This is a genomic window from Paenibacillus ginsengarvi (genome assembly GCF_003626695.1).
In the GTDB taxonomy this organism is placed as follows: Bacteria; Bacillota; Bacilli; order Paenibacillales; family NBRC-103111; genus Paenibacillus_AB; species Paenibacillus_AB ginsengarvi.
In genome coordinates, this window is sequence record NZ_RBAH01000009.1 from 1 (window position 1) to 57,671 (window position 57,671).

The 57,671-nt window shown below is 54.2% G+C and carries 56 protein-coding genes and 1 riboswitch (1 of these 57 running past the window's edge); of the genes, 47 read left to right on the forward strand and 9 right to left on the reverse strand.

The window, feature by feature from the left end; all coding sequences use genetic code 11:
- From D7M11_RS37095 to D7M11_RS13810, 4 genes are all read left to right on the forward strand, one after another.
- Window positions 1-232, forward strand: a 232-nt coding sequence (locus D7M11_RS37095; protein ID WP_205127055.1) for a hypothetical protein, incomplete at its 5' end; no start/stop codon positions are given.
- A complete protein-coding gene (locus D7M11_RS13800; RefSeq protein WP_120747820.1) occupies window positions 210-2,597 on the forward strand; it encodes a glycoside hydrolase family 2 TIM barrel-domain containing protein in 2,388 nt (795 codons plus the stop codon). The genes D7M11_RS37095 and D7M11_RS13800, both read left to right, overlap by 23 nt.
- A 35-nt stretch (window positions 2,598-2,632) precedes the next feature.
- Window positions 2,633-4,921 carry a glycosyl hydrolase family 95 catalytic domain-containing protein gene (locus D7M11_RS13805; protein WP_120747821.1) on the forward strand — a complete coding sequence of 763 codons (2,289 nt, stop codon included), beginning with the start codon at window positions 2,633-2,635 and terminating at the stop codon, window positions 4,919-4,921.
- A gap of 20 nt (window positions 4,922-4,941) precedes the next feature.
- Window positions 4,942-6,060, forward strand: coding sequence for an alginate lyase family protein (locus D7M11_RS13810; protein ID WP_120747822.1), 1,119 nt, complete (start codon window positions 4,942-4,944; stop codon window positions 6,058-6,060).
- Window positions 6,061-6,072: 12 nt separating this feature from the next.
- Here the strand turns inward: D7M11_RS13810 and D7M11_RS13815 are convergent, their stop codons facing one another.
- Window positions 6,073-6,987, reverse strand: a complete 915-nt coding sequence (locus tag D7M11_RS13815; RefSeq protein WP_240041105.1) for an AraC family transcriptional regulator — start codon at window positions 6,985-6,987, stop codon at window positions 6,073-6,075.
- 65 nt (window positions 6,988-7,052) lie between these two features.
- Between D7M11_RS13815 and D7M11_RS13820 the strand changes: the two genes are divergently transcribed.
- From D7M11_RS13820 to D7M11_RS13880, 13 genes are all read left to right on the forward strand, one after another.
- The gene (locus D7M11_RS13820) at window positions 7,053-7,973 is read left to right on the forward strand and encodes a helix-turn-helix domain-containing protein (protein WP_147433431.1); all 921 of its coding nucleotides are present in this window, start codon (window positions 7,053-7,055) and stop codon (window positions 7,971-7,973) included.
- 15 nt (window positions 7,974-7,988) lie between these two features.
- Window positions 7,989-10,280, forward strand: coding sequence for a glycoside hydrolase family 95 protein (locus tag D7M11_RS13825; protein WP_240041106.1), 2,292 nt, complete (start codon window positions 7,989-7,991; stop codon window positions 10,278-10,280).
- A 236-nt stretch (window positions 10,281-10,516) separates the two neighbouring features.
- Window positions 10,517-11,812, forward strand: coding sequence for an ABC transporter substrate-binding protein (locus D7M11_RS13830; RefSeq protein ID WP_158606592.1), 1,296 nt, complete (start codon window positions 10,517-10,519; stop codon window positions 11,810-11,812).
- A 196-nt stretch (window positions 11,813-12,008) separates the two neighbouring features.
- The gene (locus D7M11_RS13835) at window positions 12,009-12,818 is read left to right on the forward strand and encodes a GNAT family N-acetyltransferase (protein ID WP_193556192.1); all 810 of its coding nucleotides are present in this window, start codon (window positions 12,009-12,011) and stop codon (window positions 12,816-12,818) included.
- Between the two features lie 45 nt (window positions 12,819-12,863).
- Complete coding sequence (locus D7M11_RS13840; protein ID WP_120747827.1) at window positions 12,864-13,484, forward strand: zinc dependent phospholipase C family protein; 621 nt, start codon at window positions 12,864-12,866, stop codon at window positions 13,482-13,484.
- A gap of 23 nt (window positions 13,485-13,507) precedes the next feature.
- A complete protein-coding gene (locus D7M11_RS13845; protein WP_120747828.1) occupies window positions 13,508-13,981 on the forward strand; it encodes an NUDIX domain-containing protein in 474 nt (157 codons plus the stop codon).
- 7 nt (window positions 13,982-13,988) lie between these two features.
- Window positions 13,989-14,528, forward strand: coding sequence for a ribonuclease FAU-1 family protein (locus tag D7M11_RS13850; RefSeq protein WP_120747829.1), 540 nt, complete (start codon window positions 13,989-13,991; stop codon window positions 14,526-14,528).
- 20 nt (window positions 14,529-14,548) lie between these two features.
- Window positions 14,549-15,238 (forward strand): HAD family hydrolase, encoded by a 690-nt coding sequence (locus tag D7M11_RS13855; RefSeq protein ID WP_158606593.1) that lies wholly within the window; start codon window positions 14,549-14,551, stop codon window positions 15,236-15,238.
- Between the two features lie 19 nt (window positions 15,239-15,257).
- The gene (locus D7M11_RS13860) at window positions 15,258-16,022 is read left to right on the forward strand and encodes a class I SAM-dependent methyltransferase (protein ID WP_158606594.1); all 765 of its coding nucleotides are present in this window, start codon (window positions 15,258-15,260) and stop codon (window positions 16,020-16,022) included.
- On the forward strand, window positions 16,000-16,293 hold the full coding sequence (locus D7M11_RS13865) for a MazG nucleotide pyrophosphohydrolase domain-containing protein (protein WP_205127056.1): 294 nt from the start codon (window positions 16,000-16,002) through the stop codon (window positions 16,291-16,293). Before D7M11_RS13860 ends, D7M11_RS13865 begins: the two co-directional genes overlap by 23 nt.
- Before the next feature lie 167 nt (window positions 16,294-16,460).
- Window positions 16,461-16,949, forward strand: coding sequence for a hypothetical protein (locus D7M11_RS13870; protein ID WP_147433432.1), 489 nt, complete (start codon window positions 16,461-16,463; stop codon window positions 16,947-16,949).
- A gap of 35 nt (window positions 16,950-16,984) precedes the next feature.
- Complete coding sequence (locus D7M11_RS13875) at window positions 16,985-17,425, forward strand: NUDIX hydrolase (protein ID WP_120747833.1); 441 nt, start codon at window positions 16,985-16,987, stop codon at window positions 17,423-17,425.
- A gap of 87 nt (window positions 17,426-17,512) precedes the next feature.
- Entirely contained in the window at window positions 17,513-18,457 is a 945-nt protein-coding gene (locus D7M11_RS13880; protein ID WP_120747834.1) for a GNAT family N-acetyltransferase, read from the forward strand.
- A 146-nt stretch (window positions 18,458-18,603) separates the two neighbouring features.
- Here D7M11_RS13880 and D7M11_RS13885 read toward each other — a convergent pair whose 3' ends face one another.
- Window positions 18,604-19,434, reverse strand: a complete 831-nt coding sequence (locus tag D7M11_RS13885; protein WP_120747835.1) for an exodeoxyribonuclease III — start codon at window positions 19,432-19,434, stop codon at window positions 18,604-18,606.
- Between the two features lie 75 nt (window positions 19,435-19,509).
- Window positions 19,510-19,911 (reverse strand): YmaF family protein, encoded by a 402-nt coding sequence (locus D7M11_RS13890; protein ID WP_120747836.1) that lies wholly within the window; start codon window positions 19,909-19,911, stop codon window positions 19,510-19,512.
- Between the two features lie 167 nt (window positions 19,912-20,078).
- Here D7M11_RS13890 and D7M11_RS13895 point away from each other — a divergent pair, with 167 nt between their 5' ends.
- The 8 genes from D7M11_RS13895 (at window position 20,079) to D7M11_RS13930 (ending at window position 28,426) form a co-directional block, all read left to right on the forward strand.
- Window positions 20,079-20,810, forward strand: coding sequence for an ABC transporter ATP-binding protein (locus D7M11_RS13895; protein WP_120747837.1), 732 nt, complete (start codon window positions 20,079-20,081; stop codon window positions 20,808-20,810).
- Window positions 20,794-21,819, forward strand: a complete 1,026-nt coding sequence (locus tag D7M11_RS13900; RefSeq protein WP_158606595.1) for an efflux RND transporter periplasmic adaptor subunit — start codon at window positions 20,794-20,796, stop codon at window positions 21,817-21,819. The genes D7M11_RS13895 and D7M11_RS13900 overlap by 17 nt, the downstream gene beginning before the upstream one ends.
- Before the next feature lie 91 nt (window positions 21,820-21,910).
- Window positions 21,911-24,802, forward strand: a complete 2,892-nt coding sequence (locus D7M11_RS13905; protein WP_120747839.1) for an ABC transporter permease — start codon at window positions 21,911-21,913, stop codon at window positions 24,800-24,802.
- Window positions 24,803-24,805: 3 nt separating this feature from the next.
- On the forward strand, window positions 24,806-25,699 hold the full coding sequence (locus tag D7M11_RS13910; protein WP_120747840.1) for an ABC transporter ATP-binding protein: 894 nt from the start codon (window positions 24,806-24,808) through the stop codon (window positions 25,697-25,699).
- 151 nt (window positions 25,700-25,850) lie between these two features.
- Window positions 25,851-26,489: a peptidylprolyl isomerase gene (locus D7M11_RS13915; RefSeq protein ID WP_120747841.1), complete on the forward strand. Its 639-nt coding sequence runs from the start codon at window positions 25,851-25,853 to the stop codon at window positions 26,487-26,489.
- Window positions 26,490-26,532: 43 nt separating this feature from the next.
- The gene (locus tag D7M11_RS13920) at window positions 26,533-27,069 is read left to right on the forward strand and encodes a ribonuclease FAU-1 family protein (protein WP_120747842.1); all 537 of its coding nucleotides are present in this window, start codon (window positions 26,533-26,535) and stop codon (window positions 27,067-27,069) included.
- A gap of 21 nt (window positions 27,070-27,090) precedes the next feature.
- Window positions 27,091-27,759 (forward strand): alpha/beta hydrolase, encoded by a 669-nt coding sequence (locus D7M11_RS13925; protein WP_120747843.1) that lies wholly within the window; start codon window positions 27,091-27,093, stop codon window positions 27,757-27,759.
- A 16-nt stretch (window positions 27,760-27,775) separates the two neighbouring features.
- Window positions 27,776-28,426 carry a YdcF family protein gene (locus D7M11_RS13930; RefSeq protein WP_120747844.1) on the forward strand — a complete coding sequence of 217 codons (651 nt, stop codon included), beginning with the start codon at window positions 27,776-27,778 and terminating at the stop codon, window positions 28,424-28,426.
- Window positions 28,427-28,554: 128 nt separating this feature from the next.
- Here the strand turns inward: D7M11_RS13930 and D7M11_RS13935 are convergent, their stop codons facing one another.
- Entirely contained in the window at window positions 28,555-29,841 is a 1,287-nt protein-coding gene (locus D7M11_RS13935) for a polysaccharide deacetylase family protein (RefSeq protein ID WP_120747845.1), read from the reverse strand.
- 235 nt (window positions 29,842-30,076) lie between these two features.
- Here D7M11_RS13935 and D7M11_RS13940 point away from each other — a divergent pair, with 235 nt between their 5' ends.
- The 10 genes from D7M11_RS13940 (at window position 30,077) to D7M11_RS13985 (ending at window position 41,854) form a co-directional block, all read left to right on the forward strand.
- Window positions 30,077-31,039, forward strand: a complete 963-nt coding sequence (locus tag D7M11_RS13940; protein WP_120748051.1) for an AAA family ATPase — start codon at window positions 30,077-30,079, stop codon at window positions 31,037-31,039.
- A gap of 165 nt (window positions 31,040-31,204) precedes the next feature.
- Window positions 31,205-31,888, forward strand: a complete 684-nt coding sequence (locus D7M11_RS13945) for an HAD family hydrolase (RefSeq protein ID WP_120747846.1) — start codon at window positions 31,205-31,207, stop codon at window positions 31,886-31,888.
- A complete protein-coding gene (locus D7M11_RS13950; RefSeq protein ID WP_120747847.1) occupies window positions 31,885-32,706 on the forward strand; it encodes an SPL family radical SAM protein in 822 nt (273 codons plus the stop codon). Before D7M11_RS13945 ends, D7M11_RS13950 begins: the two co-directional genes overlap by 4 nt.
- Window positions 32,707-32,826: 120 nt before the next feature.
- Window positions 32,827-32,913: riboswitch (cyclic di-GMP riboswitch) on the forward strand.
- 172 nt (window positions 32,914-33,085) lie between these two features.
- On the forward strand, window positions 33,086-35,023 hold the full coding sequence (locus tag D7M11_RS13955; protein WP_193556193.1) for an ATP-binding protein: 1,938 nt from the start codon (window positions 33,086-33,088) through the stop codon (window positions 35,021-35,023).
- A gap of 157 nt (window positions 35,024-35,180) precedes the next feature.
- On the forward strand, window positions 35,181-36,497 hold the full coding sequence (gene hflX, locus D7M11_RS13960) for a GTPase HflX (RefSeq protein WP_120747849.1): 1,317 nt from the start codon (window positions 35,181-35,183) through the stop codon (window positions 36,495-36,497).
- Between the two features lie 31 nt (window positions 36,498-36,528).
- Window positions 36,529-37,752, forward strand: a complete 1,224-nt coding sequence (locus D7M11_RS13965) for a methionine gamma-lyase family protein (protein ID WP_420818316.1) — start codon at window positions 36,529-36,531, stop codon at window positions 37,750-37,752.
- A 78-nt stretch (window positions 37,753-37,830) separates the two neighbouring features.
- On the forward strand, window positions 37,831-38,238 hold the full coding sequence (locus tag D7M11_RS13970; protein ID WP_120747851.1) for a MerR family transcriptional regulator: 408 nt from the start codon (window positions 37,831-37,833) through the stop codon (window positions 38,236-38,238).
- Between the two features lie 83 nt (window positions 38,239-38,321).
- Window positions 38,322-39,659, forward strand: a complete 1,338-nt coding sequence (glnA, locus tag D7M11_RS13975; RefSeq protein ID WP_120747852.1) for a type I glutamate--ammonia ligase — start codon at window positions 38,322-38,324, stop codon at window positions 39,657-39,659.
- Window positions 39,660-39,836: 177 nt separating this feature from the next.
- Window positions 39,837-40,280, forward strand: coding sequence for a hypothetical protein (locus tag D7M11_RS13980; protein WP_120747853.1), 444 nt, complete (start codon window positions 39,837-39,839; stop codon window positions 40,278-40,280).
- A complete protein-coding gene (locus D7M11_RS13985; RefSeq protein ID WP_120747854.1) occupies window positions 40,280-41,854 on the forward strand; it encodes a glycoside hydrolase family protein in 1,575 nt (524 codons plus the stop codon). The genes D7M11_RS13980 and D7M11_RS13985 overlap by 1 nt, the downstream gene beginning before the upstream one ends.
- A 134-nt stretch (window positions 41,855-41,988) precedes the next feature.
- Here D7M11_RS13985 and lexA read toward each other — a convergent pair whose 3' ends face one another.
- Complete coding sequence (gene lexA / locus D7M11_RS13990) at window positions 41,989-42,609, reverse strand: transcriptional repressor LexA (protein ID WP_120747855.1); 621 nt, start codon at window positions 42,607-42,609, stop codon at window positions 41,989-41,991.
- A 332-nt stretch (window positions 42,610-42,941) separates the two neighbouring features.
- Here lexA and D7M11_RS13995 point away from each other — a divergent pair, with 332 nt between their 5' ends.
- The 4 genes from D7M11_RS13995 to D7M11_RS14010 all read left to right on the forward strand — a co-directional run bounded on the left by D7M11_RS13995 (window position 42,942) and on the right by D7M11_RS14010 (window position 45,229).
- Window positions 42,942-43,337, forward strand: coding sequence for a LysM peptidoglycan-binding domain-containing protein (locus tag D7M11_RS13995; protein ID WP_120747856.1), 396 nt, complete (start codon window positions 42,942-42,944; stop codon window positions 43,335-43,337).
- Between the two features lie 196 nt (window positions 43,338-43,533).
- Window positions 43,534-43,737 carry a DUF896 domain-containing protein gene (locus D7M11_RS14000; RefSeq protein WP_120747857.1) on the forward strand — a complete coding sequence of 68 codons (204 nt, stop codon included), beginning with the start codon at window positions 43,534-43,536 and terminating at the stop codon, window positions 43,735-43,737.
- A gap of 164 nt (window positions 43,738-43,901) precedes the next feature.
- The gene (locus D7M11_RS14005; RefSeq protein WP_120747858.1) at window positions 43,902-44,417 is read left to right on the forward strand and encodes a hypothetical protein; all 516 of its coding nucleotides are present in this window, start codon (window positions 43,902-43,904) and stop codon (window positions 44,415-44,417) included.
- A gap of 23 nt (window positions 44,418-44,440) precedes the next feature.
- Window positions 44,441-45,229 (forward strand): HAD family hydrolase, encoded by a 789-nt coding sequence (locus D7M11_RS14010; protein WP_120748052.1) that lies wholly within the window; start codon window positions 44,441-44,443, stop codon window positions 45,227-45,229.
- Between the two features lie 73 nt (window positions 45,230-45,302).
- Here D7M11_RS14010 and D7M11_RS14015 read toward each other — a convergent pair whose 3' ends face one another.
- Window positions 45,303-45,845, reverse strand: coding sequence for a 1,2-dihydroxy-3-keto-5-methylthiopentene dioxygenase (locus D7M11_RS14015; RefSeq protein WP_120747859.1), 543 nt, complete (start codon window positions 45,843-45,845; stop codon window positions 45,303-45,305).
- A 197-nt stretch (window positions 45,846-46,042) separates the two neighbouring features.
- Here D7M11_RS14015 and metH point away from each other — a divergent pair, with 197 nt between their 5' ends.
- Both metH and rnz read left to right on the forward strand, forming a co-directional pair.
- Window positions 46,043-49,483, forward strand: a complete 3,441-nt coding sequence (gene metH, locus D7M11_RS14020) for a methionine synthase (protein WP_120747860.1) — start codon at window positions 46,043-46,045, stop codon at window positions 49,481-49,483.
- Window positions 49,484-49,502: 19 nt separating this feature from the next.
- Window positions 49,503-50,420 (forward strand): ribonuclease Z, encoded by a 918-nt coding sequence (gene rnz, locus D7M11_RS14025; RefSeq protein WP_120747861.1) that lies wholly within the window; start codon window positions 49,503-49,505, stop codon window positions 50,418-50,420.
- Between the two features lie 104 nt (window positions 50,421-50,524).
- Here rnz and tlp read toward each other — a convergent pair whose 3' ends face one another.
- The gene (tlp, locus tag D7M11_RS14030; protein ID WP_120747862.1) at window positions 50,525-50,746 is read right to left on the reverse strand and encodes a small acid-soluble spore protein Tlp; all 222 of its coding nucleotides are present in this window, start codon (window positions 50,744-50,746) and stop codon (window positions 50,525-50,527) included.
- A gap of 249 nt (window positions 50,747-50,995) precedes the next feature.
- Between tlp and murC the strand changes: the two genes are divergently transcribed.
- From murC to D7M11_RS14050, 4 genes are all read left to right on the forward strand, one after another.
- The gene (gene murC / locus D7M11_RS14035; RefSeq protein ID WP_120747863.1) at window positions 50,996-52,291 is read left to right on the forward strand and encodes a UDP-N-acetylmuramate--L-alanine ligase; all 1,296 of its coding nucleotides are present in this window, start codon (window positions 50,996-50,998) and stop codon (window positions 52,289-52,291) included.
- A 165-nt stretch (window positions 52,292-52,456) separates the two neighbouring features.
- A complete protein-coding gene (locus tag D7M11_RS14040; protein WP_120747864.1) occupies window positions 52,457-53,224 on the forward strand; it encodes a class I SAM-dependent methyltransferase in 768 nt (255 codons plus the stop codon).
- Window positions 53,221-54,156, forward strand: coding sequence for a hypothetical protein (locus D7M11_RS14045; RefSeq protein ID WP_120747865.1), 936 nt, complete (start codon window positions 53,221-53,223; stop codon window positions 54,154-54,156). Before D7M11_RS14040 ends, D7M11_RS14045 begins: the two co-directional genes overlap by 4 nt.
- Before the next feature lie 76 nt (window positions 54,157-54,232).
- The gene (locus tag D7M11_RS14050) at window positions 54,233-54,475 is read left to right on the forward strand and encodes an NHLP leader peptide family RiPP precursor (protein ID WP_120747866.1); all 243 of its coding nucleotides are present in this window, start codon (window positions 54,233-54,235) and stop codon (window positions 54,473-54,475) included.
- A 4-nt stretch (window positions 54,476-54,479) separates the two neighbouring features.
- Here the strand turns inward: D7M11_RS14050 and D7M11_RS14055 are convergent, their stop codons facing one another.
- On the reverse strand, window positions 54,480-56,354 hold the full coding sequence (locus D7M11_RS14055; protein ID WP_158606596.1) for a sensor histidine kinase: 1,875 nt from the start codon (window positions 56,352-56,354) through the stop codon (window positions 54,480-54,482).
- Window positions 56,355-56,564: 210 nt separating this feature from the next.
- Window positions 56,565-56,879: a heavy metal-binding domain-containing protein gene (locus D7M11_RS14060; RefSeq protein WP_120747868.1), complete on the reverse strand. Its 315-nt coding sequence runs from the start codon at window positions 56,877-56,879 to the stop codon at window positions 56,565-56,567.
- Between the two features lie 108 nt (window positions 56,880-56,987).
- Between D7M11_RS14060 and D7M11_RS14065 the strand changes: the two genes are divergently transcribed.
- Together D7M11_RS14065 and D7M11_RS14070 are read left to right on the forward strand one after the other, a co-directional pair.
- Window positions 56,988-57,356, forward strand: a complete 369-nt coding sequence (locus tag D7M11_RS14065; protein WP_120747869.1) for a CidA/LrgA family protein — start codon at window positions 56,988-56,990, stop codon at window positions 57,354-57,356.
- On the forward strand, window positions 57,331-57,671 hold the 5' end (the start) of the coding sequence (locus tag D7M11_RS14070) for an LrgB family protein (RefSeq protein ID WP_120747870.1). The gene runs 352 nt beyond the window's last position; only the first 341 of its 693 coding nucleotides appear in the window; it begins with the start codon at window positions 57,331-57,333; its stop codon lies beyond the right edge, outside the window. The genes D7M11_RS14065 and D7M11_RS14070 overlap by 26 nt, the downstream gene beginning before the upstream one ends.

Below are 57,671 nucleotides of genomic sequence, written 5' to 3' on the forward strand. Positions count from 1 at the left end.
TTATGCTAAGATGGGAGTAGCTCATGTTGGGTTCTCCTGTGAAAAATGGTGTTGTGGTGACTTCCATTTTACACGAATCCATTCATGGGCTTCTTTGTTTTTAGCTGTCGCACTTCATATTACAATCCGTCATAAAAGCCCGAAACATGACGAAATCTTTTTTTGCTACGATGGAGAGGAACTTATCCAATCTATTGTTGAGGTGAACGATGCAATCCATCAGACTGGTTGAAGGCTGGGAGCATTATCGCGGGAGCTTGGGCGGCGTATGGGAAGTATGGCGGGAAGCGAAGCTGAAATCGAGCTTGTATCACCTCCCCTGGGAAGCGGTCTCGCTGCCGCATTGCTTTAACCGGTACGACGCCGTCGATCCCGACGTCAAGTATTATCAAGGACAAGGCTGGTATCGCACGAGCCTCGGCATAAGCAACCCGTACAAGGAAGGCAGAACGCTGCTGCGCTTCGAAGGAGCGGGCCAGAAGTCGACCGTCTACGTAGCAACGGGGGAGACGGGCCGGCATAATGGCGGATTCGACGAATTCAGGCTGGATATTACGGAGGCGGCTGAAGCGGCGAAAGGCGATCCGCTCTACAAAGGCAAGGTTCCCGTGGCCGTCATGACGGACAATTCGCGGGATCTCGAGACGATCCCTTCGGATATAAGCGATTTTAACGTATACGGGGGACTGTACCGTCATGTGCATCTCGTGTATGTGCCGAAAATATCGCTGGAACGAGTTCACGCCACCGTGTTGTGCGTATCCGGCGACAAGGCAACGATACAGTTGAAGGCGCGGCTTTACAACCCGCAGCGGGCGTCCGATACGGTAAAGCTGACCGTCACGGTCCGCGATCCGGCGGGCAAGGAGATCTTCCGCCGCGAAACGTCCGCCGCCCCGTGGGAGGGCCTGACGGAGCTGGACCGGCTGGAACTGGATGCACTCGCTTTATGGAGCCCGGACCATCCGCAGCTGTACACTTGCGAGGTCGAGCTGGAAAGCGTCCATGGCGCGACGAAGCAAACGGTACGGTTCGGCGTCAGAACCTATGAATTTGTGGAAAAGGGGCCGTTTCTGCTGAACGGCAAACGTCTGCTCATTCGGGGAACGCACCGCCATGACGATCATGCGGGCGTTGGCGCCGCCATGACGGATGACATGATCCGCACCGAGCTTCGGCTGGTGAAGGAGATGGGAGCGAACTTCCTCCGGCTCGGGCACTACCAGCAGTCGGAATTGGTACTGGAGCTGTGCGACGAGCTGGGGCTCCTCGTCTGGGAGGAAATCCCATGGTGCCGCGGCGGTCTCGGCGGCGATGGCTATAAGCGGCAATGCCGGGAGATGCTCGAGGCGATGATCGATCAGCACTACAACCATCCGTCGGTCATCATCTGGGGGCTTGGCAACGAAAACGACTGGGAGGCCGATTTCGATTCCTTCGACAAGGACGCGATCCGCGCTTTCATGAAAGAGCTTCACGACCTTTCGCACGAGCTCGATCCGTACCGGTTAACCGGAATCCGCCGCTGCGACTTTTGCAAGGACATCGTCGACGTGTATTCGCCATCGATATGGGCGGGCTGGTACCGGGGCATATACCCGAAGTACGAGGAGTACAGCAGGCACGGCTTCGAACAAACGAGCCGATTCCTTCATTTGGAGTGGGGAGCCGATGCGATGGCCGGCAGGCATGTCGAGCAGCCGTACACCGGATTTCGGGATATTCGGGCGGGAACGAGCGCAGAGGAGCGCGACGGCGACTTCCTGATGTCTGGCGGCGAACCGCGCGTATCGGCGCTGGGCGACTGGTCCGAAACGTATTTTTGCGATCTGATCGATTGGCATTTGAAATCCCAGGAGACGATGGATTGGCTGACGGGAACGGCTCAGTGGGTGTTTAAAGATTTTTCCACTCCGGTTCGGCCGGATAACCCGGTGCCTTACGTTAACCAGAAGGGCGTGATCGAACGGGACTTCACGAAGAAGGACGCCTACTACGTCTTCCAGTCGTATTGGAGCGAGCAGCCGATGGTGCGTATTTACGGTCATTCGTGGCGGACCCGCTGGGGGAGGCCAAGCGAGAAGAAGCTGATTCGGGTATACTCCAACTGCCTAGAGGCCGAGCTGTTCGCGAACGGCATAAGCTGCGGCCGTCAGCGGCGCGATCCGCAAAACTTCCCTTGCGCCGGGCTGCGCTGGGAGATCGAGCTTGCGGAAGGATTCAATCATCTAAAGGTGGTAGCGAGCAAGGACGGCGTTACGGTAGAGGACGAGACGCACTACGAGTACCAGACGTCAAGCTGGTCCGAGCCGGCCTATTTGCGCATGACGGCAACGAAGCAAACGGACTCGCTTGTAAGTCTGGAAGTGAAGGCTTATGACCGCAATCATGTTTTTTGTCCGGACGCGGTCAACTTCATCCGGTTTTCCTTGGCCGGCGACGGCAAACTGATCGACAATCTCGGGACGGCCCGGGCCAGCCGTTACGTCCAGCTCGCGGGCGGACGGGCGACGATATGCGCCGAATATGCGGCCGAAGGCACGCTGATCGCAAGCGCCGCGTCGGATGGATTAAAGACGGCGATCGTCGTTGTGTAGATGCGAACGCGAATAACGGAGAAGGAGAGACGCGAATGATCGATACGAAAGTAGACTGGGCTTCCTTCCTGGGCAGACACGACCTCACCTGGTCGGTGAAGCCGATTTCTTGGGATGAAGGGGCATTTATCGGCAACGGCTCGATCGGGGCGATGGTGTACAGCGAGGAGCATAGACTGAAGCGGAACGTGCTTCGTTTCGTGCTCGGGCGCACCGATGTTACGGCGAAACGTCCCGACGGGGGATTTCCCCCGCGCGTACCGGTTGGGGAGCTTCATCTGGAGCTCTCCGGATGGCTGTATCAGCCGATCTCCCTGCGACTCGATTTGTGGAACGCGGAGCTGCGGGCGGACATTACGACGACTGTCGGAGAGGTTCAACTGCGGGCATTCGTCCACAGCCGCAAGCAGGCGATGGCGGTAGAGCTTAAAACGTCGGGCGGCGAAAGCGCCGCCAGCTTTCGCTGGTACGCTTATCAGGAAGTCGATCCGATCTTGAAAAATGCCGACGGCTATAATTTGAACCAATACATTCCGGAGTCGGAGGTCGTCCGGTCTGTCCGAAGCGGTATCCGCGCAGCAGCAGAAACGTTCAAGCCCGATGGCTCCGGCGGCTGCGCGACGGCCTGGACCGAGCTAAGCGGCAGCGATGCGTCCACATCGCCTGAAGAGGCTGGCCGGCGCGTAATTTATTTGTCCATCCAAAACGGCGCGGACGAAACGGCGGCGCAGCGGGCGGAGGAAGCGGTCAAGCGGGCGAGCGAACAGCCGTGGGACGAGTGGGTGGAATCGCATCGGAGCTGGTGGCACGATTATTATCCGCAAAGCTTCGTATCGATTCCAGATACCATGCTGGAAGGATTTTATTGGATTCAAATGTATAAGCTTGCTTCGGCGACGAGGAGTGACGGCATGATCATGGACAACCAGGGGCCGTGGCTCACCTCGACACCGTGGCCGGGCGTCTGGTTTAACATGAACGTACAGATGGCCTACTCCCCTGTGTACACCTCAAACCGGCTGCACCTCGGGATGTCGCTGGTGGGGGCGTTCCGCGAGCAAGTTGAAACTTTGATCGGCAACGTTCCGGACGATTTCCGGACGGATTCGGCGGGCCTTCCCCGAAGCTGCAGCTACGATCTCGCCGGCCGGGTCGACGACGAGAAGGGCAATCTGCTGTGGGTATGCCATAATTTGTGGCGGCAGTACCGTCACTCCATGGACCGCAAGCTGCTCGGCGAGCTTCTGTACCCTTTGCTTCGGCGAGCCGTGCGGTACCATACTCGAATCCTTGCGGAGGGAGACGACGGGAAGCTTCATTTGCCTGCGACCGTCTCTCCGGAATACGGCTCTTTCCTGAAAATGAAAGTGCCGGACACCCACTACGACTTGGCGCTGTTAAGATGGGGCTGCGAAACGCTGCTGCGTATTAGCGAAATGCCGGAGCCCGCGGCAGGAACAGATACGGAACGGGACGCCGATCGGCGGAAGTGGCAGGAAATACTGGAGCGGCTCGCCCCTCTGCCGACGGACGAGACCGGCTATATGATTGGCCGCGGGCAGCCGCTTGCCTTCGGACATCGTCATTTCAGCCATTTGATGGCGGTATTCCCGCTCCATCTCGTAAGCGGGGACTCGGAAGAAGAGCGGGAGCTGATCCTCCGCTCGCTCCGTCATTGGTTTTCGATGGAAGGGGATTTGCGCGGATTTACGTTTACGGGAGCGGCATCGATCGCGGCAACGCTTGGTCTCGGCGACGAGTCGCTCGCTTACTTGAAGTCGCTGCTTCACTTGCTGAAGCCGAATACGATGTACAAGGAGGCTGGGCCGGTTATCGAATCGCCGCTCGCCGGAGCGGAAGCGATTCACGACATGCTGCTGCAAAGCTGGGGCGACCGGATTCGCGTTTTTCCCGCGATACCGGAGGACTGGAAGGATGCCGCGTTCCATGATTTGCGGACTGAAGGGGCGTTTCTTGTAAGCGCGGTCCGGACGAACGGCGCGACGTCCTGGGTGCGCGTGAAAAGCCTGGCGGGAGAGCCTTGCCGGCTTCATACGGATATGACGGGTTCCGTTCGTATTGCGGCAAGTGAAAGGACTACCGTTCGAACGCTGGGCGACGGCCGTTTCGAGCTCGATCTGCCTTGCGGGGAGGAAGTCGTCCTGTATGCGGAAAAGCAGCTTTCCGGCGAACCGCCGCATAAGGGCGGCGTAATCCGTCCGGTGCCGGCCCAGTCTCACCTGTGCGGATATTTCGGCAGCCGCAAGCCGTGGCGGCTATACGGTCTGCCGATCCGGTTTGGCGGCTCCGATTCAGATCGATGAGTAAAGGAGGGCGTTAGGCGATGCTTACAGACGAAAAGCTGGCCAAGTGGCAAATCGACCGGCATGAGCTTGTGGCGAAGGCGGACCGTTCGCTGGACGCCCGGCCGATCAGCATAACGGACACGGCGGCGGAGCGGAGCGCTGGCGGCCGGAACGATTATTATTCGAACGGCGACTATTGGTGGCCGAATCCGGAGACGCCGGACGGACTTCCATTCGTAAAAAGGGACGGGGAATCGTATCCGGAAGCTTTTTTCGCCCATCGCGAAGCGCTTCGCTCCATGCGCACCCATGTGGCGAATCTCGCGGCAGGTTACGCGGCGACGGGGCTGCGGGTGTATGCGGACAAGGCGGCGGCTTTGCTGCGCACGTTTTTTCTGGACGAGAAGACGCGCATGAACCCGCATTTGCTGTACGCCCAAGCGGTTCCGGGGTTGTGCGAAGGAAGAGGGATCGGGATCATCGATACGCTGCATCTGATCGATATCCCCGCCGCAGTGGAGGCCATCGAACCGTCCGGGGCGATTACCGAAGCGGAGGCGAAGAAGCTGCGCGGCTGGTTTGCGGACTATTTGAACTGGATGTGCACGCACCCGTACGGCATAGAGGAACGCGATACCGAGAACAATCATGCGGTATGCTGGCACGTTCAGGCAGCGGCTTTCGCTTTGTTTACCGGCAACGAAGCCGTGCTCGCTCAGTGCCGCGAGCGGTACAAGACGGTGCTGCTGCCGCGGCAGATGGCGCCGGACGGCAGCTTTCCGCTTGAGCTGGCCCGAACGAAACCTTACGGGTATTCGATCTTCGTGCTGGATAATACGGTAACCCTATGCCGTCTGCTGTCCGTGCCCGCCGATTATTTATGGGAGTTCCGGTTGGAGGACGGGCGGGGCATCCGCCTCGGGCTCGATTATTTGTATCCGTATCTTGCGGACAAATCGTCATGGCCTCACGGTCCAGATGTGGAGCATTTCGACGGTTGGCCCGTAAGGATGTCGTTTATGCTTTTTGCCGGAACGGCGTTCGGTGACGAGCGATATATGAGGCTGTGGAACGAGCTGCCGGCCGATTCGGCCGATCCGGAAATACGCCGCAATATGGCGCTTCGCCAGCCGGTGCTTTGGCTGATGCGGGAATAGAACGGATGGCGGTTATTCGATCGTCATAAGGCTGCCCGCCGGAGCGTGTTTGTATTTGTACGGGCTTAGGCCGACGTGTTTTTTGAACAGGTTGCAAAAGTAAGAAAAGTTCGTTAGTCCGATCGCTTGCCCGATTTCCTGCACGGACCTATCGGTCGTCTTCAGCAGCCAGCACGCCTCGCGAATGCGGCGGGCGGTCAAATATTCGGTAATGCTCGTCCCTACCGTTTGGCGGAAGACGGCCGATATGTGAGTGGGTGTCAAATGGATGTCGCTTGCGACCCGTTCCAGCTCGAACGGTTCCGCATAATGCTCCTCCACCCATTTCATGACCCGCTCGGACACGGACGATTTGCGTATCGGCGGCGGAGTGGTTTGCGGCCCCGGCTCCTCATGAGCTTTCAAAATTTGAAGCAAAGCGATAAGAAACAGCATCTGCTCCTCCAGCAGCAGGTCGTCCGGCATTTTCAGCATGCGCTCCCGATGCTCCTCGAACAGATTGTCGAGCGTAAGCCGAGGCAGCCCGACAAACAGCTGAGATTCGAGCGGAACTTGCCATAATCGCTGAAAAAACGTTCGCAGCGAATGAAACGGGGCCAAATACCGCCCGAGCTCGGACGGCTCAAATACGAAGAGAGAGCGAACGTACGGCGACTGGGACTCGAGCTTCATCTGGACCCGGTGCAGTTGAAACGGACGGAAATAGACAAGGGAGCCGGGCGAAAGCTCAAAAATGCGCTGGTTTACGATAACTTGGCCGCTTCCCTCGTGCACGTATAAAAGCTCGATGCCCTGGTGGGCGTGATAAATTTCGTTGAATTCGAGGGTGCGGTCCTTTACGAAGGACAAATGCACCGGATGATGGTTCAAGTTTAAGTAGTTCATGATTTTCATAAGGCGGACCTCGCTCGGATGAATCGGCTTCATGACAACATAGTACCATAAGAGGCTAATACTATGCCTTGCGATTTAGGCTGCCGCGGCCGCAAGGTATGCATATAGAGCTAGAGCAAACGCCGGGGCGGATTGAAACGTTTTACGGCAAATCGGGAGGCGCGGATATGACGACGGTGCCGAATCCGGAAGTGATCCGGAACTATTTCGCGAATGTGAAGATTGAGCTGCTCGCCGCTCGGTATAGCGAGCGTTTAAGGGAGGACTGGGGGCGCAACGGTATTAGAACGAGCTACAACCGCCTTTATTTTTTCATCGGCGGGGAAGGCTGGCTGAACATCGACGGCGAGTTATATTACCCCAGACCGGGACAAATGTTCATTTTGCCTGCCGAAGCTCCGCTTACGTTTGCCACTGTAAGCGCTAACAGCTTTAACAAGCACTGGTGCCATTTTCAGGCCAAAGTAGGCGACTTCCATCTGTTTAAACTGCTCAAGCTGCCATATTGCATCCAGGTGGCCGATATGGACTACATGAAGCGTCTCTTCGAACGTCTGGAGCAAGCATATCGGGAGAGCGGCGATATCGCGGCACCGCTCAAGTTCAAATCGATCTTTTTGGAGATTCTGACTTACTACGTCGAGCATACGCCGCCGCAATCGGTCCGCTTGTCGCCGTCTCCCGTTAACAATCGCGAATATCAAATTTTGAAATATATCGAGGAGCATCTTGGAGAGTCTTTGACGCTGGAACGGCTGGCAAGCGCCTTTAACTACAATCCGAACTATTTCATTCGATACTTCAAATCGCTGTTTCATATATCCCCGAATCAATATATCGTCAAAACCCGCATCGAGAAAGCGAAAAAGCTGCTGCTGAGCTCGGACTGCTCCCTCGAGCGAATATCCGAGACGGTCGGCATGGAGCGGGTATATTTCTCCAAAGTGTTCAAGCAGCTGACGACTTTTTCACCGAGCGAATACAGAAGCAAAAATAACATGAAGCTTTATAAAGTATAAACGAGGAGTGACATTGTGCCCGATAATAATAAATTGTGGTATAAAGCACCGGCGAAAAAGTGGACGGAGGCATTGCCGTTCGGTAACGGCAGACTTGGGGGCATGGTTTTCGGAAAAATGAACGAGGAGCTGATCCAGCTCAACGAGGATTCAATCTGGTATGGCGGGCCCATGGAGCGAATGAATGCGGATCTGCCGACCTATTTGCCGAAAATCAGACAGCTGCTTTTCGCAGGCGAAGTGGAAGAGGCTCAATATTTGGCGAAGATGGCGTTTACCTCAACCCCCAAATATGCCGGACCTTACCAGCCTCTTGGCGATCTGTTCCTGTGGCTGGCTGATCACGAAGGGGATGTCAGGGACTACAGGCGCGAGCTTGACCTGGACTCCGGACTCGTCACCGTGCAGTATCATTTGAACGGGGTGGACTATCGACGCGAAATATTCAGCAGCGCCGTCGATCAGGTGGTTGCGGTCAGGCTGACCTGCGGGGTGCCCGGCGGACTGAGGCTCGGTATTACCCTGGGGCGTCGCCCTTTTGAGAACGAAGTGACGATGCTCGGCCAGGAGAGTCTTGTCATGAACGGACAGTGCGGCCCAGACGGCGTGCGGTACAGCGCTTTGATGCGTGTCGTCGCAGAAGGGGGCGGCGTGCAGAAGGTGGGGGATTTCATCTCTGTCGAAGGTGCGGATTCGGTTACGGTTTATTTGGCCGCGGCTACCACGTTCAGACACGAAGACCCGCAGCAGGTGTGCGCGGAGCAAGTGGCGGCAGCGGCGAACAAAGGATACGAACGGGTGCGGGCGGCGCACATCGCCGACCATCAGGCGCTCTATCGCAGACAAACGTTCGAGCTGTCGGGAACGGAGGCCGACGTTGCGGACGATATGCCCACGGACGAACGGCTGAAGCGGGTAAAGGACGGGGCGCATGATCCGGGTCTCGTTTCCTTGTATTATCAATTCGGGCGTTATTTGCTGATGGGCTGTTCAAGGCCGGGAAGTTTGCCTGCCAATTTGCAAGGCATATGGAACGACCAGTTCAAGCCGCCTTGGGAAAGCAATTATACGATCAATATTAACCTGCAAATGAACTATTGGCCGGCCGAGGTTTGCAATTTGGCGGAATGTCACGAGCCTTTGTTCGATCTGGTTGCCAGGCTGCGCGAGAACGGTCGAAAAACGGCGCGCGAGCTGTACAACTGCGGCGGCTTCGTCGCGCATCACAATACGAATTTGTGGGCCGATACGATTATGAACGGCATCAATACGAGAGCGGCCATCTGGCCGACAGGCGGCGCATGGCTGGCGCTCCATCTGTGGGAGCATTACAGGTTTGGCGGTAGTCTCGAATTTCTCGCCGGTTATGCGTACCCCGCTTTGAAGGAAGCGGCCGAGTTTTTCCTCGACTATATGGTTCCGGGTCCCGATGGGCGTCTCGTAACGGGGCCCTCCGTTTCGCCGGAAAACAAATATCGGACCCGTCGCGGAAATATCGGCTATTTAAGCATGGGTCCGTCCATGGATACGCAAATTATCGAAACGCTGTTCGGCTCCTGTCTGGAAGCCGCATCCCTCTTGCACCTAGACGAAAGCTTCGCCAAGCGGCTTCAAGATGCACTGTCGCGGCTGCCAAAGCCGCAGATCGGCAAGCACGGACAACTTCTCGAATGGCTCGAGGAATATGAAGAGCCGGAACCGGGACACCGCCACATTTCGCATCTGTTTGCTCTTCATCCCGGGGAGCTGATCACTGCGGAGAAAACGCCTGAGCTTGCGAGGGCGGCCAAGCGGACGCTCGAGCGGAGGCTGGACAATGGCGGAGGTCATACCGGCTGGAGCCGCGCGTGGATTATCAATTTTTGGGCTCGTCTCGGCGAAGCCGATAAAGCGTACGAAAATGTGCATGCTTTGCTGAGGTACTCTACGAATCCGAATTTATTCGACGAACATCCGCCTTTCCAGATTGACGGCAATTTCGGAGGAACGGCTGGAATCGCCGAGATGCTTCTGCAATCCCACTCCGGAGAAATCCGGTTGCTGCCCGCGCTGCCGGCGGCATGGCCGAGCGGGCGGATGACCGGTCTGCGCGCGCGTGGAGGAATGGAAGTGGACCTGGAATGGAGGGACGGCCGTTTGGTCCGCGCCCTGCTGGGGGCAAGCCGCACCGGCGTTTGCAGCATCCGTACGGGCATACCTCTGGCGATTGAATGCGCGGGCGAGACCGTGCGTGCCGAAGCGGCAGAACGTACTTTATTGCGTTTCGATATGCGGCAAGGGCATCAATACGTCATTACGCCGCAATAGGCTTCCACGGACTGGGGGGGACTTTGCGCGATCCGTCGCCATGCGCGGTCCTCCTGATCCGGCAAATGTGAAGATCCGACTCATTTATGAAAGTTTTCGACATAGCAGCCGCTTTCCGGACGGCCTTATAATCAAATCAGACGATATGCGGAGGAGATGAATGGTCGTTTACACGTCTATTCCGAAAGCGCTTAACCCAGCGTCAATTCATAACCTTTAGTATGGGGGAAACAACTATGCTGAAAAAAACACAAGGAATCGTGCTCGCATCCATGCTCGTTTTGTTGGCAGCTTGCGGAAAAAGCCCGGGAACGGAAAAACAGACAGCGGTTAGTAATGAGCCCGTTACGCTTCTGGTTACGTCTTCGCTCAGCGATTCGCTGGACCTTTTCAATCAATATTACGGCAATCGGATCCGGGCCAAATTTCCGAATGTCACCCTTAATTTCATCCCGAAAGCAACGGGCCAAAACATCCAGGATCTGCTCGCCTCGAATCAAATTCCCGATCTGATGTACTCCAAGGTATCGAACATGAACAGCTACGTGTTTGCTAACGGTCTTGGTTATGAGTTGACGGAATTGGTCAAAAAAAATCAATACGATATGAGCCGCTTCGATCCGGCGTATATCGAAAAGGTGAAAAGCGAATCGCCGGACGGCGGATTGTACGGAATGCCGAGCCCCGATATGGACCCGCAAGTGCTTTTTTACAACAAATCGATCTTCGAAAAGTTCGGTGTGCCTTTCCCCACCGACGGCATGACTTGGGACGACGTATACGAATTGGCCAAAAAAATGACCCGGGTCGAAGGGGGCGTCACCTATCGCGGATTCAGCGCGCATATTAACGTATATTTTAGAGACAATCAGCTCTCGATCCCGTATCTCGATCCGAAGCAGGACAAGATGTACGACAGCGAAAAGTGGAAGAAGATGTTTACGAACTTGAGCAGGTTCTATGAAATTCCGAACAATAAGGTCGCCGCGAAGGACGAGCCGGTCGCCTTCATGACCGGCAATATAGCGATGATGCAAAACCAGTTAAGCAATATCGTGCGCATTCCCGAGAACATCGATTGGGATATGGTGAGCATGCCGGTTTATAAAGACGGGCCTAAAGTGATGAATCAGCCGAGCTCCACGTATTGGTTCATCTCGAAGCAAAGTAAAAATAAAGATATCAGCTTTAAAATCATCGAATACCTGCTGTCCGACGAGCTGCAAATGGAAATCGCCCGCGATCAGGGCGGCTTGCCTTCGATCAAAGCTACGGCCGAGCTCAAAAAGGCGTTCGGGCAAAATGTGCCTCAATTGAAAGGGAAGCATATCGAAGCGGTGTTCAAATATCCGCTCGCATCCGCTCCGCCGGTTCGGGACAAAGGTCTTACCGTTGTCAATCAAGGATCGATGGGCACCGAAGTAAACAAAGCCTTCGATAAGGTCATTAAGGATCAAGTGGACGTCAACACCGCTTTACGAGAAGCGAAAGAAAAAATAGAAGGATTGATCGCAACAGAAAAAGGCAAATAACGCAGGGGAGAGTAAGCCTCCGTCAAACTTCGGGTATCCGACAGCTGACGGGGGCTTTTGATCTGTAAATCGCTTCGGGGCTGTGAAGGCAAGCGTTTGATTCATAAGTGATTGATATATCATTTGACAAAGCGGTTAGAGTCTCGCAATATATTCTATATATTGTATGAAGGAAACTAGTTGAGGTGAACCATTCATGATTGCCATACTTCCGTCCGAAACTTTGATTCAAGCGCTTGAAAGCTCAGAATCGGCCTATATGGCGGATCGGATGACGGCTATCCGAAACAGGCCCGGCAATCCCGAAGGAGTCGAAATGGAGCGGTTCGGCAGTGCCTTGTGCCTGTACAGCAAGTCGATGCCGTGGCCTGCCTTCAATACAGTCAAGGGCTTGACAAGCGCCGATATCGATTTCGTCGACCCGATCCTCGATTTTTATAGAGCAAGAGGGCGCAAAGCGCAAGTAGAGATTGTGCCTTCTCGTGCGGACCGGCAGCTGCTGGAGCGCTTAAGCTCGCGCGGCCTGTACCAGTCCGGATTTCATACGTCGCTTTATGCCGATCCGGCGGCGTTTCACGAGGACGAGCGGCAGCATGTGACTGTACGAGAGCTTCGCGAGGATCAATTTCATACGTACGCCACGATCCATTGCCGGGGAACGGGGCTGGCGGACAACGGTATAACGCCTGTCGCCGAAAATAATAAGGTGTTGTTTCATCGGCCGGGGTGGACTTTTTTTATCGCGTATGTGGAAGAGGAGCCTGCCGCAACAGCGGTTATGTTCAGCCAAGACGGGATCGCCTCGTTTACGTTCGCGGCCACGCTGCCGCAGTTTCGGGGGCAGGGGCTGCACGGCGGCTTGCTGGCAAGAAGGCTGTTGGAAGCAAAGCGGCAGCATTGCAGATTGGCCGTAAGCCAATGTTCGTTATTATCGCAAAGTCACCGGAATATGGAACGGGCCGGGATGAGAATCGGTTATGTGAAAGCGACATGGACGGAACAATAAGCGGAGAGGGAGGCTGGGCGGATTTTCCAGCTGGAGGAGGATGGGATGGGTTCACGCATCATGCACTTCATTATTGCAGAACAGACTGCACGTAAGCTGAGCGGGGGAAGCAGCCCGGAGTTTCTGCTGGGAGGCATAGCGCCGGATGCCAGGCAGCCGAAAGACATCACTCACTTTTATTTGAAAGACGAGCAGCAAATCACTAGACATATCGGCTATATGCCGTTTATGCAAAAATATTCGAGCTTCATAGAGGCGAAGGATGAGTACATACTAGGATATCTATGTCATCTGATTGCCGACGATATTTGGCTGCGAGCTTTTTATTTGCCTTGGCTCAGGAAGCTGATTGAGGAAAATCCGGGCCAGTACGAGAAGTACCATCGGGATTTTCGCAATCTGAACGGGAAACTGCTGCAATGGAGTCAAATTGGCGATCACAAGCAAAAGCTGGAGGGCCCGGTTCGCGGAACCGATATAGAGGAACTTCCTTTCGATGAAGTGCTTCGTTTCATTCCGGCATTTCTGGAAGATTTCGAATATACGAACGATGCTATAGATTGCGAACTGCAAGTATTTACAATGGAGCAGATTACCGAGTACATCGAAACGTCCGTACAAATGTCGGTATCTATTCTGGGTCAGATCCTTTATGCCGTTAAATAATTGTGCCAAAGAGGAGGAAAACGATGGTTCAGGCGCAGTTTTATTACAAAAATAGCAACGCCCCGAAACCGAATCAACCGACAAGCATCGGCGTTGTAGCTGTGATCGAGAGAAACGGCTCGATTTTGCTGGAGAAGCGGCAGGATAGCGAAAAATGGGCGCTCATCGGCGGTGCGATTCATACGAACGAAGCTTTGCTGGAGGGATTGAGCCGGGAAGTAAAGGAGGAAACCGGGCTGACGGTAACGGAAGCGAGTTTGCTTGGCACGTTCTCCGACCCTTCCAGGATTATTTCGTTTCCGGATGGAAATGTGAAGCGGATTATTACGATCGCGTACGACGTACTCGTCGAGCCATTCACCGATGTCGTTTGCAGTGAGGAATCGATCGAACTTCGGTTTATTGCGAAGGACCAACTGCCGCATATCGATATTGCCGAAACTCACCTTCCAATCGTTCAAGCGATCATGAATAATCAACGACCGGTACTGGAGTGAGCGGGAGATGAAGCGAAAAATAGCCAATCGTCCGGACTGGGCGCGGCTGATTCGGAAACGGTATGTTCAGCAGTATGTGATGGACGAGAGCTTTGAGGGACATTTATCGCTGTTGTTTCTCGATGAGGTAAAGGAACCTCTGCAAGTAACGTATGGAGAACGGGAAGTTTGCATCGTCAGCAACGGGCATGTCTGGATCCTGTTTTTCCCGAACCAAGGGCGGTACAGCGTAACCGTGATGCTGAATGAACGAAACGAGGTCGTTCAGTGGTATTTCGATATTGTAAACTCGATTCAGCTAAATGACGAAGGCGTGCCCGTCATCGAGGATTTGTACTTGGACTTGGTCGTATTGCCGACGGGTGAAACCTATTCGCTGGACGAAGATGAGCTGGCGGCTGCTTTGGATGAAGGGGTTATAGACAGGGAGACTTACGATCTGGCCGAGTCCGAAATGGATAAACTGAAACTCTCGATCTCCAAAGGTGAAAACGCATTCATTAATGAGATTGAAACGTACGTGCAACTGGTTCGCAAGTATAGATGATCAGGATTGGAGGGAGGGGTATGGAAGCGATCGGGTTCGATCTGGGCGAGACCTTGATAGCCTATAAAAATATTCCTCTGAGTTGGGAATGCCATTACCGGAAAGCTCTGATTGTGATCGCCGATCAGCTTCGTGTTGCAAGCCATAAAGAAAATCTGGATGTCGCAGAACAAATATTGATGCGCTATAACACAAGAGTGCATCCGAGAGAGCATGAGGTCACGGATGTCGAAATATTCGAGGAATTGGTGCAAAGGTGGGGATTGAGCGAAGATCATGCGAGCAGAGCACTCGAACTGTTTTTTTCGTCGTTTCAGCAAACATGCGAAGTGTACGCCGATGCCTTTCGAGTGCTAAAGGCGCTGCGAAGCAAAGGGATTCGGGTCGGTATATTAACCGACGTGCCGTATGGTATGAATAAGCTTTTCGTTATGCGGGATATTGAGCCTTTTCGAAGCTTTGTGGACGTTATCGTAACATCGGTGGATGCCGGCTTTAGAAAACCTCGAACGGAAGGATTCTATCAACTTGCGAATGGACTAGGTACTGAGCCGAGCCGAATGATGTATGTAGGTAACGAGCGCAAGGACGTGGAGGGGGCTAACCGTGCGGGTATGAAATCGGTATGCATAGACCGGAATGGCGGAAAGCCTGGCTGGGGCCAAGCCCTTACAGTAAGCAACCTGGATGAAATATTGGACTACTTGTAAACCGGGCGGAGGGAGACGTATGCGCATCTCGAAGGAGCACGAGTTTTTGCTGCAAGCCGTTAAACAATGGTTCGAGCGCGAGGAGCAGGTCGTTTATTATACGAACGAATTGACAGAAACACTGACGGCTGCCGAACGTTTTTTGCTGGATGGACTTCCGGGGAGCGGTTCCGTCCTCGATACCGGATGTGGGGCCGGGCGAATCAGTGTTGAGCTGTCCCGGCAGGGCTACGAAGTAACGGGGATAGATGTAAGCGAGGCTATGATAGCGATTGCTCGCGATTATAGCGAGAGACTTGGACATCAGATCCGGTACGTTCAGACGAACGGAGTTACGCTTCCTTTGGCCGATGAACAATTCGATTGCGTACTCGCTTTTAAAATTCTGTGCTACATTCCGACCAAGCAGCTGCGCTGTGCGTACATGAAAGAATTGTACCGCGTGCTTAAGCCCGGCGGCCTGTGTGTGATGACGCAGCATATCGTGCCGGACGACTGTTTGGAGGATACGGAGGATGAGCATTTCAGGAGCAGTCCAGCGGCCCGTTTTCCCATTTTGGAAAAGGGAGACACGTTTCCTTCGGGAATTGGCTACGTCCATTGGTTTACGGAAAACGGTTTGCTTCATGAGTTGGAGGATACCTCATTTGAGATCGAGCTATTTCGTACCGATGCCGGGCACGGAGGCGCGGGATATTTGCAACTGATCCGGCTTAGGAAGAAAGAGCAACAACAACTTGGGAGCGAAAGGCGGCACACTGATGAACGAACCGATGACCATTAGCGGCTTACAGGCCTATATTCGAAACAAGGATCATAATCCCGACAATAAGATCGGATACTTCTATAAATTGATCGAGGAAGTCGGCGAGCTTTCGGAGATGATTCGCAATAACAGTCGGGCGGAAGAAACGGGGACGATAAAAGGGACGATTGAGGAGGAACTGTGCGACGTGCTGTATTACACCGTTGCGCTTGCAAACGTGTATCAGATCGACCTGGAGGAGCGGTTCAGGCAGAAGGAAGAGCTGAATAAGATCAAGTGGGGGAAATAATCGGGTAGAGGAGGTTTTCGATGAAAGCGGCTTGGTTGGCTGGTCTTATGTTGGTCTTCTGTCTTACGGGCTGTGAATCCGATGAATGGAAGTCAAAGAATGAGCAGTTATCCAAACAAGTTGCTCAGCTTGAATCCGAATTGCTGATTCAGCGGAAAGCAGAACAAATGCGGATTAACGAAGTCAATCGTCTTCAGCAGCAGATCATCGAGATGAACCGGACATCGAAGGAGCAGCAGAACTGGATCGACCGGCAGAACGTGACAATGGATCGAGTCAAGCGATTAACGGAGATGAAATCGTTCTCCTATACCGTACTTGCCGAGGGGACGAGTAAAAATAAAAAAGAGAAAGTAGTTTACGTAAGCGATGTGCCGGATTCCACCGTCGACCAAGAGACGTATCTTTTGCGGGCGTCGATTGAATTTGCCAATGAACCGGAGTTTACGATCTCGTTATGGAGAGATAAAGAACTGGCCATTCGTTATAGTAAAGGCGACTACGATGAGAAAGAAACGATAATCGGCTGGAGCGGTTTCAGAGCTCGATTCGGAGTGATACGCCAGTCGGAGGAGGAGCACCGGTTGCTGTTGTTCCTAAGCATGGATGACATCGATAACTTGGAATTCGGTAAATATACGAATCAGGAGCGCTGACGGGGATTTATAGTGCTGTTGGAGGAGGAGAAACGATGCAAAGAGCGCAAGACGCTGCTGGAATCGTCGTGATGGACGCGCAGAAGCGGGTACTGCTCGTCCATCAAACGTATGGCAAACGAGTTTGGGCGCTTCCCGGAGGAATGGTCGAGGAGGGAGAATCGGCTTGGCAGGCGGCGGCGCGCGAGCTGAAGGAAGAGACCGATATAGCAGTTCCCCATATGGAGCTGTCGGGTCTGTATTTTCAGCCGCACAAAAACCGATATATTTTTACGTTCACAGCAACTGAATACGAAGGCGAGATTAAGGTGGATCAAAAAGAGATCGACCAGTACGGCTTTTTCGACTTGGACCATCTGCCGAAGCCGATATCAAGCTTCACGATTCAGCGGTTGATCGATGCGGTAACGAGTAAGGGAGCCGTCTATAAGGAGGAAACGCTGGATACGTACCGGATTGTAGACGACGCTCCATAGACAGCTCTGATCCGGATAGGTAGTCAACGGGTAATTGACGGTCTCGTCTCTTTGGGGCCGGGAAGTGAAGGGAGGGGAACAGGGTCGATGAGCAATCGAAGCTGCGCCGCAATAGTGAATAACGGGCGAATATTAATGGTGAAGCAAATATATAAAGGGGAGCAACTGTGGACTTTGCCGGGAGGCAGCATCGAAGCGGGGGAATCTCCTGCCGCGGCATCGGTTCGGGAAGCTCGCGAGGAGACGGGGCTGGAGATCGAAGTCGTCAAGCTGCTGGTGGAGACGTATAGCGACCGCATTAAAGGAATGTACTACTGCTACCAAGGGCGAGTTATTAGCGGGACGGCGCGGCTGGGGACAGATCCCGAATTGGCCGAAGACGAGCAGCAACTGCAGGAGCTACGCTGGGTGCCTCTCGCTGATGCGCGGGATCATCAAGAAATACGCAGAATCGAAGGTTTGCTGGATGGCGTTGTGGAGGAGAACGTCAAGCAACCGGCGCCGGCGCAGGTGCAAATTCGGGAGGCAGGCCCGGCGGATATCGAGGGAATCGCCGAGGTTCATGTGCGCAGCTGGCAAACTACGTACCGGGGCATCATAGCGGACGATTTCCTCGCCGGCTTGTCCGTAGAGAAACGAAAGAAAAACTGGGAGTGGACGTTTCACAACTTGAATCAGGACGAGGCCGTGTTCCTTGCGCTAGACGACAAGGGGCAGATCGCAGGGTTTTGCAGCGGCGGCAAATGCCGGGAGCTTGGCGGCGACTATGACGGTGAGTTGTACGCGATCTATTTGCTTAGGGAGTATCAGGGAACGGGGATCGGAAGGAAATTGGCCGGCCATCTGGTTCGTCATTTGAAGGCAAACGGTTACAAGGCGATGATGGTGTGGGTGCTGGAGCGAAATCCGGCTGTCGACTTTTACAGAAGGCTCGGAGCCAAGCCCTTTACCCGCAAAGAAATCCGTATTGGCGAAGATGTTCTGATAGAAATCGGGCTAGGCTGGGAAAGCATCGACGTTGTTCAGGTCTAAGCTGTTCGAATAACCGTGGACAAAAGCCGGAGACTTTCCGACAGTAGCAATCGGACGCGAATGACGGCACATGCCGAATCTAGTGACGAGGCTTGTCAGGCCGGGATAACCCGGCCGATGGGCCCAGCCTTTTTTTCGCGCAATATTTATGAACCGAGCTCGTCCGATGCAGCAGCTGAGAGCTCCTGCTCATTGCCGGGACGGACTGCTGCACCCAGCCGGTCATCCGCTACCAGCAGCGCAACCGGGCAGTGATCGCTCCCCATAATATGGGCGTCGATCCGCGCATCCTCCAGAGCGGGAGCAAGCCGGGCTGAGGCCAGAAAGTAGTCGATGCGCCAGCCGACATTGCGCGCCCGGACTTGCGGCATTAGAGACCACCACGTATAAGCATCGGCCCGGTCGGGGTAAAAGTGGCGGAACGTATCCACGAACCCGGCGTTCAGCAGCCGGCTCATCCGGTCTCGTTCTTCGGGGGTGAAGCCGGAATTGTTGCGGTTTGCCTTTGCATTTTTAATATCGATTTCCTGATGCGCCACATTCAAATCTCCGCACGCAAGCACCGGCTTCTGCTTATCCAGCCGCTGCATATAGCTTAGGAACCGGTCCTCCCACTCGAGCCGGAAATCGAGCCGCGACAAATCGCGCCGGGCGTTGGGGGTATACACGTTGACCAGGTAAAACGAGTCGAATTCAAGCGTGATGATTCTGCCTTCCGGCTCGTGGTCGTCCTCGAGACCGTACCAAACGGATAGGGGCTTTATTCTTGTAAAAACGGCCGTGCCGGAATACCCCTTTTTGACGGCGTAATTCCAATACAACTCGTAGCGCTCCCCCAAATCCAGGCCAATCTGCCCTTCCTGAAGCTTCGTTTCCTGCACGCAGAAAATGTCCGCATCCACATCCGCGAAATAATCGGTAAACCCTTTATTGACGCAAGCTCTCAAACCGTTTACGTTCCATGACACCAGCTTCATCGTATGCCGCTCTCCTTGATCTGACTTTGCACTAGAAACTATATCACAAATCGCGGAGTGAGAGGCCGATAAAATTTACCATCCGGAGGGCTCGTAACCGATGCCCGGCCCGGTGACGCCGGAATAAGCGTGGGTATGGCGCGGAATGGTCAGCACCGTTCGATAGCTGCCCCCTTCGAATCGAAAAGGCTCGTCGTTCACTCTATCATCCACGCTATGATAATGCGAGCCGTCCGGAAGCGGGATCGCCGGCCCCGTTTCTCCGGAAATCCGGTGAAAATGAGCTTGCCCCTCATAGGACGCTACCCGGCTCGCCCCTTGATATTGATGCGTATGACCGTCTGTGGCAGTTCCGTTCACCGGATACGTAAAGAAGTCGACCAGATGCGAATGTCCCAAAGTAACGGATGACTGTATCGCTACATAATGAGCGTGTGCCGGTCCGGCGGACAAACAATAGTCCTCGTTTCCTTTCATCCGAATCCCTCCCGTATGTTAGCTTATGCGCGGCGGCCCGGCTCTAGGCTGCGGCGGATGGCGCTATCGAACAAATCCCCCCCTTTTTCGAACAAAATGGAACTATTCTCTTTCCTTGAAACCGATTACAGTAGTAGCATCGACGATTGTGCTAATGAGGTGGAATTATGGAAACGATTCGCAAATCCGACTTGTCGTTATATGACCCGACTCAGGACAGCGAGCCGATCTTGAAGGCCGTCGGGATCAAGCGGGTGTTCGGAAGAGGCGGGGCGGCGGTTCACGCCTTGAAGGGCGCCAATCTGTCCATCCCGTACGGCCGTTTGGTAGCGCTTAAGGGGCGGTCGGGCTCGGGCAAAACGACGCTCATTAACCTGCTCGGCGCGCTCGACGTGCCGACCGAAGGTGCGATTTATTTTTGCGGACAAGAAATAACGACGCTGGGGGAGAAAAAGCGGAACGAGCTGCGGCGTATCCAGATGGGGTTCATATTCCAATCGTTTGCTCTGATGCCGCTCATGTCCGCCTACGAAAATGTAGAATTCGGCCTGCGCATTGCGGGCGTGCAGGCGAAGAAGCATAGGGAGCTGGCCGAGCGGGCGCTAGATAGCGTAGGCCTCAAAGCGCGAATGAATCACCGTCCGTTCGAGCTGTCGGGGGGCGAGCAGCAAAGAACCGCGATCGCCAGAGCGATTGCGCACCGGCCAAAGCTGCTGCTGGCGGATGAGCCGACGGCCGAGCTCGATAGCAAAATGGGGCTGCAGATCATTAAAATTTTCAAGGATCTGGTGCAGCAGGAAGGGATGACGATCGTCATCACGACTCACGACCCGGCGATTATGGAGATTGTCGACCAAGTATATGCATTGGAGGATGGGCAAATTGTCGATCAAGGGTAATCCGTTCTGGGCTCGTAAGCTGCTCGCCGTTCTTGTCGTGGCAGCTTGCTCCGGCTGCTCGCTGCTTCCACAGGAGGACGAGCCGCTTAAGCCTCCGCTTGTCAAGCCGGTGAAGGAAAACTATGAGATCGCCGAGGTCAAGGTCGGATCGGCGACCAAACGCATTACCGGCGTAGCGACCGTAGAGTCGACCAATGTGAAAAACCATGAATTTACGGGAACGACCGGCAAAATCCAGGAAGTGCTTGTCGTTAAGGATATGACTGTCAAAAAGGGCGATCCGCTCATCATCCTGGATGCGGGCGATTCCGCTATCGTGCTGAAGGAGAAGCAGCGGGATTACGAGCAGGCCAAATACAATCTCGATCAGGCGAAGCTGACTCAGGACCCGAATAAAATGAAAATTCGCGTTATGGAAATGGATATCGCCGAGCTCCGGTTAAGCGACGCCCGCAAAGCATTGGAAGGCAAAACGATGCGGGCGCAAATGGACGGCAAAGTAACGTTTGTCGAGGCGTCGAAGCCTGGCGATACGATCCAGCAGAACAAAACGTACGTCATTATATCCGATCCAAATTCGATCCGGCTGGCTTACAGCTCGGGCAATACAAGCGACATGCTCGAGGTGCAGGTCGGCGTACCGGTCGACGTTACGGTGAAGGGCAAGAAGCTGACCGGGACCGTCGTCCAGTCTCCGTCCAACACGCCTGCGACCGATGTTAAAGCTCTGGCCGACCGCTACGCGAAAACGGTGTTCATCGACGTGGGAAGTCCGATTCCGGAATTGACGCTGGGCGCTACGGCGGACATCAATATCGTAACCCGCAAGAAGGACAATGTGTTGCTCGTTCCGCAGCGAGCTCTGGCCCAATATTTGGGACGGAATTACGTCAAGGTGCTCGACGGCGACAGCATTAAAGAAGTCGACGTTGAAAAAGGTCTGGAAACGGCTGACGGCGTTGAAATCGTAAAAGGCCTCAAGGAAGGGCAGAAGCTCATTTTGCAATAAAACGATGGGTGCAGCGCGAGAGCGATCTGCCTGCCTTCGTTCGTTCGTTACTCATTTCATGCCGATCTCCTCGAAAGGAGGAACCGTTTTCGTGGCCATTTTAGTCATGATTTTCCGCAAGATGCTCAAAAATAAATGGTTGGAGCTAAGCTTGCTGTTCGGGCTTGTCCTGTCGGTAGCGCTGGTCAGCAGCATGCCCATCTATACCGAGGCGATTTTGCAGCGGATGCTGGTCAAGGAGCTGGAAAACTACCAGGTTTCCAACGGAGCGTATCCGCTTACCCATCGCACCGGGATTTTCCTGACAGGCGAGACGCCGGAGGAGAACGGGAAAAGCGCCCATGAAGTCGATGCTTACATGCAGTCGGCAAGCGGCAAGTTCAATCTGCCGATCCTCCAGTTTGTCAAGGAGCGGGGGACCGATACGTTTAACTTTGTTCCGGTCGATAAAGAACGGGTCGACGCTACCGTCAAACGGAATGTCGATATCGTGGCGCTCGATCATTTCGAGGACCATGTCAAGCTCGTGGACGGAAAGCTGCCGGCCAAGGAGCCGGTGAACGGCGTGTTCGAGGTGCTGGTTATCGAAAGCGCCTTGACGCAGCTCAAGATGGTGCTCGGCAACGAGTTCGTCATCGAAGACGAGCGGGTCAAAAATCCGATCACCATAAAACCGGTCGGCGTCGTCAATTCGAAAGACGAGCACGATCTGTACTGGAACACGCCGCTGGAGAGCTACGGGCGTTCCTTCATTATGAACTACGAAGCGTTCGAGAAATACATTACGGACGGAAAAGACATTACGATTCGGGCGGGCTTCTGGTATTTCGCGATGGAATATTCGCGGATGAACATGCAGTCGATCGGATCGTTCATCAGGACGCATCAGCAGATCGACAACTACGTATCGAATACGTTCACGAGTCAGGCGATCAAAGCTCCCGCGCTTGGCGTCATCTCCAAATATTTGGACCGTCAGGACCAGCTCCGGGTTATGCTCTGGTCGCTGAACGTGCCGGTCATGATCATGCTTGGCTTCTACCTGTTCATGGTGTCGAACCTCATCATTGATCGGCAAAAGACGGAAATCGCCGTTCTCCGCAGCCGGGGGGCCAGCCGCCTGCAAGTGCTGGGGAGTTATGTTATCGAAGGGCTGATGCTGGGGGCGGTCGCTTATGCGATCGGTCCGTATGCGGGCAAAATGCTTACGAACATGCTCGGCGCTTCCAGCGGATTTCTCGAATTCGTCCAGCGTTCCGCGCTGATCGTGGAAGTGAACGCAACCGCCTACAAATATGCGCTGTACGCGGTGTTGTTCTCGCTCGTCATGACGCTAATCCCGGCGCTGCTGGCGACCCGTACGACGATCGTCGGGCATAAGCAGCAGATGGCGCGCATGACGAAAATGTCCTTCTGGCACAAATATTTTATCGACGTATTGCTCCTAGGTATAGCGATCTATGGGCTGCAAAGCTTTAAACGGCGCATGACGGACTTGCAGTCGCTCGGACTCGACTCGGCCAATTTCAAGGTCGATCCGCTGCTGTTCCTCGTTCCCGCCTTGTTCACGCTTGGGCTCGGACTGCTGCTGCTGCGGGTATATCCGCTGTTTGTCCGCCTCGTGTACTTTATCGGGCGCAAGTTGTGGCCGCCGTCGCTGTACTCCACGCTCATTCAGGTGGGGCGCTCGAGCAGCCAGTATAGCTTCCTGATGGTATTCCTGATGATTACGCTGGCTACGGGCTTGTTCAGCGCAAGCGCGGCCAGAACGATGAACAGCAACACGCTGGAGAAGGTGAAGTACAAGAACGGGACGGACGTTATTCTGAACGTGAAGTGGGAAAACGACGCGCCGCCGCCGATGATGGGCGGAGGAGACGACATGGGGGCTGCGGAGGAAGAGGAGCCATCCGCGCAGACGCTGCCGATAACGGGGCCGAAGCGCGTTCAGTATACCGAGCCGCCGTTCCAGCTGTACAGCGAGCTGCCGGGCGTCGCCCACGCGGCGAAAGTATTCGTCAAGGACGATGCGGTAGCACAGCTCGGCAAGGCGTCTTCGAAAATCAAGCTGATGGGCGTCGATACCGACGATTTCGGCCGGACCGCCTATTTCAAGGATCGTTTGCTGGAGCATCATTTCTACGATTACTTGAACCTGATCTCCACCGAGCCTTCGGCCGTACTTATTTCCAGAACGATGGCCGAGCAGATGGGGCTGAAGGAAGGAGATTCGTTCAACCTCGGCTGGAGCAATGTCGCCTACAAGCCGTTCACGGTGTATGGCATCGTCGATTACTGGCCGACGTTTAACCCGAATCCGCAAGCGCCGCCAAGCGGCGGTAAAAAACCGGAGCCGCCGAAGCTCGTCGTCGGCCACCTCAGCTATATCCAGAGCGCGCTCGCCCTCGAGCCTTACCAGGTGTGGATCGACCTGGAAGACGAGCCCGGGGCGAAGGTAACGTTCAACGAGGCGCTGAATGCGAAGGAGCTGCCGATCGAAAGCTTCGTCGATACGAGCTACGAGCTGTCGCAAGCGAAGAACGATCCGTTCCAGATGGCGATCAACGGCGTCATGACGCTCGGATTTTTGATCTCTGTGGTCATCAGCTTTTTCGGCTTCCTGCTGTACTGGGTGCTTTCGCTGAACGGCCGAGTGCTGCAGTACGGTATTCTAAGAGCCGTCGGCATTTCGTTCTCGCAGCTGATCGGGATGCTGATAACGGAGCAGATTTTGACCTCGGGGGCCGCCTTCCTGCTGGGAGCGGGTATCGGCAGCGTCACCAGCCGCCTGTTCGTGCCGCTGTTCCAGCTGTCGTTTAACCCGACGACACAGGTTCCGCCGTTTCAGGTCATGTTTGATCCGACCGATTCGATGCGCTTGTATTTGATCGTTACGATTATGATATTGATCGGATTGTGCATTCTCGGCTATCTTCTCTCGCGCATCAAAATCCATCAGGCCGTCAAGCTGGGGGAGGACTAATCGATGATCCATTGCGACAATTTGGTGAAAATATTCAAGGTCGCCGACCTGGAGGTCGTTGCCCTGCAAGGGCTCGATCTGCACGTCGAGCCGGGCGAGCTGATGGCGATTATCGGCAACAGCGGCAGCGGCAAGTCGACGCTACTCAACATGCTCGGGGGGCTGGACCGCCCCTCGGCCGGCAATCTCGTCGTGGACGGCAAGGACCTGCTCAAATTTACGGAGAAAGACATCGTCAAGTACAAAAGAGAAACGGTCGGGTTCGTCTGGCAAAATAATGCCCGCAACCTGATTCCGTACTTGACGGCGCTGGAAAACGTGGAGCTGCCGATATTGCTGCAAGGCCGCCGGAAGCGGCAGCGGGCGCTGGAACTGCTCGATGCCGTCGGCCTTAGCCACCGGACCCGCAACAAGCTGAACCAATTGTCAGGGGGTGAACAGCAGCGTGTCGCGATCGCCATTGCGCTTGCGAACCATCCGCGCCTGCTGCTTGCCGACGAGCCGACGGGATCGCTCGATTCCAAGATGGGCAACCAGATTTTGGACCTGTTCCGGGAGCTGAACCGCTCCCTCGGGCTTACGGTCGTCATCGTCACGCACGACCCGCTGCTGGCGAAAAAGGTCGACCGCGTTGTCGCGATCCGCGACGGCAAAACGTCGGCGGAGTTTATCCGCAACCGTTCGTATGCCGACGAACTGGCCGAACTGGCGCAGGGCCACGACGTCGAAGAGGAAACGCACGTCGAATACGCCATACTGGACAAGGCGGGGCGGCTGCAAATTCCGTCCAACCTGCTGGATGAGGTCGGCATGAAAAACAAGAACAAGATGGTCGTGACGGTGGAAGAGGGCAAAATCATTTTGCTGCCGCCGGAAAACGAGAAAATCGCCAAATAACGGCCGTCAGGCTGGACCAGGCCCCCCCGCTCATGCTCAGGCGGGGGTGTTTGTTTGCGGGAGAATATTCCGGGCCTTCCACGTGAATTTGATCCGCGAAGCGGACAGGTGGTATAATTTGGGGCGAGATTGAAGAGAGAGGGATCAGCGAATGAGACGGTTTTGGGTCAAAACGATCGGAACGGCTGCGATCGCAGGAGCGCTTGCCCTTGCGCTCGGCGGATGCGGAGGGATGCCTTCGGCAAAAACGGGGGAGAAAAGCTGGAGCGCTCCGCCGGCAATGGCGCTGAAGACGGATAAAAACTATGAGGCGGTATTCGATACGACCGAAGGTAAATTTATCGTCAACCTTTTAAAGGATACGGCGCCGAAAACCGTAAACAATTTTGTCTTTTTGTCCAGACAAGGATTTTACGAGAACGTCGTTTTTCATCGCATCATGAAATCGTTCATGATCCAGACGGGCGATCCGACGGGAACCGGTATGGGCGGTCCGGGCTACACGATCGAGGATGAGCTGAAAACGACGTACAAATACGAACCGGGCATTGTCGCGATGGCGAAATCCCAGCAAAAAAACTCGGGAGGCAGCCAGTTTTTCATCTGTACGGGCCCCGATTGCGCCAATTTGAACAAGCAGCCGGACTACACCATATTCGGGCAAGTAACCTCCGGTATGGATGTCGTGCAAAAAATTGCCGCTACGCCCGTCAAGCAGGACGCGCGGGGAGAACCCAGCCTTCCGATGAAGGAAGTCAAAATAAACAAAATCGAAATTCAAGAAAAATAATTGCGACAGCAATCAGAAGCGGTACGAGGGGGATGGAAGCGAATTGATACGCCAATACGCAGATCGAACCGAATGGGGGAGAATAGCCCGCAAACAATTTACCGTTGTCCCGGTAAAAACGATCGGTTTTTCCGGAACGGTTACGCTAGTTGAGCTTCAGAAGGTAAACGAACCGCTGTACAGCGTATATGAGACCGAGCGAATATGCATCGCGGATGACGGGTACAAATGGCTACAGCTGTTTCCCGAGTATGCGCATTACACGGTTACCGCCATGTATGACGATACGAACCGCAGCGTGCAAAGGGTCATTTCGATATGCAAGTGTCAAGGCGTTACCGAAAGCGGCGTGCCGTGGTACGAGGATTTGTACTTGAGTCTGGTTGTGCTGCCCGGCGGGGAGCTGTACGTCATGTATCAAGAACGTCTGGAGGAGGCCGTCCGCAGCGGCCAACTGACTCAGGCAGACGCCGATCTGGCGTGGGAAACGGCTAATCATGTGATGGACGAATACCGAACCGGTTCGTTCGACCTGCTGCTCGTGGCAGACAAGCATCTGCAGGAGCTGATCGACGAATAAGCGAGTGATGGGGGGGCGGCCATGAGCGATAAAGTGTGTTTGGGCTTACATGGCTTTACGGGAGGGCCGTTCGAACTTACGCCGCTCGCCCGGTATTTGGAGAACGCCGGTTGGACGTGTTTACTGCCGACGCTGCCGGGGCACGAACGACCTGACGGACTAAGACAGGTCCGGTGGAACGACTGGCTGGATGCGGCGGAGCGAGAGGCGCAGCGGCTGACGGAACGTTACGGTTCGTTTGATTTGGTCGGTTTTTCGATGGGCGGCGCTTTGGCGGCCCATATAGCGAGCCGTTATCCGGTTCGCCGTCTCGTGCTGCTGAACGCGGCGGTCATTTATGCGAGCCCTTATCTGCTGCTGCAGGACTTCGGATCGGCGCTGCAAGCCGGCGACTGGAGACGGTATATGAAAATCCGGCGTACGCCGCTGCGGGCTACGGTGCAATTCATGCGGCTGGTACGCTCGGCCAAGCCGATGTGGAAGGGGATCGGGGCGCCGACAATGATTGCCCAGAGCGGCCGCGATCCGGTCGTGCATCCGCATAGCGCCAGCGTGCTCGCTTCCCTCATTCCGAGCGTGGCGCGGGTTGAGTACTTTCCCGCCTCGAAGCATCTCATCTGTCTCGATCGGGAGGCGGACGCGTTGTTTGCGAGAATCGGGCAGTTTTTGTCGGACGAGACGGGTCTATGACATTAAAGGGGGAACCATGAACAGATCGAGACATGCATATTCCCCGCAAGGCGGCAAACGATGGCTTAGACGGTTGATTGCATTCGTCAGCGCTGCCGTGCTGCTAGGGCTCATCTGGGTCGGATATGTCCAGTGGCGTATCCGATCGGTCCAGGATATGCCGCTCGCCCGAGATGCACAAGTGGCAATCGTACTGGGAGCCTCGCTCAGAAACGACAAGCCGAGTCCGGCGCTGCGAGAGCGGCTAGAGCAGGCGTACAAGCTGTACGAGATCGGTGGTGTGAGCCGGTTGATTGTCAGCGGGGGACTAGACGACAATGGTGCTACCATAACCGAAGCGGAGGGAATGAAGCGATATTTGATCGGGCGTGGAATCCCCGAGGAGGCGATCCTCGAAGAAGGAGAATCGACGAGCACATATGAGAACCTGCTGTTCAGCAAGCGGATTATGGATCGCGAAGGCTGGACGCGCCCGATCATCGTCACTCATCAATATCATGGCGCCCGATCGATGGATATTGCGGATTTTATCGGCTTGAGCGGGGCTACGGCATCGCTCGCCGACTCGGAGGTCATCTGGATGCCTTGGCATAAAGGCAGGGAGACGCTGGCGTTTGCCAAATGGTACGCAAACAAGCTGCTGCTGTCGTTCCGGCCTACGGCTTGATAAGCGGGGACAGGTTAATTCTACTCCATAAAAGTGGCACCGCTCCCGTATCCGCCTCACGTTGAACTATCGCAAAGAAACCGTCCGAGCGGACGGTTTCTTTCCTTCGTATTAACGTTACAACCGCTTCAAGCAATGTAACGGAGCTTTAATTCGTTTTTCGAAATCGCGACGATTTTCGGCTCCAGCAGATTGGTTTTCTCCTTCAATCGTTCCTTGCCCCTTGGGTGAACAACATACAGCAGCAGGCGCAAATAAGTGCGAGTCATACTGGCGAACAGTCCTTCGGGCAAATCGACGACCGTAAACCCGAGCTGCTTGGAGCCGCGGTGAATCATCGTAATGCCGTACAAGCCCTTCACCTTCTCATATTGGGGATCGGTGAGCAGCAGTTGGCTGATCGTGGGCATCAGCATCCGCGTTCGGCGAATGAGCTGAGTGGCTAGCTGCACGCTGCTCCGGGAATCGAGGCCGAGCTTGAACAGCGTATAGTTGTCCAGATGCATCTCCGCAATCAGATCCCCTCTGCGAATCTGCTCTCCGTCCGGCAGCACGATCGATTGTCTGCCCTGATATTCCCGTACGCGCAGCTTAACTAGCGGATTGTCCGAGTCGACCAGCTTGAGCTGGAACAGCTTGACGAAGCAGCGCTCCCAGGCCATCCAGGCGTTGACGATCACCCGCTTGAACAAGCCAAGCCGGTATTTCACAGACAGTTGCAGCAGCTCGTCGACGCGAGCGGTGACGAGTCCGTTTTGCCGCATATGCACGAGCACCTCATCGAGCGCCTCGAGCATATAAGCAGGGGCATCACGGTCCGCTCCGAACGTTTCCCCGCTGTCATGGAGCAGGACGACGGAGCCGGGGCGTATGCTTCGCATCAGCCTGGCCTTCAGCTTGTTACGGCCGATCCGGCTGCGCCAGTCCTTCGGCATAACCGACCACAGCACAACGGTGTACGACTTCAGAAAGAACAGATCGAAAAAGTTCAGGATGCCCCACGGCGGGCGATAGAAGGCCGGCTTCGTGCCCGTTATCGAAGCGACGATGTCGGCGGATCGGTCAGCATGCTTGTCGCGTACGGACCAGGGAGACATGAACCAGTTGGACGTGTGCGAATAGTTATGAATGCCGAGCTGATGGCCTTCGTCATGGATGCGTTTGATAAGCTCGGGGTATCGCTCCGCCTTGGAGCCGAGTACGAAAAAAGTTGCCTTCGCTCCGTGCTTGCGCAGCAGATCAAGCAGATGAGGAGTATACACTGGATCGGGACCGTCGTCGAACGTCAGGGCGACCTGATTCGACGCTTTTCCCCGGCGGAAGACGCCAATGGCAAAGATTCGCGTCACCACCCACGGAACGATCGTGTAGATCGCAACAATAAGCAAAAAAGCGAATAGGAGACGCTCCTTCATCGTTATCACTCCTAATCCCGTGTGAGAAAAATGGAACCTCTACCTTCCATTTTGGCGCTTTTTGCCGCCCGATTCAAGCATAAAATTTGCTAACTTTACTTCCTTTAATCATAGGACAACTTCTTGCTTTGTACATTATAGGCAGGGGCCATTCCGCCGCTTAATGCGGGGCCGGAATACCCGGCTTCCGGACTTCGGCGGCCGGGCCGTAACCTATAAACAAGAGGTGATTCCGATGAACATTCGCGTCGTTGCCGGCGATACGCCCAAGTCGTCGCGGCAGATCAATGTCGTGCTGCGCAATCCCGAGCCGGTATCCTTATCGGAAGCCGAACCGCAAATAAACGGAAAAACCGTTCCGGCGCAAGGGCCATTTGCCGACATTATGAAAGAGCTGGATCAGATGGTCGGGCTGGAGAACGTCAAGGAACTCGTTTATGAAATATACGCGCTGCTGCAGATCGGACAGTTCCGGACGGAAGCGGGACTTGCCGCCTCGCAGCAGGTGTATCACATGGTATTTAAGGGAAACCCCGGAACCGGCAAAACGACGGTCGCCCGCATTATCGCGAAGCTGTTCCATGCGATGGGCTTGCTGCAAAAGGGACATCTGGTCGAAGTGGAACGCGCCGATCTGGTCGGCGAATATATCGGGCATACGGCACTGAAGACGCGTGAGCTGATCAAAAAGGCGATGGGCGGCATTTTATTCATCGATGAAGCGTACAGCCTGGCGCGCGGGGGCGAGAAAGATTTCGGCAAGGAAGCGATCGATACGATCGTGAAGGCGATGGAAGATTACAAAAATCAGTTTGTGCTTATTTTGGCCGGCTATTCGGAGGAAATGGATTTTTTCCTCGCGACGAATCCTGGGCTGCCTTCGCGGTTTCCAATTATGATCGATTTTCCCGACTATGCGATCGATCAATTGGTGCAAATTGCCGAAGGGATGGTCAAGGAACGGGATTATACGCTAATTCCGGCCAGTCTTATGAAGCTGCGTCAACTACTTGCCGCGGAAAAAATGAACGACACGGTGGCGTTCAGCAACGCCCGCTTCGTCCGCAATCTGATGGAGAAGTCCGTCCGGTACCAGGCAGTGCGTCTGCTCGGCCAATACGCGAATTCGTCTCCGGGCCGGCAGGAGCTCATGACGATCAAGCCCGAGGATATGCGGGTCGATAAGAAAAGCTTCTAGACGAAGCCTGAGAAAAGGCGGGGGCCGCTATCGCAGCGGCTTTTCGTTACCTCTTTTACGTTTTTTTTGCGTTCTCCCGCATGCAGCTTGCGGAGGATTCATGTATAATACGGGCATCGGCTAGGAAGACATATAACGAAATAGGCCGGATGGGAGAGTGTTTATGTGATACGAGCTGTCGTGTTTGACTTTGACGGACTAATTTTGGATACGGAAACGAACGAATACCATGCCTATGCCGACACGTACCGGCATCACGGCGCGGAGCTTCCGCTAGAGGTTTGGTCGAGGGTAATCGGAACGGACATGTTGTCGGTATTCGATCCTTATGTATATTTGGAGGAACGCACCGGAAAGCCGGTCGACCGCGAAAAGTTCCAGACGATGCGCCGCCAGCTGTTCACGGAGCGAATGGCGCAGGAGCAATTGCGACCGGGCGTCGTATCCGTGCTGGAGCAGGCGAAGGAGCTTGGCCTGCGGATCGGACTGGCCTCCAGCTCTTCGATCGACTGGATTACCGGCTACATGGATAAATTCGGCATCGGCGGTTATTTTTCCATCATGCGCACTCGTGACAACGTGGCGAAGGTGAAGCCGGACCCCGAGTTGTACAGGCAGGCGGTAGAGCATTTGGGCGTGCAGCCGCATGAGGCGCTGGCGTTTGAGGACTCGCCGAACGGAGCTTTGGCCGCGTTTCGGGCCGGACTCCACTGTGTAATCGTACCGAACGCGGTGACCGGGACGCTGGCATTTGGCGAGCATAGCAAACGAATAGCGACGATGGAAGGGCTCGATCTGGAACGGCTGCTCAAGGAGCTGTCGCCGGAACGCCCTGTAAGCTCTCTATGACTACGTTCAGCCGCAAGCAGCCGAAGAGCTTACTCAATCCGGCTTCCGGATATTTGACGGGCTACAGCCATACGCTCAATCCATATGCGGGCTGCCAATACGGCTGTTCGTACTGTTATGTGCGCAAAATGCCCGTCGCGTTATTCCGCCGCGAGCCGTGGGGAGAATGGGTAGACGCCAAAATCGGCTCGGCGCAGCTGCTCGCCAAGGAGCTGGCGAAAGAAAAGCGGAAAGGGCCGGTAACGATTTTCATGTCCTCCAGCACCGATCCGTATCAGCCGCTTGAAGCTTCCGAGCAGATTACCCGTTCCTTCTTGGAGGCGATGGTGAGCGACCCTCCGGATTTTCTGTTCGTGCAGACGCGCAGTCCGCTAGTAACCCGTGACATCGATTTGCTGCTGGCGCTAAAAGACAGGCTGCGTATAAGCATGACGGTGGAGACCGATCTGGAAAGCGTCAGAAAAGCGTTTACCCCGTCGGCGCCGCCGGTTGCGGGGAGACTGGCCGCTCTGCGCAAGTTGGCGGAGGCTGGGCTGCCGACACAGGCAGCCGTTTCCCCGGTGCTGCCGAGCAGTCCGGCATTCGCAGAGATAGTCGCCGGAGTAACGGATCGGGTATGCATCGACGACTTTTTCATGGGAGACGGCAGCCTCGGACGGAGAACCGAAACGCTCGGCATCCGTGCCATTTTCGAGGAGATGGGGTTTGGCGACTGGTACGACCGTAAACGCTATTTGGACATCGTGTCCGCATTCGAAGCTTATCTCCCGCCGAAACGAATCAAAATCAGCCAGGCTGGTTTTTTGCCGGATGTTTAAAGATTTAATAGTTTGAAGATTCATTATTAGCAGAAAAGTTGGAATCATTAGAATTTTTGTTTCACTGCAAACAAAGGTATGGTATATTAGAGGGCGAGAGACGGGGTAGAAAATATTGTAAACCATACCTGGCAAACTTGCCGAAAGGCAGGGACGCAAAGCCACAGGTCTAAGGCTCGGTGGGGCTATGACAGCTGGGTTGCTGAAACTTTCGCGCACACGATGCAATCACGACCATGGGCCGTCCCTAGCCAGGGGATGGCTTTATCATTTTCCTCCTGTATCGGTCTATCATCACGCACCGGAAGGGAAGAACCCTATGCAGTCCATAAGCACAATTCGATCATTACGCTTATCCGCATACCGAAAAAAAGATACGATGCTCGCGGCTCTTGTCCTGTTGGCCGGCGTTAGCGCGTTTATCTATGCGGTCCCCGATCTGTTGAAAACAACGGCCTCGCTTCTCTTCACAGTGCTGCTGCTTGCAGCTGTATGTATCAGCAAGATGCGAAAAACCGCGTACGTCCTATCCAGTCTAGCCCTCCTAACCTACGTGCTTGCGATGGAGCCGGGCAGCTTGTTCGGAATGCTCATTACAGCATATCCGCTGCTGCTGTTCTACGCGCTTTTGCTTCCGAGTCCGCTGTATACGTTGGTCGCTGCGATGGCGGTCGGCATTAAGCTGTACCTGTATGACGATTTGTCCACCGGTCACGAATGGATGACGCATTTATTTTTTATTACGCTTAATGCAATGGCTTACATGATTCTCGCTTATTATACGCGCAAGCTGGAAAAGGAAAGAAACGAGTACCGCTATCTAAGTACGATCGATTCGCTAACGGGACTGGCTTCGCTCCAGCAAACGCTGCTGTTCGGGCAAAGGCTGATAGACGAAGGGCGGTCGGTGCAGGTGCTGCTGATGGATCTGAACTTTTTCAAGCAGATCAACGATACGCACGGGCATATGGTCGGCAATAAAGTGATCCTGTTCATCGCCGATTATTTGCGCCATATGATCAAGAACGTGAACGGGATTGCCGGACGACTCGGCGGCGACGAGTTCGTCATCGTGCTGGAGCACAGCGAAGGTTACGCCAATATACGCGAAAAACTGCTGCAGGAGCTGAACGGACGAACGTTCGTGCCCGGCGACGGCTTTTTTCCGGTAGCGCTTTCATTCTCGGTCGGCGTATCCGTTTCGGACACGAACAAAGAGGCGCGCATCGAGGAGCTTCTGCACGACGCGGATTTGAATATGTACGAGTTCAAGCTGCTGCACCGGCTATCCACGTTTCACGGGAAGACGTCGGACCTCATCGAACATAATCCGGACCCGATCTGCACGTTTGATCGCAAAGGCAAGCTGATCGCGGTTAATCCGGCGGCAACCGCGCTGCTCGGATACGAAGCGGAGGAAATTACGAGAAAGCAGTTTGTCGCCCTCATTCATCCGGAAGACCGCTTGAAGGCGTTAAAATCGTTCCTCGAGACGATGAAGGGGGGCACGAACCAGATCGAGCTTCGCCTGCTTCACAAGGAAGGTCACACGCTGCTTGTGGACGTCACGAATATTCCGATTCTCGCAGATCATCAGATCGTCGGCATTTACGGCGTAGCGAAAGATATTTCCGATCGTAAAAAAGCGGAGGAAATGCTGCGCAATTCCGACCGGCTTGCGGTAACTGGCCAGCTCGCAGCGGGACTCGCCCATGAAATCCGCAATCCGCTGACCGCCTTGAAAGGTTTTATCCAGCTGCTGCAAACGTCGGCGAACGAAAATAAAGCCTACTACCCGATCATGCTGAACGAGCTGGAGCGGATCAATCTGATCGTTAACGAGTTTTTGCTGCTGTCCAAGCCTCGGGAGGCGAATTTCTGCGATACCGACATCCGGACCGTGATCGACCATGTCGTGACGCTGCTCGATACGGAAGCGATCTTGAACAAGGTGCAGCTCGTCATGGAGGACATGGAGCCGATCCCGCCGATTCGCTGCGACGAGAATCAGATGAAGCAGGTGTTCGTCAACGTGCTCAAAAATGCGATTGAGGCAATGCCGGACGGGGGCGAGGTAACCGTACGGACGGAAAGCTCGGACCAATTTTTCAAAGTGAAGATTACCGATCAGGGCAGCGGCATTCCGGAGGAGTTAATCTCGCGGATCGGACAACCGTTCTTCACGACAAAGGCGAACGGAACCGGGCTCGGCCTGATGATCTGCCACAACATCATGGAAACGCACGGCGGGACGTTTTCGATCGAAAGCAAGGCGGGAGCGGGCACGACGGTCGAAATCGCGCTTCCGTTTTCGTAAGCGCCGCATGGGACATAATACATTTGCCTTGCCACGAAATATGTTACAATATATCGTAAGGTCATTTTTCGATACCAAGTACCGCCGTATGGCGCAACCGGTCCCGAAAATACCGCGAAAATGGGCAAAGGTACCGCTGCGATAAAGGAGTTCGTGAATGAAGCAATCGACGCATGAAGTAAGCGGGGCGGCTTCGGATCAAGCCGTCGTCGTCAGTCTGGTGCTCAAAAGCGAGCGGCTTTCCGAAGAGATGGTGGCCTACTCGCTTCAGGAATTGATCAGTCTGGCCGAAAGCGCGGGTGTGGAGGTGCTGCACTCGGCGGTGCAGACCAAAGAGTCAATCGATTCGAAATGGTTCATCGGCAAAGGGAAGGTTGAGGAAATTCGCGAGATTGCGCTGCGGCTCGGCGCCAATACGGCTATTTTCGATCAGGAGCTGTCCGGCGCTCAGGTACGGAATCTGGAGCGGGCTCTTGATCTGAAAATTATCGACCGGACGCAGCTGATTTTGGATATTTTTGCCCAGAGAGCGAAAACGAGAGAAGGTTTCCTTCAAGTAGAGCTGGCGCAGCTCAGCTACCTGCTTCCGCGTTTGTCCGGGCACGGGGTGAATTTATCCCGCCTCGGCGGCGGCATCGGAACGCGCGGACCCGGCGAGACGAAGCTGGAAATGGACAGGCGCCATATCCGGAACCGGATTCACGAGCTGCGGCAGGCGCTGCAGGAGGTGAAGCGGCATCGGGCGCTGCACCGCGAGCGCAGGAAGAAAACCGGCGTGTACCAGGTGGCGCTTGTCGGTTATACGAATGCGGGCAAGTCGACGCTGCTGAACCGGATGACGGACGCGAACGTATATGCGGAAAATCAGCTGTTCGCGACACTCGATCCGACGACACGGATGCTGCGGCTTCCGAACGGGCAGGAAGTCGTCCTGACCGACACCGTCGGTTTCATTCAAAATTTGCCGCATGACCTGGTTGCCGCGTTTCGCGCGACGCTTGAGGAAGTATGCGAGGCGGACCTGATCCTGCACGTTGTCGACAGCTCCAGCGAGATGAAGGATCAGCAGCGTAAGGTCGTCGGGAACATTTTGCAGGAGCTGGGTGCGCAAGGAAAGCCGAGCATCACGGTGTTTAACAAAATCGATCTGCTGCCGGCCGGCCATTCGGAGCTGTGGACCGCCGAAGGCGATTCGCTGCGCGTGTCCGCTTTTGCCGAACCGGATCTGGAGAGGCTGAAAACGGCAGTCCAGGAAAAGCTGATGGGAGGCAAACGGCGTTTCGTTATACCAGCAGGTCGCGGGGACCTTATCTCGCTGCTGTACCGGGTGGGCGACGTATTGGAGCAGGAGGTTGATGGGGAGGAAATCCGCTTCGATGTCCGGCTGAAACAAAGCGAGTTCGATAAGATGGGTCATATCTTTAAAGCCTATATGGCGAGCGAAGCTGTACAGCAAGAGGGAGAGAGTTACTAGGATGAACGTACCGGAGAACATAGCCCGGCTTATGGACGAAGCGGAAGCGCTCGCCGCGCCGAAGCTGCAAGAGATCGACAAGCGGGTCGACCGCAATCAATGGAAGGTCATACGCGCTTTTCAAAAGTTTAAAGTAAGCGACTATCATTTCGGAGGCTCGACCGGCTACGGATACAACGACCGCGGCAGAGAGGTACTCGATCTCGTGTATGCAGATGTGTTCGGAGCGGAGGCGGGGCTTGTGCGCCCGCATTTCGCTTCCGGCACGCATACGATTGGCACCGCCTTATTCGGCGTGCTCCGTCCGGGCGACCTGCTGTTATACATAACGGGAAAACCGTACGATACGCTGCATAAAGTCATCGGCAAGCCGGGCGACGGGACAGGCTCGCTTCAGGACTGGGGCATTCGCTACGGCGAGCTGGAGCTGGCGGAGGACGGAATGCCGGATTGGGACAAGCTGCGGGACAGGCTGCTTACCGATCCGCCGAAAGTAGTCGGCATTCAGCGGTCGAGAGGATACGACTGGCGCGCCTCCTATTCGGTCGAGCAAATAGAGCGGATGGTCCGGTTCGTGAAGGACATCGTGCCGGATACGATCGTATTCGTCGACAACTGCTATGGCGAGTTTACTGAGGAGCTGGAGCCGACCGAGGTCGGCGTTGATCTGGTGGCCGGCTCGCTCATCAAAAATCCCGGAGGCGGACTGGCGCAAACGGGGGGATACATCGTCGGCAAGAGCCGGCTCGTCGAGTTGTCCGCATACCGGCTGACGGCACCGGGCATCGGGGCGGAAGTAGGAGCGATGCTCGGGACGACGCGAGGCATCTTCCAAGGCTTTTTCCTCGCCCCACATCTGGTGGGCCAGGCGCTCAAAGGAAGCGTCTTTGCCGCCGCATTGTTTGAAGGGCTCGGCTTCGATACCCGTCCGGGCTGGAGGGACGACAGAACCGACTTGATTCAGGCGATCCGGTTCACATCGGCCGAGCATTTGATCGCATTCGTGCAAGGTATCCAGAAAGCGGCGGCCGTCGACGCCCACGTCGTGCCCGAGCCTTGGGAGATGCCCGGCTATGAGCATCCGGTCATTATGGCGGCCGGGACGTTCATTCAAGGCGGCAGCTTGGAGCTTTCCGCCGATGCGCCGATCCGCTCGCCTTACATCGCCTATATGCAAGGAGGACTTACCTACGCGCATGTGAAATGGGGAGTCGCGATGGCATTGACGAATATGATGAACAAAGGACTTTTGTAATTAAACCTAACACGGATTGACATGTTTGTGTCCGATATGTACAATGAAATTAACCTCTACATGTTGGAGTGGTGTGAAGTGAGTGATGAAATTCGCCGTAACATGGCTTTGTTCTCGATCGGGACTGTGATGAAACTGACCGACCTGACGGCCAGGCAGATCCGCTATTACGAGCAGCACGAATTGATCGTTCCGGCGCGAACGAACGGCAACCAGCGGTTGTTTTCGTTCAACGACGTAGAGCGGCTGCTGCAAATCAAAGCATTGATCGAGAAGGGCGTCAATATTGCCGGCATCAAGCAGGTGCTCAATCCGGTCTCGAAAGATTCCGAGGACGCAACGATCATTAACGAGCAAACCGAAGTGAAACGCAAGGAGCTGTCCGACGTGCAATTGCACAAAATGCTCAAGCGGGAGCTTATTACCGGCAACCGTCGCGGCAAAGTGTCTCTCATTCAAGGGGAGCTTTCACGTTTTTTCAAATGAGCTAAGAGCAGCAATTCTTTATGCACGTATGTACTTCATCGAAGTTTTTCTACTAAGCCTTAATTCGAGGAGGAACGTTTCTTATGTCTCACCCGTCTTATACCAAAGAAGATATACTTCGAATCGCTAAAGAAGAAAACGTCCGCTTTATCCGGCTGCAATTCACCGACCTGCTCGGCACGATCAAAAACGTGGAAATTCCGCTCAGCCAGCTGGAGAAGGCGCTCGATAATAAAATGATGTTCGACGGCTCCTCGATTGAAGGATATGTACGCATCGAAGAATCCGACATGTATCTGTATCCTGATCTGAACACATGGGTTATTTTCCCGTGGGTAACGGAAGATCGCGTAGCAAGGCTGATATGCGACATTTACTTGCCAGACGGGCGGCCCTTCCCTGGCGACCCGCGCGGTATTCTGAAGCGCGCGCTGAAGGAAGCCGAAGAAATGGGATATTCGGCGATGAATGTAGGTCCGGAACCGGAATTTTTCCTGTTCAAAACGGATGCGAAAGGTAACCCGACGACGGAGCTTAACGACCAGGGCGGTTACTTTGACCTCGCACCGACCGATCTTGGTGAAAACTGCCGCCGCGAAATCGTGCTTACGCTCGAGGAAATGGGCTTCGAGATCGAAGCGTCGCACCATGAGGTGGCCCCGGGCCAGCATGAGATCGACTTTAAATATGCCGATGCCGTCAGAGCGGCGGATCAGATCCAGACGTTTAAGCTTGTCGTCAAAACGATCGCGAGACAGCATGGGCTCCATGCGACCTTTATGCCGAAGCCGCTGTTCGGCGTGAACGGTTCCGGCATGCACTGCCATATTTCGCTGTTCCAGGGCAATACGAACATCTTCTTTGACGACAGCGACAAGCTCGGCCTGAGCGAAACGGCTCGTTACTACATGGCAGGGGTGCTTAAGCATGCCCGCGCCTTCGCCGCCGTAACAAACCCGACGGTTAACTCGTACAAACGGCTCGTGCCCGGTTACGAAGCGCCTTGTTATGTGGCTTGGTCGGCGAGCAACCGCAGTCCGATGATCCGGATACCGGCGTCTCGCGGCTTGAGCACGCGGGTAGAGGTGCGCAATCCCGACCCGGCAGCGAATCCGTATTTGGCTCTGGCGGTAATGCTGAAGGCCGGTCTCGACGGCATCCGAAACAAAACGGCGCTGCCTGCTCCGGTGGATCGCAACATTTATGTGATGACCGAAGAGGAACGGGAAGATCAGGGCATTCCGAGCTTGCCGTCGGATTTGCGCGAAGCGCTCGTCGAGCTTCTGAACGACGAAATCATCTGCGACGCCCTCGGCGATCATGCCCTTGCTCACTTCGTGGAGCTGAAGGAGATCGAGTGGGACATGTACCGTACCCAGATACACGCCTGGGAACGCGATCAGTATATGACGTTGTATTGATTCGTGCCATCCAACATCATCGATCTAAGATAGTACCCCCGAGCGATCGGGGTTTTTTTGTATCCTCGAAAATGTAAAATATGTAAACTATACCAAAAAAACGATCTGGTGATACGATAAGTCCACGCTTCACCTCGCCCGAGAAATCGGAGCCAAATCATGGAGGTTGGTTAACTTATGAGTTTACTGGATTCGTTGGGAATCAAATCTGGACAGATGGTGCGGACTGACAACAGCATTGCGAATGAGGCAGATGGGATTAATGAAGATGGCAGCCAAAATGTACGCATTGTAGGCAGCAAAACGGTTGATCTTACGTTTCATGACGGCGCAGCAGCGGCTGGGACAGGTACAATCTTTAATGTAGGAGGCTGCAAAACGGTCACGATTGAGATAACCGGCACGAGTACGAGCCGTAAAATCGTATTCGAGGGCGCCAGTATCAGTGGAACTTACTACCCGATTATGGGTGTCAGACTATCCGACATGTTTTTAGGCACGCAAACGACGGGCATCAATGAGGTGTGGCAATTCGACGCTACCGGTCTTGTGAATTTTCGCGCGCGCTTGTCCGATGTAGCTGGCGGTAATGTAACGGTCAAAGGGAGGGCGGTTGTGTAATGGCGGATACAATAGCACGTGCGATGGCACAAGCGGCCAAGCTTGGTCAAGTAAACGTAAAAGATTTCGGCGCGGTAGGGAACGGAGACGCTGACGATACGCAGGCGTTTATAAAATGCGCTAATTTTGTTATCGCCGACTCTGAAAACGCTAAGGCTATTCACACGCTGCTAATTCCGCCCGGCGTCTATAAAGTTGCATTACCGGCGGATACAGAGCTATTCAAGCTCAATTGGGTCGACGGATTCCATATCGAGGCGTCTGGCGCAACAATCCGCAGAACAATCGATTACACTCCCGGTCAAACGGCTAAATTGTTCTGGTTCGACAACTCGAAAAACATAACCGCAAACGGTCCGTTTGTTGATACGCAAGGGCCATACATTAAGGATCTCGTTACGGTTACCGACCCGACCTATCGCGGCTATGACGTCTACACTTTCGCCGACAATAACAAACACATCAAGATTCGCGGCGTTGAGGTGACGAATAATTACCGGCTGGCTAACTTTCAAGGGCGGACGCTATCAACGACGAATACCGACATTAGCGTCGAGGGCCGCGCGATTCGCTGCGAATACGGCGTAACGTTCCAGAATACCGGAGATAACGTCGACGTCAACATATACGGCGAACTGACGCACCGTACGTACTTTTCATATGGCGTGCTAAAGCATCGTGTAAAAATGATGACGAAAAGCCCGCGCACCGTTTCAGCCATGATAAGCGCACTTGAAAAAGACTCGCGTGATATCGACATGGATGCGTTCATCATCTTTACGAACGATCCGGCGAGTACCGCAAAATCTAACGGCGGCATCCAAATTTATACGCAGGCGTGGACGGGGAAAGTGACGGTCGGCAATATTTATGGCGTTAACCTGAACGTCAAGTCGATCACGCAAGGGACGGCGAACTCGGACTATCGGCCGGTCGTATCGTTCGGTAGCAGCAAAGACAACCTCGCGACGTTGATGCCGGGCAGTATCAATAAAGTAAAAGTTACTGTAGACATTGACGGTTGGCGCGGACAGGATCGCTATCGGGCGCCTATTGGATTCCTAGAGGTAACCGGGTATGATGCTGGCGGCGTGCCGACGTTTCACAGCGACAGCAGCACCACGTTTTTCGAACCGGCGGTATCGGACATCGAGATCGATGCGAAAGTCCATACGCCATCGCTTACCGCCCGTACGAACTCGATGGAATTTTCGTTTACGAAACTCAGCGGAGTTCTCCGGCTGAAGTTCGAGGGTAATATGTCGCCATCGGTGCGCAATCTCGGCACGACCGGGCAGATTATTTTCGATAGCGTCGACATTAACACGCGGCTGTATACTGGCGCCGGGCCCGCGTCACTGGATCGCGCATGGATCAAAGACAGCAAGAATCACTCCGCATATAACGTAAGGGAGGCGACGCCTTCTGTAACACCGTCCGGCAATATCGTCAGGTATGCGGCCCCCATCGTAGAGTACGCGTCGGCAGCAGCGCCAAACGGTTCGCTATTTTTGGATTCGGACGGAAAGCTTAAATTCAAAGACTATTTCGGAGTAGTAGCATCGTTGACCTAAGAGGGAGGCATTTTGATCGACGCAGCCATTGCAGTCCGGCATACCATTTTAAACATGGTCCATATGCTGTTAACGCGATAAACAAAAACCACAGTCTCCGGTATCGGAAGCTGTGGTTTTTGTGTTATGAACAATTAATGAATGTCGCGGAACAGGCCGATTACTTTGCCGAGTATGGTCACGTTGCGAAGGCGGATCGGTTCCATCGCCGGATTTTCCGGCTGGAGGCGAATGTGATCGCGCTCCTTGTAGAACGTTTTCACCGTAGCTTCGTCGTCTTCGGTCATCGCAACGACGATATCGCCGTTATCGGCCGTCGGCTGCTGCTTGACGATGACGTAATCGTTGTTGTGAATGCCGGCTTCGATCATGCTCTCGCCGACTACGCGAAGCATAAAGACGTTATGGTCGCCGACAAAATGGCTTGGAAGCGGAAAATACTCTTCAATATTTTCAGTAGCCGTAATGGGAACACCGGCCGTCACTTTACCGATCAAAGGAACCCGCGCAACGGAGAAGGAGAAAGCCGACGCCGAGTCGTCATGGCCGAGAATTTCGATTGCTCTCGGCTTCGTGGGGTCTCTGCGAATAAGGCCTTTTCTTTCCAGCCGATCCAGATGGCCATGCACCGTGGAGCTGGACGCAAGCCCTACGGCCTCGCCGATTTCCCGCACGGAAGGGGGATATCCTTTATCGCGCACTTCGTTCTTAATAAATTCGAGTATCGCTTGTTGGCGATTGGAAACCTTGCTCACGATGATCACTCCAATACAAACGTATTATTTGGGTAAATTATACCACAGAACTCGAGTTCGTACAAACATAAGTTCGATAATGGCGCGGTTTTTAAGCAAAAATAACGTGTTTTTTCCACATTTCGGACATATATCGTCCGTCAGAACCATATGATGGATGGAAATGAGCTAGGACAAGCCTAGACGGACTCCGCCGCTTCCGAGTACAGCTACCGAACAGAAATGCGAACGCGAGGCGAACGAATGCGAACATTAGTTCGAAAAAAGTTATTGACGCGAATAAGTGTTCGTGTTAATCTGAGACCAGAACAAATGTTTGGGAGGAAAATCAAATGGCTACAGCAGCATATTATATCCCTGACGAGTACAAGAGCATCTACCGTACATCTTCTGCCCCTGTATCGGCTTCCAAAACCGATTCGAGCGATTGCTCGAGAGTCTCGCGGCTTAGATGGATCATTCGATTTGCGGCCATTGCAAGTATTATCTTGCTGGTTGTTGGAGTCGGAGCGATCGTCCACGCTTTCGCCGGTGACGGCGAAGTACAGGCTGCCAGCATTACCAAGCACGAACAAGTCATCGTGAAGCCCGGGGATACGTTATGGTCAATATCCGAGACCCGCGTCCAGAAGGGCGAAGATATTCGCGTTTACATACAGAAGCTGAAGAAGCTGAACGGAATCTCATCTTCGCCGCTGCAAGCCGGTCAAGTTCTGCTGCTGCCGTAACCATTTTGTTCGCAAAGCGACCCTTCATTCATCCATGATCGGCGGTTGCCGCAAGGCGTTTGGAACCGTTCCTATATACGAATACAGATTGCCCGGCTCCTACGTGCCGGGCTTTTGCTTGTTTCCGTCCGGCTTCCTTGACAAGGGGCTCCGAACCATGTCAAAGTAGGAGATAACCGACAGAAGGAGGTCGAATATGGTTACCGAACAGATGATCGCCCGTATCAACGAGCTGGCCAGAAAAGCGAATACGGTCGGTTTGACCGATGAGGAGCTGGAGGAGCGCAACCAACTGCGCAAAATATATATCGAAGCGTTTCGTACTTCGTTAAGAGCCCAGCTAGACTCGATAGAATTTGTGGACGATAACAAAGACGGTTCCGATAAAAAGCCGAACTAATCGCTCCAAACGGCCGCGCGTTCACTTTCGAAGCAATCGCAGCTTGAATTTTGGTTAACATCAAAGAATGAATAAGTTTCGGGGCTCCCCGCAAAGGTTGTGGAATAAGATGCGAAGCCCAAGCTTCACTTTGCAGGGGAGTTTTAGCTGAATGGAGGATTCGCATGTCCCGCAAATGGGAACGAATGGTCGTAAAAAACAGCAAGGAACTTAATGCCAAACGAAAAAAATCGGGTCACACCCCGATCACGGCAGCAACGAATCAGGAGCAAATGGACATTTTCAAAGGCAGAAGCTGGTTTTTGCCGGCGCTGCTCGTCGCGGTCTCGCTTTTTTTCGCAATCGTCTCCGTCACGCTATATGAGTCGCAGACGTTGTATTGGATTACCGTGTTAGGCTATTTTGCGCTGGGCGTTATGTATTTCCTGCGCAGGCCGTACATTAAGATCGGCAGGCAAAAGCTCGCAACCCGCCGCATGGGGCTCGATAAAGTGTTCGGAGCGGACGAGGTCGAATCGATAGCGGTGCAATCGGGCAGCGTGGCCATTCAGCTAAAAGGGAAAAAAACGCGCTGGGTGCTGTCCAAGTTCCAGAACTTGTATGACATACCGGCTATTTCTGCGCGATTGAAAAAATTCGCCGAAACTAATGGCATTTCTTATAAAGATGAAACGGTTTAATGGGACAAGGGGAGAAACGGATCATGACTATCCAAGCTGTTTTATTCGATCTGGACGATACGCTTTTGTGGGACGAGCGTAGTGTGAAGGAAGCGTTTCGGGCCACATGCCTCGCCGCCGCCGAAGCGTATCCACTCGATCCGGGCAAGCTGGAGGAAGCGGTGCGCGGTGAAGCGCGCGACTTGTACGAATCGTTCGAAACGTTTCCGTTTACAAAGCAGATCGGGATCAACCCGTTCGAAGGACTGTGGGCCCGCTTCAGCGCAGGCGAGCAGGAGTCGTTCCGCAAGCTGGAGAAGCTGGCGCCGGGATACCGCAGCGCCTCGTGGACAAAAGGACTTAAGGCGTTAGGCATCGATGACGAAGCGCTCGGTTACCGGCTCGGGGAGATGTTCCCGCAAGAGCGCAGAGCGAGACCGCTTGTGTATGAGGAAACGTTCGAGGTGCTGAACGAGCTGAAGGGCAACGTCAAGCTGCTGCTGCTTACGAACGGCTCGCCTGACTTGCAGCGGGAGAAAATTGCCGGCGTTCCGGGGCTTGCGGACTATTTCGACCATATCGTCATATCCGGATCGTTCGGCCAGGGCAAACCGGCCTCGGCTATTTTCCATCATGCGATGGAGCTGCTCGGCATTCAGCCGGAAGAAGGCCTCATGGTAGGGGACAAGCTGACAACGGATATTCTCGGGGCGAACGGAGTCGGCATGAAGTCGGTCTGGATTAACCGTCACGGCATGATTCGCAGCGACGAGATCGTGCCTGTTTACGAGATCGCCAATTTACGGCAAATCCGCAGCTTGCTCGGCGCGTAGTCGCCTGCGATGCGCCAAAAAGCCCGAGGCTTTCCGCAAGGAGAGCTTCGGGCTCGTTTTCGGTACGCAGCGTTTACGCTTTTTGGAACGACGGATCACTATACGGATGGGCGATCCAGCCTTCGGTCTCGATAAAGAGGCGGACGGCTACGATTTTGCGGTTTTCCATCAGCGTGAAGAAGTGCGGCTTGTTTTCCGGAACGGAAATGACGTCGCCGGCTTCCAGCTCGACGTCGAAGTAACCTACGTCATCGGAGCCTTTGATAATAAAGATGCCTTTGCCGGCCGTAATGGCGCGGACTTCGTCTTCCGTATGGGTATGCACCTGCTCGAATTTTTTCAGCAGCTCGTCGAGGTTCGGCGTAGCGTCGGACAAAGCGATGACGTCCCAGGTGCGATAGCCGCGGCGGCCTGCGAGATCGCGAATTTCCGAGTCGAACGTATTCAGGATTTGCTGTTTCTCGTCATCGGAGAGGATAAATTTTTCTTGAAGCTCGGCGGCGAGCTTGGAAGGATTCCAATGCTCGTACAGCACTTCCTGCCGCTCCAGAAACGATCTGACGTTCTCCTCTCCCTGGATGCGCTCGTTCGTATTGCGAATGCGAATTTCTGCCATCGTAAGTCCCTCCATGAAAAAAATAATTGCCTATGATTACGATTATATGCGAAAACGATACGGGTGTCGATGGAACCGAATGAATTAATTTGTCAATTCCGATAAGAAAACTGGATAATGTCACTCTTTCGAAAAGCGGTGTATTCTGGTAGACTAAACATCATAGAAACGGATGGCTGACATAAGGGGTGGATCATATGCAAAAAACGTCTTTGGCGGAAAGGCTGAAGCATAAAATATTGATTCTCGACGGAGCGATGGGCACGATGCTCCAGCAGGAAAACTTGACCGCGGACGACTTTGGCGGGGAAGAGCTGGAGGGCTGCAACGAAATATTGTCCGTCACGAGACCGGATGTGCTGCAAAAAATTCACGAGGCCTATCTCGCTGCGGGCGCCGACATTTTGGAGACGAATACGTTCGGATCGACCAGCGTCGTATTGGCCGAGTACGATATCCCCGAGCGGGCCCGGGAGCTGAATTTGGCCGCCGCCAAAATCGCCGTGGATGCGGCTCGCAAATTTTCGACGCCGGAGTGGCCGCGTTACGTCGCCGGCGCGATGGGACCAACGACCAAGACGTTATCCGTTACGGGAGGCGTGACGTTTGACGGGCTGGTCGATAGTTATTACGAGCAGGCGCTGGCTTTGATCGAAGCGGGCGTCGATGCACTGCTGCTCGAAACTTCGCAGGATACGCTTAACGTTAAGGCCGGCAGCATCGGAATCCGCAAGGCGTATGAAGCTTCCGGCATCACGCTGCCGATTATGATATCCGGGACGATCGAGCCGATGGGCACGACGCTCGCGGGGCAAAATATCGAATCGTTTTACATTTCGCTCGAGCATCTGCATCCGGTCTCGATCGGGCTGAACTGTGCGACCGGTCCGGAATTTATGAAGGATCACATCCGCTCCTTGTCTTCGATCGCGAAGTCTGCCATCAGCTGCTACCCGAATGCCGGTTTGCCCGACGAAAACGGCCATTATCACGAATCGCCCGCATCGCTCGCCAAAAAACTCGGCGACTTCGCCGAACAGGGCTGGATCAATATTGCCGGGGGTTGCTGCGGCACAACGCCGGACCATATTCGCGCCATAGCCGAGACGATGGCTCAAATCAAGCCGCGTTCGCAGTACGGTGTCCATCCGTCTGCCGTATCGGGTATCGAAACGGTTTATATCGAGCCGGAAAACCGGCCGCTTATGGTCGGCGAGCGCACGAACATTTCCGGATCGCGCAAATTCAAGCGGCTGATTAAGGAAGGCAAGTTCGAGGAAGGCTCGGAAATCGCGAGAGCGCAGGTGAAAAACGGCGCGCATGTCGTCGATATCAACTTGCAGGATACGGACATCGACGAAGCGTATGCGATGGAGCATTTTTTACAGCAGGTCGTCAAAAAAGTAAAAGCGCCGCTCATGATCGACTCGACATACGATCACATTATCGAACTCGGTCTCAAGCATTCGCAAGGGAAAGCGATCATTAACTCCATTAATCTGGAGGACGGCGAGACGAAGTTCCAGAGCATCGTTCCGCTAATCCATAGATACGGCGCCTCGGTCGTCATGATCCTGATCGACGAACGGGGACAAGCGGTAACCAGACAGGCCAAGATGGAAGTGGCCGACCGCGCCTACAAGCTGCTCACAGAAAAGTATGGTCTGGACCCGCAGGATATCATTTTCGATCCGAACATGTTCCCGGTCGGCTCCGGCGATCCGCAGTATATCGGCTCCGCCGTCGAAACGATCGAAGGCATTCGAATGATCAAAGAAAAGTATCCGGAAAGCAAAACGATTTTGGGCCTCAGCAACATTTCGTTCGGTCTTCCGGACGCAGGCCGCGAAGTGCTCAACTCCGTTTATTTGTACCATTGTACGAAGGCCGGACTCGACTACGCCATCGTGAACACGGAGAAGCTCCAGCGGTACGCGTCCATTTCCGAGGAAGAACGGAAGCTGGCGGAGGCGCTTATCTATGATACGAGCGATGAGACGCTTGCCGAATTCGTAGCTTACTTCCGCGAGAAGAAGGTCGAGAAGAAGGAAAAGGCGACGAATCTGACGCTCGAAGAAAGGCTTGGCTCCTACGTCGTGGAAGGCACGAAGGAAGGGCTGATTCCCGATCTGGAAGAAGCGATGGGGAAATATGCGCCTCTCGACATTATTAACGGACCGCTCATGAAAGGGATGGAGGAAGTAGGCCGACTGTTCAACAACAACGAGCTGATCGTTGCCGAGGTGCTGCAAAGCGCCGAAGTGATGAAGGCATCCGTTTCGTTCCTTGAGCCGTTTATGGAGCGCAACGAGAGCGCGGTCAAGGGCAAGATCTTGCTCGCCACCGTCAAAGGCGACGTTCATGATATCGGTAAAAACCTGGTCGAGATCATTTTGTCGAACAACGGCTACCAGATCATCAACCTCGGTATCAAAGTGCCGCCGGAGCAGCTGATCGAAGCATACCGCAAAGAAAAGCCGGATGCGATCGGCTTGTCCGGTCTGCTCGTCAAATCGGCGCAGCAGATGGTCGTCACCGCCCAGGACTTGAAGTCGGCCGGCATCGAGGTACCGATTCTCGTAGGCGGAGCCGCGCTGACCCGGAAGTTTACGAAGACGAGAATTGCTCCCGAATACGACGGAGTCGTGCTGTACGCGAAGGATGCGATGGACGGTCTCGATATCGCCAACAAGCTCAGCGACGCCGAGCAGCGCCAGAAGCTCATTCAGGAGCTGCGCGACAGCATGGACTCGGTCGTGATGGAAACGGGAAAACCGGCGGACGAAGTGAAGCTGACGCGCGCGGCCAAATCGACCGTATCGCAGGACGTCCCCGTATACATTCCGCCGGATATGGAAAGACATGTGCTAAAGGACTATCCGATCGACCACATTTATCCTTATGTCAATATGCGCACGCTGCTTGGTCACCATCTCGGCTTGCGCGGCAATGTGGATAAGCTGCTCGAGGAAAAAGATCCGAAGGCGCTGCAGCTGAAGGAAACGGTGGACGGCCTGTTCGCCGAAGCCAAAGCGGACGGACTGGTCAAGGCAAGCGGCATGTACCGCTTCTTCCCGGCTCAGTCGGACGGCAACGACATTCTCGTATACGATCCGTTAAATCCGGCCGAGGTGCTGCACCGGTTCACGTTCCCGCGCCAGGAAGTAGATCCGTTCCTGTGCCTTGCCGACTTCCTGAAGCCGGTATCGAGCGGAACGATGGATTATATCGGCTTTCTCGTCGTAACCGCCGGTCAGGGCATCCGGGCGAGAGCGGAGGAGATGAAAGATCAGGGCGATTACTTGCGCTCCCATGCGCTGCAATCGTTCGCGATCGAGCTTGCGGAAGGGTTCGCCGAGCGGATGCATCATATGATGCGCGATATGTGGGGCTTCCCGGATTCGCCGGAGCTGACGATGCAGCAGCGTTGGGGCGCCAGATACCAGGGCATCCGGGTATCGTTCGGCTACCCGGCCTGTCCGAACCTCGAGGACCAAGGACCGCTGTTCCGCCTGATGAAGCCGGAAGATATCGGCGTAGAGCTGACGGAAGGATTCATGATGGAGCCGGAGGCGTCGGTTTCCGCGATGGTGTTCGCCCATCCGGAGGCGCGCTACTTCAACGTAGACAAAGCCTAAATCCGGCGGGAGGAGACGCATGGAGCTTTATTTTCTCGGTACGGGGGCAGGCATGCCGTCGAAGGAAAGGAACGTAACGGCCATCGCCTTGACGCTGTATGACGAACGCGGCTCGATGTGGCTGTTCGACTGCGGCGAAGGCACGCAGCACCAGATGCTGCGCTCGCCGCTCAAGGCAAGCAGGCTGGAACATCTTTATATTACGCATTTGCATGGCGATCACGTGTACGGTCTACCAGGTTTGCTCACGAGCCGCTCCAATCAGGGGGGCACATCTCCGCTCACCTTGTTCGGGCCCCCGGGTCTCGAGGCGATGCTGGAGCCGGTGCTGCGTCTTAGCGGCGCACATCTGTCGTACGAATTGTCGATCCGGGAAGTGGAAGAGGGCATCGTGTTTGAGGATGATCAATTTGTAGTGCACTGCGCGAAACTCGACCATCGGATCGACAGCTACGGCTACCGTGTCGTCGAGAAGGATAAGCCGGGCAAGCTGGACGCCGACAAAGTGAAGGCGCTCGGCATCAAGCCCGGACCGGTATTCGGCCGGATCAAGCGAGGGGAAACGGTAGAGCTGCCGGACGGTTCGGTTATTGACGGCAAGTCGTTTATCGGTTCGCCCATCCCGGGCAAAAAAATAGTGATTCTTGGCGACACGAGATATTGCGAAGCGGCTGTCGGATTAGCAGTGAATGCCGATGTGCTCGTTCACGAAGCGACGTTTGATTCTTCCATGCACGATCTGGCTCAGGCATATTATCATGCTACGGCGGAGGAGGCTGCGGAAGTCGCACGAAAAGCCGATGCCAAGTCGCTTATCTTGACCCATATCAGTTCCCGTTACCAGGAGGAGCAGGCGGAGCGATTGCTGAGCGAGGCTCGCGCCAAGTTTCCGGCTGCATGGCTTGCGAAAGATCACTGGGCGTTCGCCGTGAACTAGGGCGTGTTTGCAAACACGCCGTTGCCTCCTTCGGATGAACCGCGTGTAAAAAGCAATAAGCCCGATGCACAATAGCTGCAAAGGGCTTATTCGCTCCGGGTGAACTACTCCGCGTTGTTCGACTCGTCCTGCGCTTCTTCCTCAAAGCCGGAAATGCTGGAACGGCGTCTTTCGTTTTTCGCTGCGATATCTTGTTTTTCCATAGCGGATATTTCGTCCGCATGCTCGTCCAAATATTGCTCGGCTTCCTCCAGGTTTTCCGCCGTCTGCTGAGCCATGCGCTTCAGTTTCTCGGCGTTGTCGGAACGATCGTCCGGTTTGGCCATCGCGTAACTCTCCTTTCGTCAAGTCAGGTATATGACTTACTTACATAACGTTCCCGGACGGCGGCTTATTATTCGCTGGCTGCCAATCGGATCGGACCGGAAGGCGACTACTAGGACGATTTTCCGGCTAAGCTGGTGAAGAAGCAAGTCGGATAGGCGGGAGCACAGACTGGGGCGCTTTTTCATACACTGATGATGTATGCAACAAGTAGGCGAAAGGGCTCTTAAGAACAAGTAGGAGGGCTTCTCATGGATAAATTTCACCTGATCGGCATAAAAGGCTCCGGAATGAGCGCGCTAGCTCAAGTCTTGCATGATTCCGGACATACGGTGCAAGGCTCCGATACGGATACGGAGTTTTTTACACAAAAGCCTCTTGAGCGAAGAGGAATTCCGATTTACCGTTTCGGTGAAAGCGAAATCGAAAGCAGCGGCTTCAGAGCCATCGCCTCCAATGCGTTTGCGGACGATCATCCCGAAATTGTAAAGTGCGGACAGCTAGGCGTTCCGGTCGAGCGGTACCATCACTTTCTGGGGAACTGGATTCACCGGTTTACGAGCATAGCCGTTACGGGAGCGCACGGCAAAACGACCACGACCGGCATGCTGGCGCATACGTTCGGCGGCTTAACGCGGACCTCTTACCTCATTGGCGACGGAACCGGCTCCGGCGTGCCGGACAGCAAATATTTCGTCTTTGAAAGCTGTGAATATCGCCGTCATTTTCTCGCCTATGCGCCGGATTACGCGATTATTACGAATATCGATTTCGATCACCCCGATTATTTTACGGGAATGGACGATGTTACCCTCGCGTTCCAGCAAATGTCGGAGAAAGTGGGCAAGAAGCTTATCGCCTGCGGCGACGACGCACAGGTACGCAAGCTGAGACCGAAAGTTCCCGTTTTGTACTACGGCTTTGGCGAGGAGAATGATCTTCGCGCGGAGCATATCCGTGCCGGAGAAGGCGGAATGACTTTTGACGTGCTGCTGCATCAAAATAAAATCGGAACGTTTACGGTTTCGGCGTTCGGCCGTCATAACGTATTAAATGCGCTTGCCGTTATCGGCGTTTCCGTCCTGGAGGATCTGAATCTGGACGAGGTCAGACGGCTGCTGGCGACATTCGGAGGCGTCAAACGCCGGTTTAGCGAAAAGGCGGTGCGCAGCAATATCGTCATTGACGATTATGCGCATCACCCGACCGAAATTATGGCAACACTCGATGCGGTGCGCTCTAAATACCCGGACAAAAAAATCGTTTCGGTGTTCCAGCCGCATACGTTCTCCCGGCTTGAAGCGTTCATCGACGATTTCGCCGCTTCGTTGTCCGGTGCAGACGAGGTGTATCTGTGTAGCATATTCGGCTCGGCTCGCGAAAATCAAGGCGGCATATCGATTCAAAATTTGATCGATAAGATACCGGCTTCGCGTTTTATTTCCGAGGAAACGATTAACGACCTTAACCAATACCGCGATAGTGTGCTCCTATTCATGGGAGCCGGCGACATTCAGAAATACCAGAGCTGGTACGAGCAACCTTGACAACAGCTAGAGATCACTCCTTTTCCGCAAAGGCGCAGGCCAAACGGGAAAGGAGTTTATTTGCGTTATAGGCCCAAATGAGAATGATTTATGAATAGTTCTTCCGTGCTATAATGAGTTGAGGACTATTATAAAATGGATATAACGTAGGATGGTGGATGGCGATTGGATACGAAGGCGGAAAGGCTGGGCCGCATGTTAAACGTTACGGCGGACCTATTTTTCGATACGGAAGAGCGTTTGCTGTACCGGCAGCTATTCGTGCAGCGTCGGATCAAGGCGCTCGATCTCGGCTGCGGCAACGGCGCTTATATGGCCAAGCTTGCTGCTTGTTATCCGCATATGGAATGGACCGGCGTAGAGCTGGACGAGGCGATGTACCGGCAAGCCTTATCCAGACAGGGACACAATATGAGCTTCGTTCACGGAAGCTACGAATCACTGACCGGCTGTGGCTCCTACGATGCGGTGCTGGCAAGACTCGTTATGCTGCATATTCCGGATCGGCTGAGCCTTGCGAGGTGGCTGGCGGAGCATACGCACGAAGGCTCGGTCGTCGTTATCGTCGATTACGATGACAGCCGGTATCGTCCGGATGAGAAGCTTCCTTTATTTTCCGAGCTGTATGCTAAAGCGCGTCATGCCCTGCGCGGCAAACGCTCCTTTCTGGAGCTGAAATCCGCTTTGCTGTTGGAGCTTCGCCAAGCCGGCTTCGTTTCTCTCGGCACCACCTTGTACGCGTTGCGCGAGGAATCCGGGCAAACCCGGAAAGCTTTAGCCGAATATATGCGCACGGCCACGGAGTATTTGCTCGATTGCCCGATTTCGCCGGAGCGGGAACGCGAACTGAACGATTGGCTCACTGGGCCGGAGCCTGTAATGGATGTGCCGATGTTCGGGAGCGTTTTTGCTAAGGCGCCGGTGGTCGTATGAACTGGCTGCAGGAATTTGAAGAGGAACTGACCGATATTTTTGCTGAAGCGGAGCGGACTATCGCTGCTTTTCCGGAACCTCTGGCCGAGAAAGGGAGGGTGTATTTGCATGCCTTTCATCCGCTGCGCAAGGAAAGCACAAAAAATTACATCTGCTATTTGCTCCCTTATTGGGTGAACGAAGTATCGAGGCGCAGCGACAGCGCATGCAGACAGATGGCTTTGGCCAATATTTACGTCATGCTGTTTTACTTTATTCAGGACGATCTGATGGATACGCCGGCCCCTGGCTGGAAGGAGCAGCTCGGGCTTGCGGCTATGATGCAAGAGGAGTTTTTAGAACAATACCGGCAGTCGTTCGACTCCGCCTCCCCGTTCTGGGCGTACTACAAGCAGTATAGCCGGGAATGGGCCGCCAGTGTGGCGGGAGAGAGGATCAGCGACGACTGGCTGGCGAATCCGCTTAAGGTTGCGCACAAGGCGAGTCCGGTCAAGCTGGCATCAACAGGCTTCCTGCTGTTATCCGGGCAAGAAGAAGCGGTAACCGCTGTCTCCGCCATGATCGACGAGGTGCTTGTTACGCTGCAGATGGCGGACGATTACGCCGATTGGATGGAGGATCTGAAGGACGGAAATGCCAACTGTTTGCTGGCATTGATCGGGAGGGAGCGAGCGCGTGGCGGCAGCCTGTCGCTTACTGTTAGCGATGTGAAGAAAGCGCTCTATGTAGAAGGGTGTCTGGGATGTTATGCAAGGCTTGCGGCGGATCGACATGAGCGGCTTCGAGAGAGCGGTCTGCACATCCCGAAGCTGGTTGCGTTCCATGCCTATATGACCGAAGGTCTTGCGGCAGCGGCCAGTGCTATAGACCGAGATAAACAAATGCTATTGTCGGGAGGTTTTTACTATATAATGTCGAAAATTGACAAATAAATGTAGAAAACGTCCTGTTTCCGTGATACACTTGATCCGTTGGTACTAGACCAAACATTGGAAAGGGAGGTTAAACATGTCGGCAGATCAACTGCTTAAGCAGCAAATTATCGAGAAGGCCTGGTCCGATCCCGTATTCAAGCAGCAATTGCTGAACAATCCGAAGCAGGCGATTCAAGATGCGTTTGGTGTGCAAATTCCCAATGAAATCGAGCTGAAGGCCGTAGAGGAGACGCAAACCGAGTTTTATCTGGTCATCCCGCCGAATCCAGCGGACACGCTGAATAGCGGCGACCCTGCGGACAATGCCGCGTGGTAAACCGCTAATCCGCCGAAGGGAAGCGGATAATCGCTTCCGTGCCGACTCCCTTCGTGCTTTTAAATTCAATTTTGCCCTGCATCACTTCGATGATGCGGAATGTAACCATCAGACCCAAGCCGGTACCTTTCGATTTGCTCGAAAAATAGGGCTCCCCCAAGCGGGAAAGCTCGTGTTCGTCCATCCCCGCTCCATTATCCTTAATATGTATGACGACATCTTCACGTTCCCGATACGCCCATATTTGAATAACGCCCTCGTCTTCAAGCGCTTCGATGCTGTTCTTCACCATGTTAACGAATGCTTGCTTCAATTTCGAGGAATTGCCCTTCACATACAAACCTGTAGGCAGCTGTACGCGAATATCCCCCCCTTGAATGTTGGCCATAGGCCTCAGAATACCTTCTATATGCTCGAATTCGGCGGATAAGCTGAGCACGGTAATGTCGTCAAGTTGCGGTTTGGCGAAAGTAAGGAAGTCGGTAATAATTTCGGAAGCCCGGTCCAGCTCATCCATGGCAAACCCTAAATACTTTTTGGGCTTTTCTTCCGCCGTTTCCCTGAGTAATTGCAGGAAACCCCTTGTGACCTGAAGCGGATTTCGCACCTCGTGAGCGACGGAAGCGGCAAGCTCGCTGATGATTTCCATCTTCTCCTGACGCTGAAGCCTGTTGTTGAACAGCTCCAGCTCTTTGGAGTAGCGGACCACCTTCTCGTGATCCCTTGCGAATCCCCGCGTTAAAATAATAATGAATGCGACGATGAAGCAAAGAAGGCCCCATTTCCACAAAAAGATATCGTAGTTTTTGCTTTTGCCGTAAAAAAAGACGAGCTCGCCGATGGCAGTCAAGGCAAAAAGAGCGAACCCGGTGCACATGATAAGGGCGTCCCTATTTTTTTTGATCGCATAGACCACCGTTGTAGTAATCAAAACGGCAAACAAACTAATCATCACGATGCCGAGTACGGTGAGAGAGAAAAAATAATAAATGCTGATATATTTCGATGTGGTTGCCAGATTAAACGCCAGCAGAGCGATGCAGAAGCTTGAATAGGCCACCGTAACTTTGCGTGAATAGGCAATAATGTTGGACTGAGAATCTAACGCTTTCTCGATAAAAATCGCAAGCGACGGCAAAAAGACGTATAAGGAACAGTCGAATATGGTTAACCAAACGGTCCCGTACTGACTGAAAAACGTATATGGCAGAGGTGAAAAGGTTACGATCAAGGTCCCGGTCGTGAAAATGACGAGAGACAATGAAATCCATCGGGCCAAGTACGATCTGCGTAAAAGCGTAGAGCAGAGAAGCATGATCGTGCCGAAAAAGACGAGCGAACCGCCCAGCATCAGATCGAGCCAATCAATTTTGTAAAACTGGTACAACCCGTCTGTGTAATTGTTCAGCTCAATGCGGTCGTGAATGCCGATCCGGTCGCTTAGTGTATCGACTTTGACATAAACGCTGCCGCCCAAATCCGAACGCTCCAAAGGGAGCGCAATTTTATGGACATCGTAAGCATAGTTGCGGGATGTTTCGTAAATGAGCCGTTCACCGGCGAATATTTGAATATGATGGCCATATAATTGGTCAATAAAAATCCCCGGCTGGTTCCATGCCGTATCCGGACCGGCCTTCGGCAGATCGATCTTGATCCGGGCGGATGTGGCGTTTGCCGGATTGGCGGGAATCGGGTCAGAGACGGTTACGCCGGACCATTTGTCCGGATTGCGGACCGGCTCCGACTCCCATCGAAACTGCCACTCCTGAATGGCGATGCCCGATGCCGAACCGGCGTGAACGGCTTTCGGAGCCGCGATCAGACAGAGCAGAACGGCAAGCAAACTTACCAGAATAAAACTGCGGATATTGTTCATGGCATCACCTCTGAGTTTTGCCGTATTCTGTTGCAGGTTTCCGGGGCTTCTCGTAAAACCAAGCATTCTCTCAAAAATATGACAAAATTCGCGAAAAAGCAACAAGATTCTGCTTCAGTTCGCAAAAAACAGCCGGATTGCGGCGGAACGCAAAAAAACGTTCGCCGGATTCGTCATGGACGAAAGCTGGCGAACGCAGTGACGGCCGTGTTATTGAACGCGTACCGCAGTGCCGCTGACGGCTACCATCAACATGCCGTCCCGGATCACTTCGTAGTCGACATCAATGCCGACGATAGCGTTAGCTCCGTAACGGAGCGCTTGGGAGCGCATTTCTTCAAACGCGACATCGCGCGCTTCCTTCAGTTTGCTCTCATAGGCGCCGGATCGACCTCCTACGATGTCCGTAATGGAAGCGAAGATGTCTCGCATAATATTGGCACCCATAATGGCTTCGCCGGTTACGATGGATATGTACTCTACGATACTTTTACCTTCAACGGATGGGGTAGTTGTCAAAATCACTAGCCAATTCCTCCAATCATCTTGTAAAATTTGTTTTCTGTATCATATGATATACTTTTCTGTGGCAAATCAAAAGCGAAACGTCGAAAAGTTGAAAGGGGGACGTAGATGCGCGGACTCGCCATCTTGCTATCGTTTCATTTTGCGGGGCTGCTGCTTCGCTATTATGCGCATATTCCGCTGCCGGCAGGTGTTATCGGACTAGTCCTATTTGTTATATCGCTGTTCGCGGGATGGGTCAAGCTGGAATGGGTAGAAGATAGCGCGCAGTTTCTGCTCAAGCACATGATGCTGTTTTTTGCGCCGTTCATAGTCGGTACGATAACGTTCGCCCGTATTATCGGCAGCAATGCGGCGGGGATCGGTCTCAGCTTGATTGCGGGGACGCTGCTCGTGCTGGCCGTCAGCGGCAAAGTGACGGCCCATCTGTCGCGAAAGGAGGGCGAGCGGATTGACGGAAAACGTATGGTGGAATGACCCGTTGTTCGGCGTGACGGTGACCGTTGCGGCTTACGCGGCCGCCCTCGCCCTACAAAAGCGAATCCGCTGGCTGCATCCGCTGTTCGTATGCTCGGCGGTTGTAATTGTCCTGCTGCTGGCGACCGGCATTCCTTATGAATCGTACCGGGTTGGCGGTGACCTTCTCGTCTTTTGTCTTGGCCCGGCAACGGTCGCCCTCGGCGTCCCGATGTACAAACATGCGGTTCGGCTCAAACGGCAGCTGAAGGCGATTGCCGCCGGTGTTTTAACGGGGAGCGTGTGCGGAATGACGAGCAGCGCCTTTTTCATCTG

Coding starts and splice junctions, on each gene's coding strand:
- D7M11_RS13800 (WP_120747820.1), top strand. CDS start 210: ATGCAATCCATCAGACTGGTTGAAGGCTGGGAGCATTATCGCGGGAGC.
- D7M11_RS13805 (WP_120747821.1), top strand. CDS start 2,633: ATGATCGATACGAAAGTAGACTGGGCTTCCTTCCTGGGCAGACACGAC.
- D7M11_RS13810 (WP_120747822.1), top strand. CDS start 4,942: ATGCTTACAGACGAAAAGCTGGCCAAGTGGCAAATCGACCGGCATGAG.
- D7M11_RS13815 (WP_240041105.1), bottom strand. CDS start 6,987: ATGAAGCCGATTCATCCGAGCGAGGTCCGCCTTATGAAAATCATGAAC.
- D7M11_RS13820 (WP_147433431.1), top strand. CDS start 7,053: ATGCATATAGAGCTAGAGCAAACGCCGGGGCGGATTGAAACGTTTTAC.
- D7M11_RS13830 (WP_158606592.1), top strand. CDS start 10,517: ATGCTGAAAAAAACACAAGGAATCGTGCTCGCATCCATGCTCGTTTTG.
- D7M11_RS13835 (WP_193556192.1), top strand. CDS start 12,009: ATGATTGCCATACTTCCGTCCGAAACTTTGATTCAAGCGCTTGAAAGC.
- D7M11_RS13840 (WP_120747827.1), top strand. CDS start 12,864: ATGGGTTCACGCATCATGCACTTCATTATTGCAGAACAGACTGCACGT.
- D7M11_RS13845 (WP_120747828.1), top strand. CDS start 13,508: ATGGTTCAGGCGCAGTTTTATTACAAAAATAGCAACGCCCCGAAACCG.
- D7M11_RS13850 (WP_120747829.1), top strand. CDS start 13,989: ATGAAGCGAAAAATAGCCAATCGTCCGGACTGGGCGCGGCTGATTCGG.
- D7M11_RS13855 (WP_158606593.1), top strand. CDS start 14,549: ATGGAAGCGATCGGGTTCGATCTGGGCGAGACCTTGATAGCCTATAAA.
- D7M11_RS13860 (WP_158606594.1), top strand. CDS start 15,258: ATGCGCATCTCGAAGGAGCACGAGTTTTTGCTGCAAGCCGTTAAACAA.
- D7M11_RS13865 (WP_205127056.1), top strand. CDS start 16,000: ATGAACGAACCGATGACCATTAGCGGCTTACAGGCCTATATTCGAAAC.
- D7M11_RS13870 (WP_147433432.1), top strand. CDS start 16,461: ATGCGGATTAACGAAGTCAATCGTCTTCAGCAGCAGATCATCGAGATG.
- D7M11_RS13875 (WP_120747833.1), top strand. CDS start 16,985: ATGCAAAGAGCGCAAGACGCTGCTGGAATCGTCGTGATGGACGCGCAG.
- D7M11_RS13880 (WP_120747834.1), top strand. CDS start 17,513: ATGAGCAATCGAAGCTGCGCCGCAATAGTGAATAACGGGCGAATATTA.
- D7M11_RS13885 (WP_120747835.1), bottom strand. CDS start 19,434: ATGAAGCTGGTGTCATGGAACGTAAACGGTTTGAGAGCTTGCGTCAAT.
- D7M11_RS13890 (WP_120747836.1), bottom strand. CDS start 19,911: ATGAAAGGAAACGAGGACTATTGTTTGTCCGCCGGACCGGCACACGCT.
- D7M11_RS13895 (WP_120747837.1), top strand. CDS start 20,079: ATGGAAACGATTCGCAAATCCGACTTGTCGTTATATGACCCGACTCAG.
- D7M11_RS13910 (WP_120747840.1), top strand. CDS start 24,806: ATGATCCATTGCGACAATTTGGTGAAAATATTCAAGGTCGCCGACCTG.
- D7M11_RS13915 (WP_120747841.1), top strand. CDS start 25,851: ATGAGACGGTTTTGGGTCAAAACGATCGGAACGGCTGCGATCGCAGGA.
- D7M11_RS13925 (WP_120747843.1), top strand. CDS start 27,091: ATGAGCGATAAAGTGTGTTTGGGCTTACATGGCTTTACGGGAGGGCCG.
- D7M11_RS13930 (WP_120747844.1), top strand. CDS start 27,776: ATGAACAGATCGAGACATGCATATTCCCCGCAAGGCGGCAAACGATGG.
- D7M11_RS13935 (WP_120747845.1), bottom strand. CDS start 29,841: ATGAAGGAGCGTCTCCTATTCGCTTTTTTGCTTATTGTTGCGATCTAC.
- D7M11_RS13940 (WP_120748051.1), top strand. CDS start 30,077: ATGAACATTCGCGTCGTTGCCGGCGATACGCCCAAGTCGTCGCGGCAG.
- D7M11_RS13950 (WP_120747847.1), top strand. CDS start 31,885: ATGACTACGTTCAGCCGCAAGCAGCCGAAGAGCTTACTCAATCCGGCT.
- D7M11_RS13955 (WP_193556193.1), top strand. CDS start 33,086: ATGCTCGCGGCTCTTGTCCTGTTGGCCGGCGTTAGCGCGTTTATCTAT.
- hflX (WP_120747849.1), top strand. CDS start 35,181: ATGAAGCAATCGACGCATGAAGTAAGCGGGGCGGCTTCGGATCAAGCC.
- D7M11_RS13965 (WP_420818316.1), top strand. CDS start 36,529: ATGGACGAAGCGGAAGCGCTCGCCGCGCCGAAGCTGCAAGAGATCGAC.
- glnA (WP_120747852.1), top strand. CDS start 38,322: ATGTCTCACCCGTCTTATACCAAAGAAGATATACTTCGAATCGCTAAA.
- D7M11_RS13980 (WP_120747853.1), top strand. CDS start 39,837: ATGAGTTTACTGGATTCGTTGGGAATCAAATCTGGACAGATGGTGCGG.
- D7M11_RS13985 (WP_120747854.1), top strand. CDS start 40,280: ATGGCGGATACAATAGCACGTGCGATGGCACAAGCGGCCAAGCTTGGT.
- D7M11_RS13995 (WP_120747856.1), top strand. CDS start 42,942: ATGGCTACAGCAGCATATTATATCCCTGACGAGTACAAGAGCATCTAC.
- D7M11_RS14000 (WP_120747857.1), top strand. CDS start 43,534: ATGGTTACCGAACAGATGATCGCCCGTATCAACGAGCTGGCCAGAAAA.
- D7M11_RS14005 (WP_120747858.1), top strand. CDS start 43,902: ATGTCCCGCAAATGGGAACGAATGGTCGTAAAAAACAGCAAGGAACTT.
- D7M11_RS14010 (WP_120748052.1), top strand. CDS start 44,441: ATGACTATCCAAGCTGTTTTATTCGATCTGGACGATACGCTTTTGTGG.
- D7M11_RS14015 (WP_120747859.1), bottom strand. CDS start 45,845: ATGGCAGAAATTCGCATTCGCAATACGAACGAGCGCATCCAGGGAGAG.
- metH (WP_120747860.1), top strand. CDS start 46,043: ATGCAAAAAACGTCTTTGGCGGAAAGGCTGAAGCATAAAATATTGATT.
- rnz (WP_120747861.1), top strand. CDS start 49,503: ATGGAGCTTTATTTTCTCGGTACGGGGGCAGGCATGCCGTCGAAGGAA.
- tlp (WP_120747862.1), bottom strand. CDS start 50,746: ATGGCCAAACCGGACGATCGTTCCGACAACGCCGAGAAACTGAAGCGC.
- murC (WP_120747863.1), top strand. CDS start 50,996: ATGGATAAATTTCACCTGATCGGCATAAAAGGCTCCGGAATGAGCGCG.
- D7M11_RS14045 (WP_120747865.1), top strand. CDS start 53,221: ATGAACTGGCTGCAGGAATTTGAAGAGGAACTGACCGATATTTTTGCT.
- D7M11_RS14050 (WP_120747866.1), top strand. CDS start 54,233: ATGTCGGCAGATCAACTGCTTAAGCAGCAAATTATCGAGAAGGCCTGG.
- D7M11_RS14055 (WP_158606596.1), bottom strand. CDS start 56,354: ATGAACAATATCCGCAGTTTTATTCTGGTAAGTTTGCTTGCCGTTCTG.
- D7M11_RS14065 (WP_120747869.1), top strand. CDS start 56,988: ATGCGCGGACTCGCCATCTTGCTATCGTTTCATTTTGCGGGGCTGCTG.